Here is a 57671-nt window from a genome sequence, read left to right on the forward strand (position 1 = left end):
AAATTCACTATTCATTTGCGAAGCAAAACTCACCATTGACTTTGTGAATAATCAATTGTCCATCTCCTACACCTATCAATTTTTTAAATGCTGAAAAATTCACGATTCACTTGCGAAGCAAAATTCACCATTGATTCCTTTTCTATTTTTCCGGCATCACTTTATAGGTAGGATCTTCCTGGATATTCACTTCAATGACGGCTTCTGCATTTTTAAGTATTTTCCGGCAGTCTTCGCTGAGATGTCGCAGGTATAGTGTTTTACCTTCCTGTCTGTACCGTTTTGAAAGTTTATCCAGCGTATCAATGGCACTCATATCTACAATCCTGCTTTCTTTAAAATCTACAACGACTTCCTCCGGATCGTTCATCGGGTCAAATTTGTCTGCAAAAGCTGTGGCTGATCCAAAGAATAATGGTCCATATATCTCATAATGCTTCACTCCGTTTTCATCTATGTGTTTTCTCGCCCTGATTCTTTTGGCATTATCCCATGCAAAAACCAAAGCGGAAATAATCACTCCAACTAAAACAGCCAAAGCAAGATTGTGAAGGACTACCGTGATAAGTGCCACTGTAATTCCAACAAATATATCTGACTTGGGCATTTTGTTCGCAATTCTGATAGAAACCCACTGAAAAGTACTGATAGCGACCATCATCATCACTCCTACCAAAGCAGCCATCGGAATTTTCTCAATCACGGGCGCTCCGCATAGAATAATGATCAGGATCAGTAAGGAAGCAATAATTCCTGACAATCGGGCTCTTGATCCTGCATTAAGATTCACCAGAGTTTGTGCTACCATGGCACAGCCTCCCATTCCGCCAAAGAAACCATTAGTAATATTGGCTACTCCCTGGGCCACAGATTCTCTGTTGGCATTTCCTTTTGTGTTGGTGATTTCATCTACCATCGATAAGGTCAGAAGCGACTCGATAAGGCCAACTCCTGCCATAATCAGGGCGTAAGGAAAAATAATCTGAAGGGTTTCCAGAGAAAAAGGGATCTGGGGAATATGAAAATTTGGAAGATTTCCACTGATATGGGCAATATCCGCTACTGTTTTTGTGGGAATATCAAATCCAAGAACAATTGCAAATACAATGATAATGGCCACTAAGGAGGCCGGAACCACTTTTGTAATCTTTGGAAAGAAATAAACAATACCAATGGTAAGGACCGTTAACCCCATCATAATATATAAGGTACTTCCCTGAAGCCAGTGTACTACTCCATTGCTGTCAATGATTTTAAACTGTTCGATCTGTGCCATAAAAATAATGATGGCCAAGCCATTCAGAAATCCATACATAACCGGTTGTGGAATAAGCCTGACAAATTTCCCCAGTTTAAAGATACCTACAAGCATCTGAAGCATTCCGGCCAACGCTACTGTGGCAAAGAGATATTCTAAGCCGTGGGACTGGATCAGAGCAATCAGTACCACAATGGTAGCTCCGGCCCCTCCGGAAACCATACCGGGGCGTCCGCCCAGAACAGCAGTAACCAATCCCATCATAAAGGCCGCATACAACCCGGTAAGTGGAGAGAGCCCTGCCAGAATCGCAAAGGAAAGAGATTCCGGGATCATGGTCATAGCAACGGTAAAGCCTGCCAGCAGTTCGTTTTTATAATTTATTTTCTTCGAAAAATCGAATAAGCTTATGGTATTTTTCATGAATAAGCAAAGGTAGCCACTTACATATTGCTACACAATTTTTTTCTTTTTATGGTTTTTTATATTCTCTACAAAACCCGTTGAAATAATTCACACATTGGTTTACATAATATGTTAATTTTAATTAAAATTAGATCATAAAGTAACTTTTTTATACATCCAACTCTTTTTGCTTTTAATTTTTGTTTAAATTTGAAAGCAAATAAGCAATTATTTGGTACTAAACAAAACATTCAACATGTAAGCGGCTGCTTATCAACACACAGCTTAGAAAGTATAGTTACATGAAAGAACTTTAACAGGTTATATTATTATTCACACAAATGGCAGGAAAAAGAAGTTTGAAAAAGTAGAAGAAGATTGACAAGCCTATTGAAAATAAGGAACATACCTCCACGATATATTAAGGAAACAAACAATACACCCTTTTAATATATCCAATCCATCCTGAACTGATTTTTAAAGATTTTAATCTCGTTGAGCACGTTTAAAGGACTCAAATAAGGTCCATCAATTTTTCTCAATTTCAAATTTAAGTGAATTATATTCTGTAAAACATAATAATATTTATCGCCTATTTTCGTTTTTTTATGTATAAGTTTTTAATTAAAAGATAATATTCAATAAAAATGTTATATAAAGAAATCCATATTGGAAAGTTTATTAAGGAGAGGGTTGAAGAAAATGAAATATCTATGGAGAGGATCTGTAAGTTTTTGGGGACAGATGAAGCATCTATTGAAAAGATGTACAACAGCGGATCTATGGATGCGGACCTTCTACTGCGATGGAGCAAGTTATTAGAATATGATTTTTTCAGACTTTACAGCTCTCACCTGATCCTGTATGCCCCACCTTCGGCGGCCAACAAGAATCAGCAGAAGTCTGACAAGATTCCTTATTTCAGAAAAAATATTTATACGCAGGAAATCAAGGATTTTATTATGAAAAGAATTCTTTCCGGAGAAATGACGCAAGGCGATGTGATTAAAGAATATTCGATTCCCAAGAGTACTCTTCACAGATGGCTTCAAAAGAGCGATACGATAAACGGATAAAAAGAAACAACATGCGTCCCAATTACAAAAAAATATATCAGGATATGCTGAGGATGGAGCATCCGGAGAAGCTAAAAGATCCTAAGATCAAAGAACTTCTTGAAAAGCTTCACACTACTGAAGATGTACTGAAATTTAATGACAAACTTTTCAAGCAATCCAGAGAAAATCAGAAGCTCAAGACCTATGACAAGAAGACGATGCTCAAACTCCTTCAGTATCAGAAGAAACATGGGCACTCTACCAGCTATATGTCCAGAAAATACCATATCAGCAGGACTACTCTTTCAAAATGGAAAATGATATTTGAGGAGGAACTGGACAATAAAATGAAAAAAGCCGATACATAATATATCGGCTTTCTTGTAAAGGTAATCATAAGAAAAAACAAGGGCTACGCATTGCCGGAGTCGAACCGGATAGCCTTGACGGATTGACCGACTGCGCTATTCCTCCCTATTGGGTACGGTGAAGTTTTTCCTAACGACACTTATTGGCAATAAAAGCCGAAAACGGGAATAAAGGAATGATTAGAAAATTATAATACAAAGATTATTTCCTGCTTCCCGCATGCGGCTTCTATTTTATTTAATTTTTAAAGATATTCTGAGCCATAAAAGACCCAAGTAAAACAAGGCAATAAGCAAAAAGTGAGTCGTGCTCTAACCATCTGAGCTACTCTTCCTATGTAAATTGTGTTTTTATTGTGGAAGAGACGGGACTCGAACCCGTGACCCCGTCGTAATGAGCGAAGTAACACTATTCTACGGCACTTGTCTGTTTTTTTAAAAAATAAAAAGAGGCAAATTGCAAAAAGGCTCTAATGCAGATTATTTTCATAATCTGTTCTGGAATCGAACCAAATTAACCGAAGTAAGCCTTTTCTACGGCACTCTTTTAATAATACAAGGTATCAAGTGAAATGATCCTCTGCCATCTGCTCTACCTTCCGAGCTACACCCCGTTTACAACAAGAGAGGCAGGAATCGAACCTGCGGCCTGATGGTTTATCATCAAAGTATAATTTCACAATAATACCTGATAGAAAAATCAAGGTAATATTTTCAGAATCGTTCGTGCATTTGCTCTACCGGCTGAGCTACTTCTCCTTTTCGAGGGAAAAGGCAGGATTCGAACCTGCGACCCAATGATCAAAATCCGAAGTATGATTCTAAAACGACACCTGATTCAATGGATAAGCAAGGCAATTGGTTTTAAACAGACCCGTATTAACAGTGTGCTATCTTTACACTATCTGCTGTTGCAGAACAGGACTTGAACCTGTACTTCTGTTACCCCAACGAAGTAATTCTGTTTTACGGCACTTGCTTTTAATTTTTCCACTGGGTTCTTCTGTATTTTTTCCAGCTTCTCTGAAATTTTGTATGCTTCGCATTCACTACTTCAAAACCGTGTGGAAAGCAACGTGAACATCCCAGTTCATTTCCGTATACGATTCTGGAAATCTGTACTCCGGAAATTTTCTTCGGGAAATCAATGCATCCATATTCATTGATTCCGAAGGTTTGTTTCATTGTCTTAATTTTTTTCATAAGTATTGAGTATTACCTCAATACACTGCTTCTTTAAGACATGGTTTATCATTATTCATGGTTATTAGTTTTATTTTTTTACAAATTTATATGGTGACTACGCATTCTATTTGCGCATTTAATTTTAATGGCTAAAAAGTGAGATCATAAAATTAAATAGAGTAACAATTCCTAAGATCGGCAGTACTATAAACCAGCCTACTAGTAAACAAATACCTATAAAATCTGAAAGTTCATTTCCATTCTTTACTTCTGAATATTTACCTTTTTCTCTGGTTTTAGGTTCAAAATCCGGGATATGATTTGTCTTTTTAAAACTATCATTCTCTAGTTCTGTCAAAATTTTCACCGAATATTCATTCATCTGGCTTTTATTTCCTCTGAACACAATATCTTTTAAAATAGCGCTTCCGGAGTTGTTTAATGTTTTTTTATACAATTCAACGGCATTTTTCATTTCATCATTTTCAGGTTCAGATAATATCCAGAACTTTCCGGCTTCATCTATAAAACCTGCCTCATAATAAATGTGTCCCAATCTGCTTCTCAAAGAAAGATTATTGGGAAACTGATTGATCATATTTCTTAATCTATCGCAGGCTTTTTTCTTTCTTCCTTCTTTAAGATCCTGATCAATTCTTGAAAATAAATTTCCCATAATGTTTTCTCTTTCCTTCTTCTCAAATTAAAAGTCTAACTGTAAAACTTTTGCTTGAAACATTTATTTATTCAAATCAGGCAATCTGGCGAAAGGTCTGTTCATTTTTGGAATCGAAGGAATCCTTTCTAACGGCACTGATTGTTATGAACACTGCAAAATTATACGGTAACTGCGCATTCTTTTTACGCAGTTTATTTTTTGTCAGAATATTTAAGGTTTGATCACCATCCAAAGGTCTGTTAAATCAGGAATGTAAGTCGTGATCAGTGACGTAGGTCTATCCGGATATTTTTCAGGCTCCAGACAACCCCATTCGCCTCTTCTTCTATACGGAACCACTTCTGCCCAAAGTGCTTTTGAAGGATCGATCGCCAGTAAAGCTGCTACAGTATCGTGAAGGGCTTTTTCTTTAATTTTCACCGCTTTCAGGAACAGACTGAGCCCTTTGTTGTGGCTACGAAACGGGATAAGCAATTCAGCATCTGCACTGGTGAAAATAGCACCGTGACATACATTTTTACTGATCATACGTCTTTCTCCCATTGGAATCGAAAAAAGAGTTTCAGCAGCAAGAGGATTGCCATTCAGGTTAAAAGTAGGACAAGTAAGCTTTCCATCGAATTTCTCCAGTCGGTATTCTTTCGGGACGATATTGTCTCCTGCAAAACCTCCTTGGCAGAACCAACGGTCAAAGAAAATCCCGGTTTCGTATAAAGCATGCGGATTGGTAAGGGCTGCCCCACTCAGCAATGTGCAGTCCGGAAACTGGCGAAGCGTCTCTGCCATGATGTTGGCTGCGGTATCATCTGCTTCTGAATCTTCAAACTTTCCAATCCAATCTCTGTGAAAGCCGGAGACACGGCTTGCAATCGATTTGGGAGTTCCTGCTCCGATGCGGACATCTTCTCTATCAAGAATTTGCAGAATCCTGCGTACGACTCCAATCTGATCTGTTCCTCCCGGGTGTACAGAAACACTGACCAGGTGAACTTTAGGGTGTGTCGCCAAAACAGCCAGGGTCATGGAATCGTCAGGATCGGCGGTTTCCATATCAAAGTGAAAAGGTAATTTATGTTCCATAGTTATTTTTTATTTAGTTTATTATTTTTTTAAGCCCACTTAAGGCCTGATATTGTGAACCGGCACCATTATATTATCCCATTCCGGTTAATAATTCTGCCATTCTTTCTGGATTTTTAGCATTGATCTTTTTCAGCATGATCAACACTCTGTTTTTAAAATTGATCTGGCGTTGTACTGCTTTTTCAACCTCAGCTTTCAGTTCTGATTCTTCAACTTCAACAAGGATTTTTATCTTTTCCGGATCGATCTCATTAGATTCTGTATATTCTGAAAAGCTTATTTTGCCATTTTCTTTTCTGTACAAAACCCATGGGTGCCCTATCCATAATGTTTTCCATTCTCTAGAAGAATTAGCCAATAGATCCTGCCAGTTTTTCAGGTCAGACATATCGCCGCAACACATTGGCTGAATATATATTTTACTGTCTTTTTCTAATGCGATTCCGCCATCAAAAGCCAATGTAAAAATGCCTTCTTCGGGATCGTCTTCCATATCCTCCAACCGGGCTTCCAGGATCATTTGTAAGTTTTCGTCATCAATGGTTTCGATGTCTGCCACATGGGATCCTTTTTCAATCGTTTTAAAATTAAAATTGAGTTTAGAAGCTGCCTCTTCCCAGTTGAAGTGCCATTCTTCAGGATCAGGATAATCTGAACTTTCCGGTAATTCGAAATCGTCTTTGGTATACAGTAATGGACTGATCTCAATCACATTTATAAGTGTTATCATCATGGTCTGGTTTTAGTTTTTAGCCCCGATTGCAACGGCATCCTTTTTCTGCAATGGCAAAGTGCGCCGGCGAAAAAGATACAGTGGAAAGCGGGAATAAGCTCTTATTATTTTTAAATATCAATCTTAATCATTCATCATCATGTAACCTGTCCTTTATCTATGAAAATCCTTGAAATGTATTCATTGGTAATTCCTGTTTATTGTTAAAAGCAGTGCCTTTTACAGCACTACTTTTTTAATCACTTCTATTGCAGATTTCCTGTCTTCTAATGCATTCAATACATTAAAAATTTTGTCTGACCAGCCTGCGATAAGATATACATCATTTTTTCTGACATCAATCGGCTGCTTTCCGTATCCTGCCAGATCAAAAATATAGAGTTTTGCATCAGGAGCAATCGCCTTATATCTCTTCCATGAATCTTCAAAAGAGTTTTTGGTTCCGGTGCTGTTCCACAGCTGGGTATCGGTGAACAACATTACTTTATCCACTTTTTCCTGCTTTTTGATCAGGCTTTCAATCACCAGGTAGCCATTCGTAGAATATCCTACTTTTCCTTCATATTTATAAAATTCGTCCACATTCCTAAGAATACTCTGCTTTGGCATCGGAACACGCAACCAACGATCCCCGAAAATTCCGGTCATTACATTCTGACACTGCGATTGTAAAATCATAGACATCAGCAAGCCAATATCATAAAGCAAAATTTTACTTTTTGGAGAAACCGGCTTCTGCATTGAACCTGAAACATCGGCAGCAATAACCACTGAAGTATCAAAATCAAAACCTTTGATGTTTCTTGCACTTACCAACACTGCTTTTTCCAACGCTTCCAACACTGAGGAGAGATATGGAGAATCAATTTTTCTCAGTTCTCTGTAAGCGGCCAGAAATCTGAACGGCAACTGCTTTGAATTCGCTACCGCCTTTTCATCTGACAAATAATGACATACTTTACTCATCGCTCCCGAAGACACCTCTGCCTCGAGAATATTTCTCAGGTTTCTCAAAGTAGCCATATATCCCAGCCTGTTGCTAAAGATCAATTCTTCCCATTTATTTCTGAAAGCCTGCTTTTTCTCTGCAGCATCAGCATATTTGGTTCTTCCTAAAGCGGAAAGCTCAACTTCCCAGGTATAAGGAGTCTCCAGCATATTGTAAACAATCTTGTTGAAAATAGTCTGCTGATCCTCATTTTTTGCTTTTGGATGTACTAGAAATAAAGCATCCTTTAAGGTAACTTCTGCTTTCCGGTTGTATTTGGCAAACTGATATTCATCAAATTTATTGAATGATTTTACCAGTCCTTTCTGAATCTGTTTTGAAAGTCTGTTCAGTTTTTTCACCCCTGTTCTTTCATTGGAGATCTGATAATAAGCCAGCAGTTCTGTGATTTCGTCAGCTCTCTGAACAACCCCGTCTACAGCTTTGCTCACCAGATCGGTTCCCGAAGTCTGCTTTGCCAATTCTGTCACCAAAACCAATGGAACGGATCTCAGATACATTTCTTTTCTAGCATAAACAGCCAGCTTTGCAACAAATTCAGGATCGTTTTTTCTGATCAGAGATTGTATTCTTTCTAATCTGTCATTTCCCTTTTCATAAGTGATCTCTGACAGTCCCGTTGTAACAACAGCACTATACAGGTCTTCTGCAGGCTTCATGGCATATGCTTTTGCGCCTTCGTGGTTTACCACTGCTTTATTCTCTTTTTTCAAAAAATTAAATTTCATGAGTTAGTGTTTTTGTTAAACATTAGAAAGATGGATACTTTCTCTGATTTCTGGTGCAAAGTAAAAACAATATTGCGCAGTGTTTTTGCGTAGTGTATTTTTCTAATTATTTATTTTTGAGCAGGGAATGATATTATTTTTTGAAGGTATTTTGTAGGGTAATAAGTTTTGGCTGAAGCCAATGGAGTTTTTTATTTTTTTATGGTGGGCTAAAGCCCACCCCTATTGATCCAGCCAAGCAAATATTGAGATTTAATGGCAAGATCTTTTATCTTTTATCTTTTATCTTTTATCTTTTATCTTTTATCTTTTATCTTTTATCTTTTATCTTTTATCTTTTATCTTTTATCTTTTATCTTTTATCTTTTATCTTTTATCTTTTATCTTCTAATTATAAAATCCATCTATCATTCATTTCACATAAAGGTATCGATAATCCCAGATTTACAGGGAATCGTTTTCTAGCTTTGTGCTGATTAAAATTAGAACTATGATTAAAGGATTATATGAAACCCATGTACAGGTAAGCAATTTGGAAGATGCGATCCAATTTTATACAGAGGTATTAGGATTAAAGCTCGCTCATAGAGATGAAACAAGGCCGATTGCTTTTTTATGGGTAGGTGAAGGGAAGGAATTTATGTTAGGATTGTGGGAGCAGAAAGAGAATCTTCAGACGAGGCATTTTGCTTTTTCCAGCAGTAAAGAAGATATTTTAAATTATTCGGTAGAGTTTTTGAAAAACAAAGATCTGAAGCCTTACAATTTTCTGAAAAACGGAACGGTTGAGCCTATGGTATTTGCATGGATGCCTGCTGTTGCGATCTACTTCAATGATCCGGATGGTAACCAGCTGGAATTTATTTCTATTCTGGAAGGTGAAAGCAGTCCGGAGCTGGGTGTACTTACCTATGAGGAATGGATCAACAGAAATAATGGGTAAAGGATACTGACAGATATTTGAAACACAAGGGTTTTTAAGAATAAAACTTTTCTGTTTTTATATCAAGATTTATAGAATGGATATTATTTTTTTGCCACGAATGCACTCATCCTTTTATTGATACATTCGTGGCAATTATAGAATCTTACTGATGAAAGAAACGTTTGTGGCTTTATAAGAGAACCTACTGATGATTAATCAGTTTCTTTACAGCCAGCATATGTTTGCAGGGACCTCTTTCTCCCTGATATTTACTGAACCATTCGCAGGTACAGCGCTCTTTTTCTTCTTCAATGATTACGGTATGGTGTACTCCTGTACCTCCTACCCTGGCTTCTGTTCTTTCTTTGCTGTTATTCAGAATCTCTACTTTTCCCTCTGCGATCAGCTTTTCGGCGTTTTTCATACGGGGGTTCATTTCCAGAATACGGCTAAGTTTAAAAGGTAATCTGCGATAGAAAAATTCGTTATCATCCAAATCATATCCCAATAATCCCATAGCAGCTAGTCTTCCGGTAAGGTTTTCCGTCATTTTTAGACTGATATTTTCTTCCAGCGCCAAAGCGGTTGCATTGAAGGACTGATTGGCATACGCATATTTATCTAAAGCATCAATCCATTCATCAGGAACTTCGGAGGTCAGGCTTCCTAATATCGCCCCTTCTCCGGAGAATCCCCGCCAGCTTTCTCTGGACAGCGAGAAACTGAATCTTATATTTCCCATATAGAGCTGCCAGGTTGTAGACTGCATATTAGGGTGTGAAAATACCTGCATATAATCTATATATGAAAGTAATGGCTCCAGCAAACGAAGTCTGTGAAGCCCCCCGATACACATGCCATCTCCTGATTTTACAGGTGAAAACATAGGTTTATTGCCCCTTACAATCAGATAATAGTCGGACTTCACTACTCCTTTAGGCATTCCACGGAAGAGCTGTTGGGTCTGAATCTTGTTGAAGGTATACCGTTTTTCCGATTCTGACAGATAGAGCTGTACGGTTCCCAACCCTTTGATCCATTTTACAGGTAATGGGACCTTTCTTTCTACGACTTTCTCTTCTTCTTTATAAAGCCCCACTTCTTTTTCACCAACGGAAAGCATGATCTTCTCATTAGGCCGTATACTTCCTAAAGCCGTTATCATCGGCTGGTTAAAGTCTACATTGGTAGTTCCGTTTTCCAAAAATTCACCATCCAGGCCTCCTGGCAGTACATCTACCCTTGCGTAAACTCCTGCACAGTGAGAAAATCCTTCAAAGCGGAGTCTTTCATTTCCGGCCGTCACAATAGGATCTTTAAGCAACGTCATCTGAAACGGAGACAGGCTGAAGCTGGATTTTACAATATTGGAAAGGGTAATCAGACATCTGGCCAGGATAAACGGTTGTCCTACATTCCCCCAGAAAAAGCAGGGAACATCGGTATTCTTATGTATCTCGCTGTATTTAGCGAGAAACAGTTCCTCCAAAGCCTCTCTCTTTACCAAAGAGGAAGCTCTGGGATAGTTGTAAATAAGCGTATCTTCCATAATTTATTTTTTTAGAAGAAGATTGCAGATTTTTTTCAGGCTCGAGTTTTCTTTCCAGTCATTTAGTTTTTCAACAATATTGATATTGGCTTCCGACTGGTTCAAAGCCAATACCTCATGATACACTTCCAGAAGTTTCTTCAGGTTGGTAACCGGTGATTCCATTTGATATAATATATTGGAGATCAGTTCTTCCAGTGCTGCATTATGGGTTTTGCTTACATTCAGCATATGGTGCTGTATAAGGTCTGTTAATCTTTTGACAGGGGCCCATTCTAATTTTTCATGCAGTCCTATCACTCTTCCCAGCTGTGCGTTGTCCATCATCTGGTGTGAAACATGTTCCAGCCATATTTCAGCCGCTGTTCCGCGAATGGTTTTATCTCCATCCAGGAAGATTGTTCCCAAGAACAGATACCCCATTGGGTCCAGCGATTTCTTGATCTGATAAAGAGCCTGCGCCGTGTTGAGCACCAGATTTCTTTCGTAAACCTCAGCAATTCCTGAATAAAAAAGACAGTGTTTGATGATTTTTGCCAGGGCATTTGCTGGTGTATTCGGGAAACACCACATCAGTGCCGGAGTTTCAGAAAGTTCTTTCTGGCCGGCAACAAAGTATTCTACGAATAGAGATTCTTTTCTTTTTTCAAGGTGATATTGTGGAATCACAATATTCAGTTCAACAGGATAATAAGAGTTTTTCTTATTGTCGATGGTCTTCCATTGGTAATCTCCGTAAAGAAATTCCACAGGAATATTATCATATCCGAAACTGCTGAATTCTTTAAAAACAGTTTTGGGCGAACGTGTAATTCCTGCAGTCATCCACCATGAAGGATGTTCAAAATTTCCTTTCGGAAGAGCATTTTTCCCAAAGAAGAAAAGTAACAAATCTTTGTACTCCCCTTTTAATTTTTTCTCTGCCAGCTCTAATGCTTCCGATAGATCATCCAAGGCACAGCGCTGTAGAGCCAGCTGCACATCCAGGTGGTGAGGTTCAATATTTTTATTCTGATATACTTCCAATCTTTCCACCAGGCTTACAGGAGAAACCCAGCAAGGTGAATGGGTAACGGTAAAGAGCAGTGGAGGGCTATCTCCTGCCTCTATTTTCTGGCATATATAGATTGCTAGTTCTTTGAAAGCCTTCATTGCAGGAGACTCTGCCCCTACTTTATCCATAGGCCCCAGTTTTTTCTGATAGTTGGAATAGGCCTCTCTTGCAGCTTCTTCTTCAACGGTTTTATGGTAAATTTTCTCCAGATTTTTAAGCTGATCCGGATATTTCTCCAGCAGACCCAATCCATAGTTGATAATCAGGTTGCACTGCAAAACATTCAGGTAAGGAACTTCCCATTTTGCAATGGTTTTGCACGCTTTCAGAAATACAGGTTCTATTAGTTTCACAGATTCTGCATCTACATCGTTGGCAAAGCGGATGAATCCGTCCAGTGCAATATCGCAATGGTGGCTATACGGATCTTCTATTGCCAATGGCAGGAAGAACATCAAATCCTCAAAACTTTCCAGTACTTTTACTTTGTTATCTTTTGTGGTGAGTGATACTGTTTCGGAAGTTATCGCTTCCAGTTCCTGTTGTTTTTCTATTATATATTTTTCCAGCATTGGACGCACATTCGTCAGAATATTGTCTGAATAATGGGATAATGCTTCTTTGATATTGTCAGAGGGTGGAATATATTTCAGCATAATCTTTGCCGCTTTGGTCTGTATTCCATCATCTTTACTTACAAATGCCGTACTTAAAGCCATTCCCAGGATTTCCGGGTTAAGTCTTTTTCTCTGGAAGATTTTCTCCGTTAATGAAAGACCTGAGGCCACTACGGTCTTAACTTCTGAACTCAACAGGTTCGGAAGGTAATGGGAAAGTTCTTCTATTTTAATTCCGGCACCGGCTATTTTTTTCAGGTGGTTCAATATGGTATTAACTGCTTTTGACTGTGTTGAAGCCAAACCAGCAAGCAATTCATCCTGAAGGTCTACCAATTCTTCTTCTGTAGGTTTTAAAACGGTAAATGCATCCATGAACCAACCTGTAACGTTTTTGTTAAAGTTACGATTGGAAGCCAGCAGGCATTCTCTTAAAAACCTTTTTCTTTCAATTTTCTGTTCTGAAATCAGCTTCTGCACCAACGGGAACCATTCTTTACGGAATGGTAATGATTTTGATGGGTATTCGCACAGATACCAGAAATGAGTTTCAAGGGTTTCCGGGTGTTCATCCAGATCAGAAGGATAGTTGCTCAGATGGTGTCCCAGCAATTCGGGTCTGGGTTCTACATAGCCTTTTTTCGTCCATCCTAAAATATCCTGATAGTTAAAAGCTGTAAACTCAGCCTCTACGGATTCATTGATAAAATCAGAAAACCATTCCGGGCATCCCCATTCCAGGATCTGCTCTGCCTGTTCTGCATTCCGGAAAAGGCTCCAGTAGTTTTTACCAAAGTTCTTTTTGTCCATACAGACAAATGAAGCAATATCAATAATGGAATGCTGGTTGGCAGAACCTACAGTATGGTAGGAATTCTTCGTCATTACGATCTTGCTGATCTCACGTTCCATTTTTTTGATGGAAGGCACCAGTGTCTTTCTTTCTTCTGCGGTAAGTTGCTTTAGAAAAGGGATAATCTCATGTATTTTTTCCTCATTAAGGATCTCATAAAGTCTTTCTTTCATCTGTTCTCAATTTGATGTATAATTTTTTTCAGGTTATTTTCTTTTTCCCATTCTTTAAGCAACTCCGAAAGAGTTTCGTCCGGTACAGACTGATTCTGATTCAGCAACTCATCATAGAGTTCCAGTAGTTTCTTCAGATTAAACACCGGTTTTTCCACTGCTGTAAGAATGGCTATCAGCAGTTTCTCAAAAGCAAGGTTATGTCTGGAACTCAAATTGATAAAACCAGACAATCCGTCTGTAAATCTTTTGACAGGTGCCCATCCGAAACTGATCTTTTTACCGATCATTGTTCCCAGTTCCCGGACCTCAAAATCCTCCGAAACTACCTTGTTTACTAAGGCTTCAAAAGCCATACCAGAAAACGTCCTGTTTTTATTAAACAGTCCCGCAGACAGGAATAAATAGTGTACCGACTGAAAAGGCAGACTCAGCTTCATCCATGCATCAAGAAAGCTCACATTACCTTTTATATCATACTGATAGTCAGATCTCGACAAAGTTTCGCCATATTTTTTTGCAACAACAGAACCTGAAAAACAAGGTGCTGTATACAAAATAGAAATCAGATCATCATCATAAACACCATGATAAGAGTTGAATAGATATTCGAGAAAATCTGCATTTTCCAGAAGCTCTTTTTTATTACTGATGCTCACCAATACCTCAGGAATTTCCTCTGTAATATTCCATTTATAAACTTTTTTATAACTGAATGACCAGCCGAAGTTACCATCCAGATATACATGGTCATATTTTTCTCTGAAATGATCAGGATTGAAAACAGGTTCCAGAAGTTCAGCGTATTTTTTATCCAGCTGTTCTTTTGCATATTGCTCAGCTTCATTCAGATTTTCTTTTTGTACCCGAAGTATAGCGATCTGCAGATCAAAAGGAGTCGGCATTTCATTCTGCTGCTGATACGTCTTCAGTTTATCCACAAGATTCTTTGCTGTTATCCAGCAAGGGCTATGATCAGGTACGGAGAGAAGTGGAAGCTTTTTATCCTGTTTCAACATTTCAAAAATTCCTGATAGAAGCTTGTGATACGCCTGAAAAACCAAAGGAGTCTTTTTCTCGCACCAGTTTTCTAAGTTGGGAAATTCTGATTCTGCCTGAAGCAATATTTGTGATCTTTCTTTTTGTTTTAAAAGACCATAGCTGATAAAAAAAGTTGCTAATAAATGACGGAGCCCTCCTGTTCCTTTTGTTTTCAGTGCAGCTTTGAAAGCAGGTTCAAGTTTACTCAAATGATCTTCATCAAACTCGCTGTTGAAGTTGACCAATGCTTCCAGAAACTGGTCAAAATAATAGGTTGTAGGATTACTGAAAACCTGTGGAGCAAAAAATATAAAATCATCAATGGTCTGAATGGGAGTGATAGGCCCAGGCAAATGCCATGAAACAACCTCGTAATTTTGTAATCCCGAATTGTCAGACTTTCCCTGTCCGGTGAAAAATTTCTCCAGCAAGCTTTCCGCATCAGAGAGAAGTGCCCCTGCATACAGTTGTAATTCAGACCGGATTTTTTCTGATTCCGGGTTTCCGTATTTAGCGATGATCTTCGCTCCTTTTGTCTGAAGTGCTTTGTCTTTATTCAAAAAAACCGGCATCAGAAGGAGGCAGATATTTTCATGAAAAGTATTGTTTGCTTTAGCTGTTTTCTCTAAAGCCGACAACAATGCATTTATTATATTTTTGGTAGGAAGTGTCATCACAGACGATGAAACCTGTAGAAAATCTTCTGTTTTAAATGCTTTTTCTGTGAGAACCTGACTGATTATTTTTAATACACCCGGAAATAGCGAAGTCTGTGTTGAATGAAAAATCATAAACAAATCATCCTGCCATTTCAGTATTTCTTCATTGGTGGGTTCCAGATAGGTAAAAAGCTCCAGAAACCACGTATTATGTTCTTTCGAAAAATTAAAATTAATGGCTTTAAGACTTGATTTTAAAAGTCTGGATCTATCTATTTTCTGGCTTCCGGCAAGATTTTTCAAGTGTTCTTTCCAGTTTCTTCTGCCATAGAGAATATCCGACTCATATTCGAATAAAAGCCAGATATGAGATTCTAAGGTAGCCGGGTATGTCAATAGAATTTCTTCTGCGGTATGTTCAGGAGCCCATGATGAGGAAAGCAGAGATGCAATTATTTCATCCTTTAACTTAAGGTAGCCTTTCTGCTCCCATTCCAATGCTTTCAGATAATCAAAATTATTTACAAATGAATAGCTTTCTCCAAGCCAGTCCGGAGTATAGGATTCAAACAACTCTTCAACCTGAGCAATAGGCATTGAATAATATCCGGGGCTTAGTTTTTCGTATTCCGCCCTGGTTTTAGAACAGGCTAAAGCCGCCAACACAGAGATATTGTTGTGCCCCCATTCTTTATTTATATATTTTTTTAAAAGAGCGACAACTTCTTTCTTATCTTTTGGTGTAAGCTTTATAAGAAAAGGAACAATTTCCTTGATTCTATAGTTTAAATAAATGGTCTTAAACTCGTCCTCAATTAGCATAGATTCATTCTTGTCGGCTAAAATAACAAAAAATGACCTACAGGGTAAAAATTATCCCTCAAAAGTGAATTTTTTAACAAAACTTTATGCTTTTAACAGGAGGTCTATCAGCAGTTCTGAATAAAAGTTAAAAAAAAGTTTCTTCACTTTAGTCTACAAAATATATAGGTAATTTGTACAGGAAAACCTCTTTTTATAATTTTTCTTTTTTTCTATAGTATATAAGACTCTTATTGTGAAGAAAATTTATATTTTCAACCGGCAATTCAATTTTAAAATGATTTAAATTTTATTTCAATTCAATAACTTAATTCATTAAAATTTATATATTTGCAAAATAAAAATACTTGATAACTCAAATATATATCAATGATTAGTTCTGAATTATTACTTTTAATCAACTTCAATAAACTTCAATCTGTAATTTCCAGAAAGTTTGATTCGCTGAGCGTGCACGGGCTAGGTTTCAATGATTTTGTAATTCTTTATATCCTCAGCACATCTTCTGAAAGTAAGATGCGAAGGATAGACCTTGCAGAAAAGATCGGTCTTACGGCTTCAGGAATTACCCGGTTGTTGAACCCGCTGGAAAAAATCGGTTTGGTAGCCAGGGAAACTAATGAAAGAGATGCCAGGGTGAGCTATGTAGTCATTACTGAGGTCGGGAAAAAAATATTTGAAGAAGCACAGACAAGTGCTGAAAGCATTACAAAAGAGATTCTGCCATCCAAAAAGAGCAAATCTCTGCAGACCGTAAGTCAGTTTTTATCTGATTTGGGAGGAAATATACAATAAAAATGATATGAAAAATGCATTAAAACAACAGCTTAGAGAAAAGGCTAAAAGTCACACCATAACAATGGGAGTCCTTGTTCTGAAGAATATTACTAATGGAAAGCAATACATTCAAAGCTCTCTAAATCTGGAGGCTCTGGTAAATAAAATGAAGTTTATGCTTAACGGGGGATTATTTACGAATGCGCAGTTGCAAAAAGACTGGACAGAGCTTGGGAGTGATTCTTTTACTTTTGAGTTTGCCGTGATTGTTCCGGAGCAGGAAAACCAATACATCAACTATCGTCAGGAAATACAAAAGGCTGAACAGTCTTATACTTCCGGGGCATCAACCGAAATATACTAAAGCAATGTCACAGAATTATTTGTCTCCTACTTTTGAAGCAGGGAAACATCTGTTTATGAAAAACATTGAAGGTTCCGTAATCAATATGAATCTTATCCGATTAAAAAAAGAAGCAGATTATTCACAATATCCGGATCTTCAGCCTTCTGAAAAAATCAGCGGCTGGGATGCTTATTTTAAATATATCAAAGAGACTGAGCCCTTTTTAAGAGAAAGTGGCGGAGAGATTTTATTTATCGGAAAAGGAGATCAGTTTTTAATTGGTCCGGATCATGAATACTGGGACATCTGCATGCTGATCAGGCAAAAAAGCGTCAACGATTTTTTCAGTTTCGAAAAGAATGAAGCGTATATGAAAATCATGGGACACCGAATTGCTGCTGTAGAAGATTCGAGACTTTTGCCTCTGGAGGAAATAATATCATACAAAAAATAAAAGCAGATGGCAACAGTAAGAATAGGAGATGTAGAGGTATGCTACGAGATATTCGGGGAGGAAAATACAGAGACTATTGTTTTGGTTTCAGGGTTGGGAAGCCAAATGATCCGTTGGGAAAACCGTTTCTGTCAATTATTTGTGGATAAAGGCTTTAAAGTAATCCGTTTTGACAACAGAGATTCCGGATCTTCTGTATATATTCCCGGAAAAGAAATTGATCTTAATGGAAATATAGAGGAATTTTTCTCTGGACTGAAGCCTGAAGATATTCCTTATTCTCTGATGGATATGGCAAAAGATGTTATTGGCCTGCTGGATTATCTTCACATTGACAAGGCTCATTTTGCAGGTCGTTCTATGGGAGGAATTATTACCCAATTGCTGGGTTCCTATTTTCCTGAAAGAGTTCTAACGCTGACTATTATTATGTCGACGTCTTTAAATCCAGGGTTACCTCCTGCCCATCCTGAAATAATGGGAATGATGATGAGACCTTCGACTGATCCTGCGGTTGAAAGAGAAAAATATTTTCAGGAGAAGCTGTTGTTTGCGGAAAAAATATCAGGTACCGGTTATCCATTTGATCCACATCTGGAAACCTCTCTGATTGAGGAAGAACTTCTTCGTTCAAAGACCAGAAACGGGATCATCCGGCAGCTTCTGGCCATGGGTTCTTATCAGTATGATCCTGAGATGCTGAAAAAAATAAAAGCTCCCACTCTGGTTATTCATGGAACGGATGATCTGATTTTCCCTCCGGAATGTGGAAAAGATATTGCAGATACCATTCCCGGTGCTGAATTTGTTCTGCAGAAAGGAATGGGACATTCTATTCCTGAGGAACTATTCAATTATATCTGTGAGCTTATTCTCAATCAAAAAGGATAAACTTATTTTATCGATTTTATAAATTCGGTGTTTAATGACCGAAACTATTAATGATCTGAATCCTTTCAATTTTAAATATAAAAGAGACTATTTCAATACTGAAACAGTCTCCTTTTTGTTGATCTGATTGAGGAACTTTAATAATTCTTCAGACACCAATGTAAAATCTTGGCAATATTTTTTGCATCATCTACCCCTCTGTGATGGGTACCTTCCAGTGTGAATCCCAATTCCCCCAAAGCTCTGTTCATTCCTACGCTTTTCCTTACAACAGGATGAAGCTGTCCGAATAAAGTTTTTACGTTGATGTGATCATCTCCCATTGGATAATCCAGATAGAATCTTCTGGCCTGGCTCTGCAGCATACTCAGGTCATAGTTGCCATAGCTTGCCCATGTCAGCTCTTCGGAATCGTATTCTGCTCTCAGGATGTCAAAGGCGTCATCCAGCATTATACCTTCGTTATCCAGCATATTCTGGGTAAGGGTGGTAAGTTCTGTACAAAACGGGCTTACCTTTGAATATTGAGGTTTTATTAAAATCCCTTCATTCTTAGAGATCTTTCCGGTCTTTGCATTCATAATGCATACACCAATCTCGATGATCTCACTTTCCTGACCTCTTGGCGGCCGGCTGTCCCAGCATGTGGCTTCAAGGTCTACTATTAATATATTTTCTGTTGTTTTCACTTGTTTAAAAATTTAATTATTAAAGGATGGAGAGGGTTGCAGGAAGATGGAAGTTTTCATAACGTCTAATTTACTTCCAGCGTCCAGCTTCAGCCTTCCAGCCTAATGACTATTTACAAAATTTCACTTAAAATTTTTGCTGTATTGTAAGCATCGTCTGCTCCGCTGTGATGATTTCCTTCAAAATCCATATTCAAATGATTCAGAGCTCTTTTAAGGCCCATTGATTTATAAAGGCCAAAATGCTTCCTGAATTCATACATCACATTCAGATAGTGGTCTGAAAAAGGATTTTTGATTCCGAGCCAGTCGCATTGTTCAATAATCTGCTCTCCGTCGAAATTTCCGTATCCTGCCCATGTGAGCGGTTTTGAATCGTACTCCTCTCTGATTTTTTCACAGGCTTCTTCAAAATAGATTCCTTTTTCTTCTATCAGCTGCGGGGTAATTCCTGTAAGCTTTGTACAGAATCTGTTGATTTCTGATCTTTCGGGAATTACATAAATGCTTTGTTTTTGGGAAATTGTTTTTGATGTTAAGTTTAATTTACAAATCCCTATTTCTATAATATCAACTTTTTGTCCGTGCGGGATTCTGTCATTATCCCAGCAGGTCGCCTCCAAGTCGACAATTAATATTTCGTTGGTTGTTTTCATGATTTTTATTCTTCAAAATCAGAGATTGGGAGGTTAGTCGTTTTCATTATTCCTCACCTACGTCCCAATTCTCTTATACCTCCACTCAGTCTCTCGGACCAAACGGTGGCGTCCATTTTTTCTGCTTCATAATTTCTTTTACTTCTTCGTAGGAAATAGGATAAAAATTATGGCAATCTACTCCTACATCAAAGCTTAGTGCCATTTCATCATCCGGCAATGTTCCGTGTGAGTGACCGTACAGCTGCCATACTCCGCGATGTGAGCCATTCCAGGTACGCATGGCGTAATGGAAAAGAATGATCTTCTGTTTCCCGTTTGTATTGTCCGATTCATCAATCTTCAGTTCGTGATAATCTCTGATGGACGCAAAACGTTTTGGATACGTCAATGCCGCCCCTTCATGATTTCCTTTGATCAAATGGATGTTCCCGTTTAAGCGGTCTAAGATCTCTTTTGTAAAATCCGGTTTTCCTAAACTGAAATCGCCCAGATGGTAGACGGTGTCTCCAGGTTCAATTTTCTCATTCCATCTTCTGATCATTTCTTCATTCATCTGTTCCAGAGACTCAAAGGGTCTTTCGGAGAATTTTATAATATTTTCGTGACCAAAGTGATTGTCTGCTGTAAAGAATATATTGGGTTTCATTTCTTTTGTTGTTTGTTTGTCGCAATAAGTGTTGGTAAACCACCCCGTCAAAAATTCTTTGAATTTTTGCCCCCCTCCGGAAGAGGGGAATATTTGTGCCGTTGATTGGAATATTCTATATGTTTGGTTTCAATTCCAATGGCATGACAAGTGAGTGGTTCATGGGTAAAGCTTTTGCGACTTTATTATTTGTTATTTTAAATTAATTATTCTGAAACGCCTTATAAAAAGCGGTTTCAATTTCCTGTTGATCGATTTCCGTATATCTTCTGGAGAAGTGAATAGGAATGGCTGCTTTCACCTTGCATTCATGCATGATTTTTCCTGAAGCAGAAGCAAAACTGTGGTAATTCAACTTGGCAAACTTCTGGTCTGAATCTTTGTAAAAAGTTTCGATACACACCTGATCTGCTCCTTCAAAAACTGTTTTTATTTTCGCATAATTCTCTTCGGAGGCGGCATGATCCATGATCACTCCCAGTTTATATCCGGGATTGCGGGTCAGTAGAGAAAATAATTCTTCTGCCTGATAAACAGTTCCCTCAATCTCAATCTCAATTTCCTTATTGGGATCATTATTTTCAAAAGCTGCTTTCAGTTCACTGATCCATTTTCCTTTTCTGAAACCGGAAGCATTTTCATTAAACGTGACTGAATCTTTTTCTTTGAACAGATAGGCAACAGAGTCTGTTTTGTGATCCAGGATTGCAAAATCAACATTGACGTATTCATCTTCAAACAGGAAATTCTGAGTTTTTACAAATTCAAGGTTCCAGTGAGGGGGACGAAGGCTATAGATATTGATTTCTTCTTCTGAAACGATCTCCCGGATTTCATATTCAATTGCTTTTTCATCGATCAGATTCCAGGTGTAAGATTTTAATCTCGCTTCTACCTGCTGATGGATATGCCTGGGACCGCAGATCACCACTTTTTCTCCGCTTCCGATCTGATGTCTGAAAATTCCGTCAAAATTTGAAAAATGATCGATATGGGTATGACTGATAAACAGTGCTGATATTGACTGTACTTCTTTTACCGTCAACAAACTTGCTTCTCCGCAATCACATAAATAATGCTTTCCGGAATTCGGAACTTTTATTAATATACTGATGTCTTCTCTTAAAAGACTTTTTATTTCTGCCTGTAACATTTTTTTCTTTTTTTAACCACCCCGTCAAAAATTCTTTGAATTTTTGACACCCCTCCAGAGGAGGGGAATTTTTGCACCTTCGACTGTTCTATTGGCCCTCAAAAATTCTGAGTATATTTTTTAAACTTAGTTATTGCTTAAAAATAACGAAAGTCTTCAATTTTTTGTGGTTACCTTGATACATAAAAAAGTTCCGATAAAATAAATTACCGAAACTTCATCTTTATTTTAAACAATACGTTCTTTTATCGCTTTTCTGCGTACACCAAAGTCAGATTTCCTGATCTTACACATACGACTGTCTGCTGTATGATGAAAAACAATACCTTCCATATTATTCTCAGGATTGCTCAAAAAGTTTTTGATCCATTCAAAATCCAGACTTTCCAAACTAAGTATATTATGGCCATGTTTTACCAGTAAATGACCTTTAATATTTTCAGGATTACCTTGTACTTTCTCACCGATAAGTTCGTAAGTACCATCTTCTACCTTGCCTGATACAGCCAAAGCATTGAAACCTTCCCAGAAGTATTGATCATCTTTTTTCTCCATACTACACTCTACCCAATGCGGATGATGACCTGTAATAAGATCTGCTTCCTGACATGGAATAGCGCCTTCAGGAGCTGTTTTCCCTTTTTTGGCATCGTATCTTTTGTATAATTTCCCATTGATCACCGCACATGCGGAACCATCAAACTTTTGCGTAGCAATAGCTTTTCCATCAAAAACCCAATTGTTTTCAGGATTAATTTCGTTAATAACTCTTCCTAAATTATTTATATCTTTTTTGAATAATGTACTTATCTTTTTCATTTCTAATTGTTTTAACGACAAAAGTTTTTTATTCGCTGAATTATATCCAACCTACGCTTTTGCTTCAATTAATTCTTCTTTAACAATGTCGATCACTAAAGAATTCAACTTCTTGTTGATTCTTTTATGCTCTTCTTTCTCAATAACAGTGAAAGCAGCTGGGAAATCTTTTTCAAAATCCTCCAAAATATCCTTTGCAAAAAGGCCAATTACTTTTCCTACCATTTTAGGTTCAAACTCACCTATTTTGCTCAAAACGTTATTCAGACGGTTTACGGTCGCATATTTATGGATTTCTTCCCAGGTATTCTGAGCTGTTTCGCTGAAATGGATTTGTTTCTGAACGGTTTTCTCCTGTTTTTTAACCATTTTAGACTTTTCGATCCATTTTTCATTCTTGTTTTTCAGAATGACTCTTGCACCGTTTCCAAAATATCTGGTTTTTAAAGTCTTGATGATGGTTCCTTCACACATATTGTTGAGCTCCGGAAGCCCAAACCAACCCGGAATTTTTGAATTGAAAACATTGGGAAACTTCAACGCTTCTTCCAAAGTTCCCTGAAAAAGGGTTTTTGCATAGAAAAATCCTGTCTCTTCAAAAATATCATTGATCACTTCTGTATCCAGATAGGTAATCCCGTTAAGCTTAATATCGAAGGCATAAAAGTCATTGTGAGGTGCATATTCTATTCCTTTCTGCACTTTCACAGCGTCTTTTACCGGTTCTACTTCTTTATGTTTGTAACCACCACCGAACAATTCACCGTAGATCACCACAGTTTCAACATCCGGATGCATGGTTTTTACTTTTCGGAACACTTCTATTACATTTTTTCTGTAGCGTTCCAAAATCTGATGTGCATTGAAAAATTTTTCATCTTTCTCGATGAAAGCGGTTCGCTTGCCGATCTTAATCTCTTTTCCATCGGTAAAGAAAGAGAAATTGGCACCGTGAACTTTTTCCTGCACGATGAAAACCTCATCCCCTAAACCCTGTATTCTGATCTGATCGATCACGCGGGTCTGATAAGCATTTTCTATGGAGTTATATGTTTTGAAAATCATTTCTTTAATTTTTAAATTGTTCCCTTTCGTTATTTTCCATCTGGGTAAGATGTCTCTGAGCATGAAGGGAGAGGAAATATATGTATTCGTACACATTGATTTTCCCCAGTTCATTCACCGTCATTGTCGTTTTGCAAAGAAGTCCTTCTCCATTTTTCATGATGTTCAAATAGTTTAAACATTGATGGTATTGCTGAGCAATTAAACTTCTGATTTCACTTAACTTCAATTCTCCTTTCGGTTCCATATGTTCCGGTCTTATCCATTCAAAGGCTCCGTGTTCACCTACTTTTTCAAAATGTTCTTGATCGAAACTGTAGTTTTTTATTTCAGATTCCAGATCAAGATCGAGGGAATTCCGCATTGCTTTTTTCGCCCCTTTATCAATCAGGATAAGCAGATAGAAATTTGTAAGATAGATATGTTCTAAAATCTGCTGAACCGTCCAGCCTCCATTTGAAGGCTGATAGTTCAATGTATTTTTATCTTTTTCACACCACCTGTCAACTTCGTCGAAGCTCAATTTCAGATGGGTTTTAATATTCTGAATTACTATAAAGATGTCCATTACCATTTTTTAAAGTTCTCCAAAAGACGGATAATATTTTCTTTTCCTACAGGATTCATAGAATGGCTGTAGAATTTTGGCAGGTCCAGATAGTTTTCCATGCAATATTCTGTAAGCCATTTGGCACAATCGTAGCCTGTTTTTTCTACAAATTCTCCGGTATCCGGTTTCAGATAATGTTCATCAGCAAGGTCATGGTCAAAAGAGATCATTTCCGGAAGACCTTTTTCCAAAATCCTGTTGACAAACTGCTCGTAATTCCGAACGATATGCCAATCGCTTCTGAGGAAAATATCCTGTTTGGTATAATGATAGGCCTCAATGGGGTATCTTATATCATCCAGAAACAATAATCTTTTCGTTATTTCCATTGTTTTAATTTTTATGAATCCACTCTGCTACAGTTTCCAGAAAGTGTAGTCTTACTTCTTCAAATCTTGTGATATTCGGAATATGATTGATCTCCAACAGATGTTTTGTTCCATCTTTCTGAACGATATAATCATTGGCAATCACCGTCATTCCTATCTTTTCTTTTAAAGTTAAAGTATCTTCCAAAAGTTCAGGATCAATCTCCATAAATTGGGCGTTATCAGGATGAATTGATTTCAGCCATGTCCCACCTTCCAGTTTTATCTGCCAGGATTTTCCGCCAATATGTAAAACTCTTACGGCATCTCCTTCAAAATAAGGTTCAAGAACTGCGTTCTCCGTACTTTCCCAACTTCCTGTAAACTTATATTTATTCTCACCACAATGCCAATTGCCCCATTTCGCGACCAATTCGGTTTGTGTATTTACATAAGCTCCTTTGGAGATAAATCCTCTCTGGGAATTAAACTTTGAATATTTCATCGCTTTGGCCAGACAAGGGATCTTGAGTCTGCAATCCAGCATGCCATGAGCATCAGGAAAACTTGGGCCATTCCACAAGGCAAGACCGGCAATAAAATCCAGATCATCTTCAAAAATACCGTGATACACGATTTTGTCTACCGGAAGCATCCCTACTCCCTGTGCTTTTTCTACGTATAATGTTCCGTCTACAACTTTTATTTTCGGAATCGACTGATGCCAGATCATAAGGCCATCATAATGTTTCCTTATATATTCGTATTCTTGTTCGTGTAAGCCTACAACGGCTATTCTATTATGAGTCATGTTGTTATTTTTTCTATTTTGAAAAGTAGATATTCAATGCTTTGATCACACTTTTCACGTTGGTATTGGGATAAAATCCTGAACTGTTGATACAGTTGACCTCAACGATCTTCCAGCCTTCATCGGTTAAACAAATATCCATTACAAAAGCTTCTTCAAGATTGAAAAGCCGGATCATTTCATTGGCAAATCTGAACCCGTCATCTGAAACTGTTTCTTCAAAGGGTGCCTGATCATTAAATTTATAATATCCACCATCGATGATCTGCCCGCCTACGATCCAAAGCCTCGCTTCTTTTATGGTCTGTTTGGCTTCTGAAATCTGAACCAGAGATTCTTCTGTAATTCTATTCGCCGGGTTTTCCAATGCTTCAAAAACAAAGTCTTTCCATTCTGATTCTGTGAATACTTTTCCTGTGAAGATTTTCGCTTCTTCATAAGGTTTGATGAATTTCACCTCCCCTTTTTTCCAGTTCAGCTGTTCAGAGATCTTATAAACGGAGATTGTATGATTCAGAAGATGTTCACCATAATACTGAGAATATACCTCATACAGGTGATTACCTCCATAAAAAGAACCCGGAGACCAGTCTGAATACTGCTTTGCCAATCTTGCAATAGTCACCGAACCATATACGAAAACATCTTTTCTATCTGTTTCGAAATCTATTTTTTCTGCAGTTGGCGGAATATTAATGACCTCATAGTCAATATTCAAGTCTTCCAATGCATCAAAAATTTTATAATGTTCGGGGTCTAAGTATACATTAGCCTGAATTAAAAAAAACATGGTTACTTGTTTTTAAGGTTCTTTTATTTTCTTTTTACAATATCTGACAGTTCCAGCTTTGCATCTTCAGGAAATCCTGAAAGACCGGGAATATCGTTGTATTCTAAAGCTGGAAATTGGAGGTCTGAAGCTGGAAGTTTTTAACATTGTATAATTTACTTCCTGCCTCCAGCTTCAGGCTTCAAATTATTTTATACCATCATATCAGCACAATTGGAACTTGCGAATGCAAAAGGTTTTGCTTTAAACACATATCCCATTCCCAGAATGTATCCCATTGCATCTTTCAATGCGACATTGGATTTGAAATCCGGATCGGTATTAATGTCTGCGTGTACCTCCATTTCCACACCATAAGTATCCAATACAGAACAGATTGCATAGGCAATTTCTACGGATTTGTTGACTTCATTCAACATTCTCTCCTTGATGCTGATACTCTGTATTTCTCTTTCTTTTCTGATAAAGGTAAACGCTCCTTTTCCTTCACGAATGAATACTACTGCCGTAGCATAATTGATAGCTTCTCCATATACGTGAGAATCTGATCCCACACATACTTTCAGACGGTGTCCGCTGGCCTGTTCGCGAATAATGGCTTTTTCTACCAGTTGTGTGATAGGGTCCTGGAAAATTTTTCCGTTCATGTTCTGCCATGTTTGTTGTTGCGTTTCCATTTTTTCTACATGTTTTAAATTTTGTTTTAAATTAATTTGTGAATCGTTAATTCATTTTATGGTCAATTTCAAAAATTCACCACTGATTGCGGAACAGACAGGAATCGAACCTGTACCTCTAGTTTTTCAGACTAGCGTGCAGACCTGCTACACCACTCTTCCTTGCCTGAGTAACCGTTGATAAATACTATCGTAATTACTCATTGCTTATCATTTATGTTGAGTACGGGAAGAGGGATTCGAACCCCCAAAACCTTGAGCCTAAATCAAGTGTGTCTACCATTTCCACCATTCCCGCAGTTTTTATGCATCATGAATAATCGGTAATGAGTAATTTGAATATTACGGTTTGTAATGATGATCCTCATTACTGATTATTGATCATTTTAGGGCTGAGAAAGCTCTGTCTCTATTTATAAACTATGCCTGCTTTTGTTTGTAAAGATCTTCTGCGCTTGACAAATCTTTCTCTTTTCCTAAATTGATGACTGATCATAGGTGATCATTTATTTTTTGCCTTCAGAAAATAAAAAGGTCGTCTCTATTTTTATTGACTAAAGATCTTCTGCGCTCGACAGACCTTTTCTTTTTCTTATTTCTTGTGAATGGGAACTGGCCAATTTATTTTTCAAATTTGAACTTTCATGGTATTATTGTCAATTTACGATTGACCAGTTCTTTCACATCCAGTACTCTATAAGGGAATCGAACCCTTTTTTTCTGCTCGAAAGGCAGGCGTCCTGACCGTTAGACGAATAGAGCATAAAACCTACTGACTAGGAATCGAACCTAAACAACAAGAGTACAGTTCCTGCATGCTGCCATTACATTATCAGTGGTATGTGGAAGTAGTAGGATTCGAACCTACTCAGCAATGAAGCAACAGATTTACAGTCTGCCCCGACTCTCCAACTTCGGCGTACTTCCGGATTTTACGAATGGATATTTCTCCATTTTTATTTCTCCTGTTTTTTAAAAAGAAAAGGCCTGTCTGTATTGAATGTTTGGCTAAAGATCGTCTGCGCTCGACAGCCTTTTTCTTTTGTTAATAAAGGATATTTCATAAGAGGAATATGGTCTGCCAGTACCTTATTTAACCTCCGATTTAGAGATGGCTATGGGATTCAAACCCACTCAGTTTTCACAACGGTGTTGCAGACCGCCCCGACTCTTCCACTTCGGCGAACCATCAGATTAAAAAAATAAAGTCTGTCTAAAATTGTTTGATATAAGAACTTCTGCGCTCAACAAACTTTATTTTTACCTAAAATTTTATAAATGATATTTTTTATTCTAACTGCTTTTTTGGAGAGATAAGAAAAAGCCTGTCTGTATTTTTCGTGTTTGGCGTAAAGATCTTCTGCTCTCGACAAACTTTTACTTTTTCTCCTGAAACAATTAACATTTAGTTACTGTAATTCCGGAAGGACTCGAACCTTCAACCTTCGGCGTATCAGACCGACACTCTAACCACTTGAGCTACGAAATCATTTGTATTCCATAAGGGAGTCGAACCCTTGTCGTTCGGTAGAAAGCCGAATGCACTTACCACTATGCTAATGGAACCAATAGTCTGGAAAGCAAGATTCGAACTTGCGACCTCCCGCGTCCAAGGCGGGTAAACAACCACCGTTATCTTTCCAGTTTGGCAGATTCACTTCAAAATTCTTTTCCGGGAGACAGCCGGAGCGTTATTTTTCTATGAACCTTTGCGGTCTATGCGAGAATCGAACTCGCAGTGCCCAAGAGACAGTCGGGCAGGTTACCATTACCTCAATAGACCTTTATTTTGTAACCCCAGAAAGATTTGAACTTTCAACCCCCGGTTTAAAAGACCGGTGCTCTAACCATTTGAGCTATGAGATTTTATCTGTAATCCCAGAAGGATTCGAACCTTCAACCTTCGACGTATCAGGTCGATGCTCTAACCAATTGAGCCATGGGATTTTATATTGTTGGGTATCTCCGGGGATCGAACCCTGTTCTCCAGTTCCACAGACTGGCGCTTTACCAAATAAGCTAAAGAAACCATAAAAAAAGCGCCTCTTTTTGGGAGGCGCTTCATATATTTTAACGTAAAAGATCATTAGCTGACCCACGTATATAAGCACCTTTCATCCACAATTTCACTATCAAGAATACACAGCTTCCCTACCGGCTCTTGTCCGAATAGTTCTGAATATTGATTGAATATGTTGTGTAATTGTTTCATTTTATTTTTTGTTTGTTTCTAAATTATTTTTAAATGAATCCTGAAAACTTGTTGCTTTCAATTTTCGGTTGCAAAGTAAATATGAATTTTTGAAATCCGCAAATAAATTTTCAAAATAAATCACTGAAAATCAGCTAGTTATATCTTGTTTTTAGAATAAGAAGATTCTGTCCGCAATACTTTGCGGATTCCTTAAATACCTAAATGACTGTCTCTCACTGGGTTACTTATCACTATCTATTGGCTTATTAATTGTTCATTTTTATTTAAAAAATTTTCATGTTTATGGTTATTTTTTTTCGTTCTAAATAATTTCTGACCTAAAAAACAAAAAACGCCTCGAAAAATCGAGGCGTTTCTGCAATATTTTGATTAATTTTTTACGAGTTTACAGTAAATAATTTCCAAAGTCAGCACATTTCGCCTCATTCCATATCATTCCTTCATATCCGGAAAACCCTTTAGTAGAAGGACTTCCTAATAGTTCTGCATTGATATGTGCTCTTTGTATTGTCATAATTTTCTGGTGCAAAGATAAATATTTTTTGTATTATTTTATCATTTTCGCAAGGTGTGGGAATAAAAAAATGGCTTATAATCGTTGTTTCTTCGTTAAATCAGAAGTAGGTTGACCTTGCCTTTATTAGCTGCATTATCATTGATCCATTTCTTCATCGAATAATTTTTCAAGTTCTGGTAACAGGCTTCCCTGGTAATCATACAGACTTTTGAATTCTGACGTTGCAATCGTAACGACCTCTTTAGCCTCCATCAGAGAGAAATCAGGAAATATAGTTCTTATTTCTTTTACTGCATGTAAAGGCGTCTTACCTTGCGACACCATTTCCTGTACAATTTCAAAAGGATTTTTATGGTCATATTTAAAATGAAGATATTTTGAGGTATTATCCATTTTCAGTTTTCTTTTGGTATTAAATTAAAACAGTTGACCTTGATTTTAATGCAAGGTTCTATTTTGCGAATGTTTTATTTTAGGGGGCAAAGCATCCGTTGAAATTGCTCTGATGAAGCATGGGATTGCTTAGCCATTGATTATTTTAAATTTTGGCTAAAGCCAATGGAAGGTTTTTATTTTTTTGTCAGGTGGGCTAAAGCCCACCCCTATTGATCCAGCCAAGCAAATATTGAACTTTAGCGACAAGATCTTGTATCTTGTATCTTGTATCTATCATCAATTCCTAAACATTTTATTCCTTCCCGTCTTAAACCTCGAAATATCTTTCAGGATCACCTCATCTTCCGGATTAAAGTGTTTCAGCTCATTGATGATCTCTGAGCGGGTTTCTACTTTCTCGGAAATAATCTGATAGGCAATATTCCGGGTTGTGGTCTGCAGTTCAGGAGATTTTTTAAATTCATGTTTCATGGCATCCAGATAAATAAGCTTTTTGTGAGCCGGAGTTTTTTCATACAGATCCCGGATTTCTGATGTGAGTTTTTTCATATCAAAAATATTGGCGAAATAATTATTCAGACAATTGAACGGATCTTTATCTTCTTCCCAGCCTTTCAATAAAACTTTTTGGGCCTCTTCTGCTTTTTCCATTTTTTTGCGGTATACGAGGGAAGCTTTTACCATCTGATTATTCGTAGTATAGTCATCAGCCACCATCTGATAGTAAGTATGGGCATTTTTAAGGTCATTGATTTCTTTATAGAGATCGCCTACTTTCTCTTTCTGCTCCATTTCTTTGTAAAGGTCGATGGCTTTTTTATATTGTTTTGCTTTTTCGTAGCAGGCTGCGGCATCAGATTTATTTTTCAGCTTTTTAAGATATACTACCGCGGCCTCATTATAAAACCCACCGGCTTCCAATGTTTTTGCTCCTCTGTAGTTATCCTGAAGCAGATTCATATAGACTTTTGCTGCTTTTTTATAGTCGTTTTCGGCAATATATTTTTCGGCTAGTTCTTCGTATTTACTCCGGATTCTGTCAAAAAGGGAGTTTTCCAGATAAAAGCTTCCTCCACCGGATCCTTTTTTTCCTGCATTTCGTTCGTTTCGTTCTTTATCTTTTAAAGAAGTGATGACAAGAAGGATAATAAATGCTACGATTAAAAAGATAATCAATGTTCCGACAACACTCCAAAAGCTCTCATGAAACAGTTGGGCTACAATTCCGATGATCTTAAACATGGCCAGAAGTACAAAGGCCGCCATGAATTTGTCTATAAATTTCTGTTTATTCATCTTCGTCGGAATTTAAAATGGTTTTATCTTCTCTAAACAGTCGGTAAAGCAGCAACAGCACACAAATGACCAGAACCCATACAAACCAATTGTATCCAAACATCTTCACCAACGGATAAAACAGATACACCAACATTGCCACAAGTATTGCTATTAAAAGTATTTTCACCCAGGCAGGAACGTCATCTCCACCGAGGTTTAAAGATTTATTTTTAAAGAAGAAGGAATAAAGTCCTACTGCTGCAATCATCAGTATTACCATATACAGAATATCTGAAACAGGAGCCTTTTTTTCTAAAGGTGTGCCTTCTGAATCAATAGCTTTTACTTTGGATCGGTCTATGGATGCTGAAGCAGGATCTACAATATCTAAGGTGCCATACAGTTTTCCCAGAGAGTCTTCCATGAGAACCTGCTTTCTTTTCAGCAGATATTTCACCACATCACCGTTTACAGGCTTTCCTTTGGTATATTGCTTCAGGGAATCCGAAATTCTGCGTTTCAGTTTCTCCGTTTTCTGTTCAACATGCTTTTTGATTTTCTTTGTGTAAATGGTCTTTAAAGAATCCCGACTTTGCTTTTCTTTGTTGACAAGTGTTTCAATATCTTTTCCTATTTCAGCCACTTCTCTTCCACCTGCTTTTTTATAATTTTCTTTTTCTTCTTTGGTTTTGGATTCAATGATTCCTGCATTAAGCAATTCCTTAGACAATCCTTTTCTTTTCTGATGATATATTGAATCGATCTTCAGATCAATTTCTGAGGTTCCGGACTGAAAAGCTATCATATCTGCAGGTGCTTTTACAGCATTGGCAGCTATTTTTCCCGAAGAAGGGCCTGTTTCCTCTACAGAATTTTCTTTTTCTGACGGCCATACAATCCTGGCAATAATGACAACCACAATGACTGCCCAGAATAGTCTACGGAAATTTTTTGTTCCTGCGCTCTCCGGCCCATTTCCCGAATTCCTGCCAAACAATCCTTCCAACCATGTGAATTTTGCAAAGCCATCTCCCCTGGAAGTTCCCATAATATCTAATGGAACGCCCAGTTCTATTGCTCGCTCAGGATATTTTTCGATGTATGCCAGGTACTTTTCAATTTCTTTTTTATTCCCTGCCATCACTTTTTTCAGATCAAAGGGCAGATTGTTCATCCACTCTTCTTCGGTTTGCCTGGATTCTAATGTTTCCATTACTTTATCGTCATCCATTTCCACCGTATAACTTTCTATTTTCTGAGGAATGGAAACCCCATTGAGAGGTTTTCTGATGGTTTCTTCGATCTTTCCCGGTTCCTCAATTAATGACATCCAGTCTATTTCTTCAGAGAGTTTTACCAATCCAAATTCGGGATGCATAATGATAAAACGGGCATCAAGCTGCTGCCAGTCCTCAGGATTGATCTTAGGATAAAATGTTGTATTTTCTGGAATAAAAAGTCGGTCATCTACACACTGAAAGTAAGCATTACGTCCAATCTCCTGCGGAATCTGGTGATGAAAAGCGAGAAAACATCCGTATAATGTGTTCGGGCTGTCTGCCGGAACAGCATAAGACATGACCTCATCTAAGCTGATACCAAGCATTTCCATTTCCTGAAGCCACACCAAAGGAGAAGAACCTTTTATCAAAAGGCCTTTTCGGGGATATTTATTTTTCGGGAAAGGTTTGATTCTAAGCTCCATAATCCAAAATCTGTTCTATAAATGCTTTTAAAAACCGGTCACGCATCTCATCCATTGTTTTTACTTTTAACAGGGAATGTTCCGGAAGATAATATTCTGATCCGCCAAATTCAGTATAAGTAGCCAATGAAAGAAGCCCACCAAGGGTAGACGGGATAAAAAATTCTTCAATGCTTTTATTACTGCTCGCCAGCCTCAGTATTCCCCGGGAGTCTGCAATAATTTCGCTTCCATCCGGGAAGGTAAATTTATTTTTGTTCTGTTCCGCAAAAACCTTTATCTCCTGTTTATTTTTAGAAAAGTCTAACCTGTTTTCTTCAGAACTGTAAAGCCGATTTCCGGAAATGACCAGATCTTTATCTGTATTGATTCCAATTCTATTGAAATTACTGATCATTTTCAATCCGCTTTGGTTCAGTTTGGCAACTTCAGTTTCTACTTTTGTATGGTTTTTATCTATTTCTTTATCCTTCCCGGAAATGGTTTCTACAGAAAGATTTCCTTCTATATTGATCTTGTACAGTAAAGGATTAGCATGTTGATGCAGGTAAAAACTTTTACCAAAATAGATCAGCTCATAGGAATTCGGAATATTCATCCCGGTAAGGTTCTGCTCGGAATATTCTTTTGTATTCAGGTTAAGTTTAGAGATCAGCTTTTTGCCAGGTTGGTACTGACAAAGTATAAAATGCTGCTGCCTGTTCTTCGCCAACGCAAACTGACCACTCGGCTTTATGGAAATATTTTCAAATAAAACTTCACATCCGTGAAAGGTTTTATAATAGTCATAAGAATGCCTGTCATAATAATTATCTGAAAGGTACGTTTTCAGAAGCTGTTTTTTTGAACTTAAAATAAAGAACTCTCCTTCATATAAAAATTGGGCAACCTTGTTAACAGGTGTCGGGAACAGGATCGGATAGTTCAGCGGAAGGTTGGTTTTCTTTCCGTTGAAATGGCTCACCTTCTGTTTCTGTTTGGGCGGATTGGCCCATAATTCCCGAAGTGGCAGTTTTATTTTCTGAATATGCTTTCTGGCTCCTTTATCGTGTTTATAAAAGTTAATTTCGCCATCTGAAGCAGTTGTTACCAAAAACTTAAGTCTGTCTCTGTTTTCATGAACTACTTTTTGTATTTTTTCATCCGCCATATTTTCCTGATGGGTAATAAAAAACACTTCAATATCTTTCTCAGTATGTTCTTCGTTAAAGAATTTTTCCAATGCTTCTGAAACCTCCAGAGCCGGGCTTACCTGATTGAGATTTTCAATCACCTCTTCTACTTTGTCGAGCGACATGGGAACAGCCGCCTGCCCCAGGGCAATAACCTTACATTCGGAATGCGCTTTAGGGTGCTTGATCACCGCAATGGCAGAAGCAAAAGCCAATACTTTTGGTGTTCCCCAGTTTCTAAGGGAAGTATCGATCAGGATTATTCTTTCAAAAATATTTTCTTCAGGGGGGATTTCCCTCTGAATGTATAGGGCTTCATTATTGGCCACCCGGCTCATGAAAACGTCATCTTCATTGGCAAATTCTGAGAGCAGCATTCTGTTGAAATCTCCTTTGTTGGTCATATCTGATATTCCTCCGATAGGCTGTTCCCCGGGAGAAAGATGACGCATAGGGATTTTCAGACCACTCCAGATCCTTTTGATCAGGCTTCCTACCTGAAAAGTTTTAGGTTCTTCGATCAGGTCCCGGATAAAGTCTTTATCTGTATCCACCGTTGTTTCCTCCTCTATCACTTCATCATCCACCTCAGGTTCTTCAATAAACCCTTTCATGGCATCAATGATGGATTGTACGGTCGGAAATTGTTCATTCTTATTCAGAATTTTTAAATCTCTGTACAATATGGAAGCATCGGCCTGCTTTTTTTCTGCGCTTTTTGCTATTTCGTAAGGTCTTTTATAATACCTATTCAAGGCCGCTTCTGCATGAAGCGGAGCTATTTTAGAGCCATGACTAAAAATAGTCTGTAATAATACGATTCTGTTTTGCCCCTGTTTATAAACTTTAGGAAGTGATTTTATTTTTTCGAGAAACTCAACAGCGCCTTCTGTATCAAAATCGAAATTTTCTTCATTGTAAAAATTGGCTGTACGCCCCAGAGGTCCTGCAAAGTCTGTATACCCATCCTGCATGGCATACAAAACCATCAGCAATACCCCAAAAACAGGCCATCCCTGCGGTTGAAGTTCTTTCAGAATCTCCATCACGTAAGGTCTGTAGGCAATAGCCCCCACCCCAGGTACTGCGAGGAGGTTATATTCATTGTATCCGGCATCACCGGGAATATCTTCATCAGTTTTCCATTCCCAGAAATAGTTTTGGTAGGATTGGAAATAGACTTTTAATTCCATTCGTTTGATTTTTCAGTAAGACGGAATGAGCTTATGGAAAGCGGCCGGAAGTCAGTATTTTTTATTAACAGACAGTTTCCGTTTTTATCCCATATCAGCCATCCTTCCGATTCTTTATTATATTTCTGCTGCAGTAATTTGCTTACATTTTTAAATTCAAAATCAAATCCTGCAGGCAACAGATGCCCATCTTTGGTCCAATGCGTTTTCCCTGGCAGGCTTAGCAAAGGTGTTCCCAGGAACAATGCCTGATCTCCCAAAAGGGTCCATTGTATTTTTTCAAGCTTAAATTTCGGAATGGCAGCCATACTTTCTCTGATCTCCGCAATAGTGCTCAGTAAAGCCATTACCGGTTGCTCTTCTTCACTTTCCTTAAGGTTCACCTGAACTTTTTCGCTGATTCCGAAATAATTATTGTTAGAGGCCGAAAATGTCAGCCGCAGCGCCTTATCAATAGGCATCCAAAGCAATGCTGTTCTAATTTTTCTACTGGGAACCAATGCTCCTTTCCTGAACAAAAGGCCATCCCGTAATTCGTACAATATAAAATCCGGCAACTGCTGCAGTTCTGACGCCACAGCCTGTTCTTCCGTAAAACCTTTCAGCCAAAGGGTTTCTTCATCGGTGGCAATCTGAACGTTCTTCCAATCTCTGATGGAACCCAGAAAGTCTTCATCAGCACGGGGAAGTTCTGCCCAGAATTCTTTTATACGCTTTGAAGGATCTTCTGCCATAAGCTTTCAATTTCTTGCTGGATATATTGTTTCTGATCCTGATTTCTGATCCAGTCACAACGGGTCTGCAGGTATCTCAGTTTGTCTTTAATAACGTTTTGCTCTTCGAAGCTCAACATTCCGTCATTCCATTTGTCTACAAGGATTTTCACATCTTTCATCACTTCTTCCGGATTCGGTGTTTTATTCTGCATAGCCTGTGGATGTGAATTCGGATGATCGTCTTTTTCAATGGTTCTGTTGATGATTCCCTCCAGAATTTCGATCTGTTCTTCCGTATCCCAGATATGTTTCAGTACCCAAAGATCAGAAAGTACAGCTTCATTTCTTCCACAGATCAGGGCACTGGCTGCAATCAGGTTCTGAAGTTTTACGGCTCTACGGTCAGAAATTGCAATTCCTGTATTCCTTAAACTCATAATGGTATTCAGATATACTTCATAGATCGGTCTAAGGTCTACGGTACGGCAAAGCTTCTGAAGTTCCCGGATATCATCTGCATGAATTTCCGGCACTTCCGTTTCTTCTTCGTTCTCCAGTTTTCTTCCGGCTAAAAGTACCTGATGCAGTAATTCAGGATTGACATAATCTACGTTGATCCTTACCAGAAAACGATCGAATAATGCATTCAGTGCTTCGTCTTCAGGAAGAACGTTACTTGCTCCTACAAACATCAATGCCGGCAGATGTTTGGTTTCTTTTCCTCTTTTGAAGATCTTTTCATTGAGGGCTGTCAGAAGTGAGTTCAGAATGGCAGAATTGGCATTGAAGATTTCATCCAGAAATACCATAGACGCTTCCGGCATCATTCCTTCTGTATTGGTAAGAAGTTCTCCTTCTTTTAATTTTCTAATATCAAAAGGACCAAAGATTTCGTTGGGTTCGGTAAAACGGGTCAACAGGTATTCAAAGTTTTTACCATCTTTAACGGTTTTTGCCAGGGTTCTTACAATTGCCGATTTCGCTGTTCCCGGAGGTCCGTACAAAAAAGCATTTTCTCTTGCCAAAAGACAGATCCCAAGCAGATCTACCACATCATTTTTTCCTACGAAAGTATCTTTTACGTAGCTAAGAACTGTATTGAGTTTATTGATATTCTGAGTCATTGATATTAAAAAATTAAAAATTCCACCATTTTTTCTTTTGTGATTTTTCCCCTTTCTCTTTTTCTGCTTCCTGATTTCTTTTGTTGAAAGAGAAAGCCAGCCTCTGATAAAGGGTTTTAATATCAAAATAGACATCCGTTCCATCCTCCAGTCTGAGAACATCCAGAATCTGGTCTCCCTCTTTCACCAGCCTTTGGGATACATCCTGTTTATTGAAATGCTGTCTGATCAGATCTCTTTCATCGGAAATCCGTGTGATAATATAAGGTGAATCTTTGGTTCCCGCCCCTGTTTTTTCGATACATTCAAAGAGGGTCTCCACAATCATCATTTCTATGTTTTTTGCTTTTTCATTTTCCAGCTCTTTATAAGCGAAATATTTATAAATATGAGCGCTGGGGCTCAACAGGATATTGATATTTACATATTTTACAACCTCTTCATATTTTCCACTGTTTAAAAGATCCAGCATAGTTCCGGTATCGTCTGAATAGGGATCATATTCCGGATTGTTAATGATCAGTTCCCTGCATTTCAGAAATGTTTCTTTGGTAGGGTCAGTTAAAAATTCAAATACTTTTTCATAAGTTTCCATGTTCTTCGGCTATTGTTTTTAATTCTCTCCAGAATGCGTCTTTATGCATTCCGAATTCGGCTATTAGTAGTTTATTGATCAACGGAATTTCCGCCAGTCGGTAGTCTTTTTTTTCAACAATTCTTTCCAGATATAATTTTCGGTAAGTGGGATCTTTAAGTTCAGCCTCCCAATTTACAGTTTTCAGGTCAAGGTCATATCCTATTCCTGAGTAATGAAATTCGGTAAGAATATTTTCAAGTATTGTAATTAAAGGATCTTCCGGATCCACCGCATTCAGGGAAAGAATGATCTGCGGTAAGAATCTGAGGGAAAGGTCTGCAGACAAAATGGAAGATATATCCCTTTTTGCTTTAAATCCTGGAACCAGTTTATCAATGTTTTTTGCGGTATTTTCTCTGATAAGATAAAGCTGGGCACTATGATACAGAACTTTAGCAGCCCAGACTGCAGCCTCTTTGTTGCAGGTAAGCTGATCCGATAAGAATTCAAGTCTTTCTTTTTCGAATTCTGCCTCGAAATAATCCCCCACCTCCGACTCTTCTTTTGAGGAAATTTCCTGCAAGTTGGAGAAAAGGGTTATGCATTCATTCTTTCTGAGCAGAAAGATCGTGTCCAAAAACGGTGATTTGGTTTCCATCATCTAACAAAAATAAAACTATTTCGCTGAGAATAAAATTTTTAAGGCCAGGATTGGTGTTAAATGATGATTCTTCGTGAAGAATTTTAGAAAGAGATAAAAAAATAATGAAAAAGAGTGTTTTTATGGATGAAAATCGGGTTGGTTTAGATGGGGTTGTAAATGGATATTTTAAGCAGGTTGGGAAACGCAGGGGCGCAAAGGGGGTTTCTTATAATGCGTATATTTTTAGGATGCAAGAAGATCGGGGATTTTGAGTATGAGCTACGCTTATTTTTTGCCACGAATGCACGAATTTTTTCTTTTATTCGTGCATTAGTGGCAATTAAAATGGTTTTTAAGAGGTTTGTATTGGAGTGAAAATCAGTGCGTTTAATAAATTTGTGATAGGTTCTGTTATTTTTAAACCGTCTATGAAAACCTACCAGGCTTTTGAAACCTGTTAGGTTTAGGAATTTCCCCCTGTCATTATTTCAATCTGGCATCCATTATTTAAGCTTAAAAAACAGGAATCAAAATTTTCGACAGGATTGTGGTATTTGCTATACTATTTTCTTACTAATAGAATATGAAGTTTTCAAAAGACTTGGTATCTCTTCATATTTAAAATACTTATTGATACCATTTTATGCATTGTATCGGGTTTATATTGCAGCACCCTTTCACTCCTCATAATGAGAAAGACAATCTAAAAGTTATTATATTTGCCTCATTCAAAATAACATTATGAGTATTCACATCAGTGCAAAAAAAGGTGAAATTGCCAAAGTAGTATTACAGCCGGGGGATCCGCTTCGTGCACAGTATATTGCTGAAAATTATTTAGAGAATGCCAAACTGGTAAGCAAAACCAGAGGTATCTTTTATTATACAGGACTTTATAAAGGTAAAGAGATCACTGTAGGAGCCAGTGGAATGGGTTTTCCGAGCATCGGGATCTATTCTTTTGAGTTATTTACAGAGTATGAAGTAGATACAATCATCAGAATCGGGACTTGTGGTGCATACAATACAGACCTTAAGCTTTTTGATATTTTAAATATTGAAAAGGCTGCCAGCGAAAGTACTTATGCTAAATATGCATGGGGAATTGAAGATGAAATTCTTTCTCACCAGGGGAATATCTTCAACACAATCAACGAAACGTCTAAAGAATTATCATTAAACGCTAAGGCTATCAACATCCACAGTAGTGATATTTTCTACAGAAAAGATCCTGAGACTCCTGCTATTGCTACAAAATACAACTGCCCTGCAGTAGAAATGGAAGCTTTTGGATTGTTTGCCAACGCACAACATTTAGGAAAAAATGCAGCTACGATCCTTACGGTAACTGACATTATCCCAACTCATGAAAAAATTTCTGCTGACGAAAGAGAAAAGGCTTTGAATCCGATGATGGAATTGGCTTTGGAATCGGCGATTAAGAGTTTGTAGAGGAAAGGGTGAAAAGGTAAAAGAGCGAAGAACGCTAAGGGAGCTAAGAAAGCGGAGAAGGCGGAGAAGGCGAACAGGATGAAGGAGGTGAAGAGGGTTGAGATGTAGAGGAAGGTGATGATGGTGGATGGCTTAGACTGCTTGTTTTTACAATAATTTTAACCTTTTTGCAGTTTTGCAATTTTGCAATAAAAAAAGAGCTTTACTGTATCAGTAGAGCTCTTTTTTATAGCCTGAAAAAATTTCGGGTAGTTTCTGTAGTTTCGTCAGCCACTTCGGAAATACTGAGTTTCTTCAGATGGGCAATGGTCTGCGCTACATAAGGTAAAAATGAAGGTTCATTCCGCCTGTTCTGCATTCTGGGCATATTCTTCGGAAGCATGAAAGGGGCATCTGTTTCAATCATCATCCTGTCGAGCGGTACATATTTTATCACTTCTTCCAGATGCTTAAATCTTTTCTCATCACTGATCGCTCCGGTGAAACCTAAATAAAATCCTTTATCCAGATATATTTTTGCTTCTTCCAGTGTTCCGGTAAAACAATGCACTACGGCTTTTGGTAATTTTGAAAGGTATTCATCCGTGATCTCATTAAATTTTTTGAATGCCGATCTTTCATGAAGGAAAAGCGGTTTATCAACTTCTATTGACAATTCAAGCTGAGCTTTATAGCATTTTTCCTGAATGGGTCTTGGTGAGAAATCACGATCGAAATCAAGACCGCACTCTCCTACTGAGATTACATGATCCTGCTTCAATAATTTTCTAAGCTCATGGATACTTTCTCCGTTAAAAGATTTGGCATCATGAGGATGAATTCCTGCTGTTGAAAATAAAATTTCAGGATAATCTTCCGCTATTTCAGCTGATTCTTTACTTCCTCTTACGCTTGTGCCTGTGAGAATAATATGATCTACTCCGTTGTCCAGGGCACGGTTGATAATTTCTTCGTGTTCGTTATAGAACTGTTTATTGGTCAGATTAATGCCAATATCAATATATGTATTCATTTGTTTTTCTATTTTTTATTATAATTATTATTTTCTCCGGGTCACAATATCCCAGTTTTCATTTTGATTAGGATTATCTCCTTTTGTAATGACAAGTCTTATGTCAATTTCTCCTTTCTTTTTCTCTGTAAAAATTTTGAACGAAAGATCTCCGATACGGATAAAATCATCCGATGGCTGATGGGTCAGATAATACGTCCTGATCACAGATAATTCTTTCTGAAGACTGGTATTTTTAACCAGAAAATCCATCAGGTATTTTCTTTTTTCCAAAATAGATTTTGAGCTTGTATCTGTTGTTTTGTAGACTCCATCGAAGGTTACCTCCATATTGTCACATCCTGAAAGCTCCGCAGAAATTTCAAAATTACCTGACAAGTACTTTTCATGAAGTGTTTCCGTATAATTATGCTCATCAATACTTCTGCGGTATTCTGTAGGAGCATTGAAAATCTTTTTATTTTTCCATTTTCCAAGAACGCATCCGGTAAGATAAGATTCTTCATACACGTTTCCATCTTTGTAAGTAAAAGACAGCTCTGTAGACTGCAGACTATCCACTGGCACGCTATAAGCACGGTAGTTCTGAATGGCTGAAGCTTTTAATTTTCCTCCTTCATAGGAGACTCCATCCAGAATATTGTAAGAAAAAGGGGCAGACATTAATATTTCATGCTTTTCGCTGATATTATTATTTTTCCCAATGATCACATATAGTATCTGAGCATTGGTATTGGCATTTCCGCCCAACATGCCCTCCGAATCACGTTCTACGATATAATCCGTGACCCCGTCATTGTTAAAATCATCAGAGGCTATTTTATGAAAAGTCACATTGTAAGAATCTCCATCATTGGGAAAGGAAGCATAATAGCCCTTATAATCTACTTCATCCGGTTTGCTTTCTTTTATTTCTTCATCCAGTAATATTTTAAGAATATCAACCTCTTTCTGCGGAATGACTTCGGGAGCTTTTACGGCTGCAATGGTGTCTTTCTTTTCAGTTCCTGTATTTTCTTTTCCTTTCTTACATGAAAGCAACATCAAAGCAGAAACGGTAAGTAGAATATATTTCATGACTTATTTGATTTAGAAATGGCATATTAGTTTAATCTTTAAATTTAAAAAAATTAACCATTTGTTTCAGTATAAAAAGGGAAACAGGCAGGGCTCGAACCCGCAATCTACCTTAGCAGGGTTTGTTTTTCCATTAAACTACTGCTTCCATTTTATTATAAAAGATTAAGCCTTTAGTATTTCTTCGATCATTATTTTCAGTTGAGGCAATGCAGCAGAACTGCTTTCCTGTACAGAAACCAATGTTTTCATCCCTCTGAGAATATAGTGGAAATAGGTATCATTTTCCGGATTGATAATGACCACATGTTTTGCCCGTATCTTCACTGTTTCCACAATATTGACAGGCAAAGCTGTAGATCCTGAAGTCCCTACAACAAACAAAATATCAGTATGATCAGCAATATCATAAGCCGTATCAAAGTGATAATATTTTTCGTTATAGGATTCATCAAACCATAATGTATGCGGTCTCAGCCAGCTTCCACATTTTTTACACTTCAGATTTTCTATATCTTCTTGAGTAAGGTCTTCCGTATACTCCTTCTGCTTTACGGTCTCAGGAAAGTCGATAGGTCCGCTGCATTCTTTTGAACAACGCACTTTCTGTTTGTTTCCGTGGATCTCATATACTTTCTGTGTTCCTGATCTTTGATGAAGACCGTCCACGTTCTGGGTAATGAGTTTAAACCGATCTCCTAAAAGTGCCTCAATCTCCGTTAATGCATAATGCCCGTCATTCGGTTGTGCTTCAGCGATCAGCTTTTTCCAGAAAAGATTGTACTGCCAGACTTCTTCGGTCTCCTGACTGAAATACCTGAAGGTTCCGAATTCTTCCGGGCGGTGATACTTGGTTCCCTTGATCCAGATCCCGTCTATAGAGCGGTAAGTAGGAAGTCCGCTTTCTGCTGAAATTCCGGCTCCGGTAAGGAATGTGATATACCCTTGTTTTTCTTTGATTATCGTATGTAATATTGATCTTAATTCTTCCATAGTTTTAATTTTTTTAAAAAACAGGAACAAACCGGGATCGAACCGGCAACTCAACCTCAGCTCGGAGTGTTTTTCCAGTTAAACTATTGTTCTTGCTCTATCATATTATGCCTCTGCTTCCAGAAGGCTGAAGTATTCTTTGGCTGTTAAAGGCCTTACATTTCCTTTCGGCAGTACCTCTGATTCCAGCTCACAAATCAACAGATCTCCCTGTCTCTTCAGACATTTTATATGAGGGATAATGTTCTCATGAATTCTGAAGGTAGAAGCGATTGCAGTCAGTGCATTATCTTTATACTGTGGTTCTATCCACAACCAGTGTTCTTCCATGGTAGACGGACACCAGCATTTTACAGCATAAGAATGACGTTCCCTGCTCCGGATAAAAACTCTGAATTTCTCATTTTCCACTTCATATACTTCGTAGTGATTGCTTCTTCGTACCGATATTTTATTGCCATGTTTATCGTATTCAAAATAATTGACCAGAATCTTTTCCTGATTAATCTTCTTTGCTTCCAGTTTTTTCATCAATGTTCCCACTCCCATATAGCTGAAGCAGAAGAGTCTGAAATCTCTGTCGTAATGGGTAAAAAACTCTTCGTACCGGATAGGCTCCGTTTCCTCCCAGATCCTCTCCATATTCTTTAAAATTTTCATAAAATGAGGCGAAGCGTAATTCGTCCATTCTCTTTCGTATTCACGGGTAAGAAAGTTTTGAAAACTTGTATGTCTCAATTTTAAGATGGAAACCAGTTTCTTCAGCGGATGAAGAAAATTGGAATATAGATTATTGGAAAGTTCACGCATTATATAACACGTATTCTTTGTAATATGCAGGTTGTCTTTTACTTTAAAATAAATCTGGTCAGCCAGATCTTCATACCCATCGTTCTCATTATACACATAATGCCCAATCTTTTTTAATGAAGGCAATTTCGAACTTTTCTGTTTTTCATTGATCAGATACCCGAGATATTCCAGCGATTTGTAATTAAAACTCTCACCACTGTTGACAATACCTCTAATTTTTTTCAGATGCTCGAATTCACAATATTTACCCATCATCAGATTTCCCACTTCCACAATATTTTTTGCAAGGATCTGATGGGTAGAAAAATTGTTCTTTACGATCTGTAACTCCGTCAGATAGCAGGTTTCAAAACCATAATTCTTAAGATCCCCGTTGACTTCTCTCAAAACCGGAAGCGCCGCCCCTGCATGCTCTTTTATTAAAATACTTCCTGACTTTTCCAGTATGGGAAACTTTACATAAGAATTATTTTTGATTTCAATATTTCCCACAACTTCCTTCAGCTCAGGAAAAGACATTTTAGTTTTATCTACAGTCAGATTTCCAACCATTTTTTTCAGAACCGGAAAATCATGTTCAAAATCAGGATCTTTCTTATTCCGGGCTTCAATTTTAAGCTGTCCCTGAATCAATTCAAGGTTGGGAAAAGAAATATTGCTGCCATAAATATTGACCTTTCCACGAATCTCCTGGTGTAAGAAGGTAATATCATCGGCAAAGACATCTACGTTAAAAATTCCGTCTTTCGGCAGGAAATCAACCTGATATTGATGATTGACCGCAATCAGTCTTCTGATATTAGCCAGTTTTATATTTCCTGTATATACCTCTGCATTTTTCAATTCAACACTTCCTTCAATTTTTATTGCTTTTTTAAAGAAAAAACTAACAATACATTTAAAATCTCCTTTTACTTTTTCAAGTTTATCCAGGGTTGCTTTACAATGCATGGCAAAGCTTCCGCCAACTGATTTAAGCTCTGGCAAAACACAGTTTCCTGCATCTATAGAAAGGTTTCCGCTAATGTTCACCAGATTCGGAAAATGACAGCCTTCTCCACGCAACAGCAGATTTCCTTCTATCTCCGTGAAACCAAAGGTCATATTTTTTGCATAAATCTCTATGGACGCATATTCACCGGGATGTAGCTTCTGTAGATCCTCTTCAGAAAATATTTTATATCGTTTGATGGTATTAGTCGTATGCATTTTCGTTCATTTTGGTTATCGGATTGTATTCCTGCTGAATGTACTTTACAAAATAGGGACTTTCTATCCGCAGCATTCTATGTTCGGCATGGGTAATAAAAGCATCTTCCTCGATCAAAAATGTTTCGGTACTGTCATTACGGTCGATCACCTTATAGGATGAAGTTTTCATGATATGCTGATTGCTCGTTTTTTCAAGACAATATTTTTTGTATCCTCGCGTATGCTCATCAAAGTCTTTAATCTCTTTTCTTTTTCTTTCTATCTTTCTTTGTTTCGGTATTATTTCAGAGTGAACCTCAGCTTCAGGAAATATTTCCACTTCTTCTTTCAGAGATTTATAATCGGCTTCATGCTGTATTGAAACGGGTACCTGAACTTTAAATTCTTTTCTTTCTATCTTTCTTTGTTCTGGTATCATTTCAGAGTGAACCTCGGTTTCGAAAAGTATTTTCGCTTCTTTTTTTACAGGAGTATGAACAGCTTCCCGCTTTATAGAAGCAGGTACCTGAACTTCATCGATAATTTTGAAAAAAGATAATAATTTTTTAAACATGATATTATTTTTTAAAAGTAAAAGAAAACCGGGATCGAACCGATAATGCACTCAGTAAGAATAAGTTTTTCCAAATTAAACTATTTCTTTTACTCTATTATTGGGGAGATAAGCAGGATTCGAACCTGCATCAATTCCGGGCAAAGAATGGTTCTTCCATTAAACTATTATCTCCATCTCAGGGAGTACAGCAGGACTCGAACCTGCGACCTCTGCCGTGCAATGGCAGCATTCTTCACTGCTGAACTATGTACTCCTATGAAACGTACAGGACTTGAACCCGTAACTTCTGCTCTGGAGGGCAGCGTTCTTCATTAAACTACGATTCAATTTTTATTGGGAGATAAGCAGGACTCGAACCTGCAACTCATTTTAGCAGAAATGTATTTTTCCATTTTTAATACTATTATCTCCGTTTGAATTTACCAGGTATGAATTTTATAGTTTTTCAATAAAACTCCGCTCAGGTAATTTCCTTTTATGCCCTCTGCTATGGGATGCAAAATTCTCGCTGCTCCATCTACAGAATCCAGAGGTGGGATATATCCCTGCTCAAATTGTTTTTTTCTGAGACTTTCCTTGGCTCCGGTAGAAATCCATCCCACATCTACGGCACTCATATAAATCTGATCTTTCTCAAATTCTCTTGCAGAGGTAAGCGTCATCATATTGAGTGCTGCCTTCGTCATATTGGTATGCGGATGAAACACCGTTTTGTTTTCATAGCTGAAGATTCCTTCTGAAGAAGTCACATTGATGATAAACTTTTCTTTATATCCTGAGTTTTTCATCAAAGGTTTAAGCTCCTTGATCAGGAAATAAGGGGCAATATGATTAATAAGGTTTACTTCTACCAATTCATACATCGAAACTTCCTCCAGGGTGGAATTCCAGCTTGTCTTGTCTCTGTTATCCACAGGCTGCCCAAAACGGGTAAGTGCAACTTGAGTCATTTCATCCGGAGCATATTCCAATTTTGCGGCTTCTCTGGAAATCTCTGTCTGATTGGGGATCAGTCTCTGATTGTTTTTAAATTCTTTCAGTTTCAACTGTTCACGCTGTATCACCGGAAGGTAATATTCATCAGGATATTTGATGGTCTGAGCAGCATTGTTGATCAGAATATCCAGGGTATCAAAATGAGCTTTGAAAAAGTCTGTAAAATCCTGAATCGCTTTTAGATTTCTAAGATCCAGACCATATACCCAAAGTCTGTCTTTCCAGCTTTCGTAATCTGCTTCCTGCTGCATCAATTCCATCGCCAGTGCCGGGAAACGGGTTGTCAAAACCAAATTGGCCCCGTTTCTCAACAGTTTCAATGCCGTGGCAAAACCTACTTTCACCCTACCTCCTGTAAGAATTACGTTTCTCCCTGTAAGGTCTACGGTTTCAAAACGTTTTTCATAGTTTTCTCCGGCACACTGAGGGCATAATCTTGTGTAAAAAGAATGGGCATACTGATAGCTTCGGTTACAGCAGTAGCAGTTTTTAGGGATCTGAAGTTTTGTGAGCTGGGTATTTTCTTTTTCATCATCATAAAAAGCAGAAACTCCTGCCAATGCCTTTTGCATCAGTACAGAACCTGAATGTACCGCAAGGTCATGAGACTTCATCTCAGCATAATTCTCGATTCGGCTCTGTTTTTTGGCATTCTTATGAATTTTCGTTATCAGTCCTGAAAATTTTTCGTTATCAGGGTTCTGAAAAGGATCATTTTTCAGGGCATTAAGTACCTTGAGACATATTTCCCATTCTTCTGCTGAAAATTTTTGTTCTGAAAAATCCATAGTTTCTGTTTTTATATCTGCAAAGCTATGGAGGTAGTGCGCAATCTTTTTACGCAGCAAAAAAAATTAAAAGTAAAAGGGTGAAAAGGCAAAAAAGAGGATGGAATTTTGAGTGTCCGGAATAAGCGTTTATTCGTTGATAAATTTTTCCAGAAACCCGATCAGTTTAGTTCCACCATGACTCCAACGAATGCCGTGACCTTCTTTTTCTCTGACTTCAAAGACCAATTCGTGTTTATAGTGAAAAAAGACATTCCACCAGGTGGTATGGTCAAGGATATAATGGATTTTAGCCATCACTTTCTCTTGTTTCTGCTGATTGTTTCCTTTAATCTCTCCCCAGAAATCATCATCCATTCTTCCGATATGTTTTTCCCAGGCTCTCTGGGCAATCGTGATTTCAGAATTGAAAGGTTCTTCACAGGCTTTGATCAACATACTTTTCAAAGGCGGAACAGCATTTTCATCACGGATACTTGCTGAGGTAAGTCTCTGCCCCAGTACATTCAGCCAATGTTCAAACGGAATAGCTTCCAACATTCCGGCTTTTACCGAATCAGAACCGTTATTTTCCAATAGGCTAATAAATTTTTGAAAGCTCTCAGATCTGTCGATTTTAATTTCTTCATTAAAATAAGGCAGATCCCAGTCTAAAGTATGGTTTTGGAATTTTCGGAGATGATCAGCCAGGTTTTTCAAATGTTCTTCAGCCAGAACTACCTGGTATTTTTCTTTCCAGGAGTTGGAAATTAAGGGAATATATTTTTCGATAAGATTCATTTCTATACCATTTTTATCAGGTTAACGGAAAGGTTTTCTTCTCTGATCAGATACCCGATAAGATTGAACCATTCTTTGCAGTGATCCAGAATCCAGGCATCGGAAGAAACAATAATCTCTGAGCTTTCCGCCAGAAACTTATCCGGATTATATTGTAATTCTGCTTCCCAGTTGAGGTTATTTTCTGTGGCAAACTCCAGGATGATCTGTTTGATTCTTCCACTGTTGGAAACCGGCTGATCAAAAATCCAGACTAACTTCTGAATGTGATTTTTATGATAAAATGCTGCAACAGCTTCTACGGCTCTCAGCGTTTGGTTGACCCGCTTATAAGTTCCATGAACTCCGGAAAGATCTCGAAAACATCCGTCGGCCCCTTCAAAAATATAGGCTTCTGACAATAAGCTTTCTAATAGGATCAAAACATTAAATCCATCCAGATAAATCGTTTTTTCGGTTAAATCTGAAGCTTCTAATTCTTTCCGTTTTCGGTTGTGAAGCTGCCCTTCTGAAGCTGAAGCACCTCTTAGAGCCTGTATTTGCCGGGTCTTCAGCCTGTAGCGGTTTCCAACAAGTTCTGACGTTGCTTTTTCAGGGTATTCTCTTGTTAACAGATACTGCATATCCTGAACGGCTGATCTCAGTTTATTGATTTGCTTTTCAGAAGCGAATAAGGTATCGTCTCCTGTATTTTTTCCACGGTTTCTGTTATTCATACTCAAAAATAGAATTTTTGGAGCATTTTTTACTGTTTTATATTAAAGATAGGCGCACCATTAATAAAATTCCCGAGGATTTTGCAGAACACGTAGATTTTTCACCAACATCTGTTCAATCAGTGAAAGATAAAATTTTAATATTCTCTTTTGTTTTTTCTGTATCATTCGGTACTGTTTCAAACTCAATTTCAATATTTGGGGTAAAATCAGCATGATCTCACGGTTTATTTGTATTTTTAATAAAATTCACAATCAATGATGAAAATACAACCTCCCATTTCATTTTTTTTATGGCTGTTTTCTTTGAGTCTATTTCTTTTAAGCTGCGATTCTAAAGGAAAAGAAACGACTGCCAATATTTTTGGGCAGCCATCAGAGAAGACTGAGAAAAAACTGAAAAATGTGGATAACTTTGATAAAAACACCCGAACGATTCATGTTCTGGTAGCTCTGTGTGACAATAAATATCAAGGCATTGTTCCTGTTCCTGAAAAAATAGGGAACGGACAGGATCCTGATCAAAATCTGTATTGGGGTGCAGGCTATGGAGTACGTACTTATTTTACCAAAAGTAAAGAATGGAAGCTTTTAAAATCTGAGAAAAAGGATTCAATAAGAATGGAAAGGCTGATTTTTCAAAATGTGGCTGACAAAAGTTATTATCTGGTAGCTGATGCTTATGACGGGCAGTATATTGAAAACTGTACTAAAGATTTTCTATACAGCAATTCCGGCCAGATGAAAGACGTCATCGCTATCAACAATACAAAAATCGGAATCTATGGAAACGCTCACCTTGTTTCTTATATAGGACATGATGGACTCATGGATTTTCAACTGTCTGAATCTTTTAAAAATACAGATGGAAAAACCAGAGATTGCATTATCCTGGCTTGCTACAGTAAAAGATTCTTCTCTCCTCTTCTCCGGGATACCCAAGCCAATCCACTGCTATGGACCAGCCATCTGATGGCACCGGAAGCCTACATTCTGCATGATGCCCTAACGGGATATACAAGAAATGAATCTGCCGAACAGATCAGAAGCCGGGCTGCACTCGCCTATTCTAAATACCAAAAATGCAGTGTAAAAGCGGCAAAAAATCTTCTGGTAACGGGATGGTAATATCAATTCATTGACTACATTGTATGATCTGTTATATTTCTTACAACAAAAGAGATGTTTTATACAACGTATTGATATTTATTCTGGATAGTTTTGCAAAGACTTAAAAAAATACTTTTATGAATACACTGAAAAAATTATGTTATCTGTCTGCCGCAATGCTTTTGTCAGCATCTTTCGTAGCATGTTCTGATAATAATGACGACATGATCATCGAACAGCAGACGCCCTCACAGGTTCTATCTTCTACTCCATGGGAAACTACAGGAGCTAAAGATAAAAATGGAAACAGCGTTGCTCTAACGGATGCCAGCGTTGCCGGATATGTAGGCTTTGCTTACTTCAAAGCGAATGGAAACTTCGCAATTTATGGATTGAACGATGTATTGAGATCCAGAGGAACATGGTCTGTAGATCCACAGGGAAAGACAAGAACCATCGCTTCATTAAATCCTGACGGAACAGTCATTTTTACCCGTGATGTGGAAATTCTTGTCCTGAATAGAAATGAATTCACGTATAGAATCCGTCCTAATTCTGCCGACCCTTCAATCTATTATGACATCATCCATACAAGAACTGCTCATGCGGAACCAAGCAACGGACAGCTTACATTGGCTTCTACTCCGTGGGAAACTACAGGAGCTAAGGATAAAAGCGGAAATAATGTAGCTTTAAATGATGCCAGCGTTGCAGGATATGTAGGCTACTCTTACTTCAAAGCTAACGGAACTTTCAAGATTTACGGATTAAACGACGTGTTGAGATCTCAGGGAACATGGACGATCTCTCCTGACGGAAAGAAAAGAACTCTTGTAGGCTTGGATAATAATGGGAATGTAACTTTCACCCGTGTAGTAGATATTCTGGTTCTGAACGAAACTACATTCACTTACAGAATCACTCCGGATGCGGTGAACAACCCTACTGTATTTTATGACATCATCCATACTAAAGTAACCCATAAGGAGCCTTAGTAGTGATTATTTTTTTGATAATAAAGAAAAACCTGCTCAATATGGGCAGGTTTTATTTTTTATAAACGTTTTGGATAAAGTATATCTTACCATAATACTTCTTATCTATATTCTTCCCACCATTTTTCCCAGATGGTCTCTCCCAGGGTATTCAGATTTACTTTTTCCCCGATCTTCGGAAGGGTAATCGGGATTTCATTTTCTTCTGCATATTTTGCAGCAAGCTGCAGAGGTTCAAACCAGGCATGCTGTGCCAGCTTGAACTTTGAATTGTGTACGGGAATAAAGTTCTTAGCCTTCAGTTCTTTTATCTCTGTCATAAGCTGCTCTGGTAAGGTATGAATGTAAGGCCACTTTTCGTTATACTGTCCGTTTTCCATAACAGCAAGATCAAACGGGCCATATTGGTTTCCAATTTCGGTAAAATGGTTTCCATATCCACTGTCACCTCCCAGAAACAAATTCATGGAAGGGGTTTTCAGTACAAAGGAAGTCCAGAGTGAAATATTCCGGTTTAGCAGCCTGCCGGAGAAGTGTCTTGCCGGAGTTAGGGTAATTCTGAAACCTTCAGCAATATCAATACTTTCCCACCAGTTTTTTTCTATTATTTTATCATTGTTCCAACCCCAGTATTCGAAATGCTGTCCGGTTCCCAGACCACAAATGACCTTACCTACTCTGTCTTTTAAAGCCTGAACGGTGATATAATCCAGATGGTCCCAATGATCATGGGAAATGAGCAGGAAGTCTATTTCAGGCATATGCTCCGGTTTGTAATAGTCTGCTCCCTCAAAAGCTTTTATAGATCCGGGCATTGGTGATGCGTTTCCACTGAAAACAGGATCGATCAGAAATTTCTTCCCATCGATCTGGATGAAGTAAGAGCTATGCCCAAACCACACGAGAACATTTTCTTCAGGATTGAGGTTCTTCAGGTCGGTAACCACATGAGGCAATGCTGATGCAGGCGAAGTATTTTCTACTTTACACAGACTTTGCAGCAGTGCTTTTGTCATGCTTTCCCCTTCCAGCAACGGAGGGGTAACCAAAATATTCTGGAATTTCCCGTTAAGATAATTGGGAAGTGTACTGAAATATTCTTTTCTTTTTTCATCGGGAAACTGCCCGAGCTGTTTTACTAAATTCATTTCTTTGTTTTTACATTCTTAGTCTCTCCTCTTCCAGATCCAGCCTTGTCAGATAATGTCTTATATGTTCTTCATCAATATTCGGATTACGTCTGTTTTCTTCCCGAAGCCAGATCCGCTGCTGTTCAAGGGTTTCAAAATAAATCTCTTTGGCTTCATCAGAAAGTTTGTGTACGGAATCTTCTTTATCTTCCTGCTCCCAGCGGTCCATCAGCCTGTTGAAATATTCGTTTTCGTTTCTTCTTTCTTTATAATTTTCATCCAGATACCTGAAGGCAACCTTTCGCATTTCTCTTCGCAAAAAGTGTTCTGACTCTTCTTCAGACATATATCCGCCTCCTGTATCGGATAAATTGAGTTTTTTGATCAGGGCAGGTAACGTCAGTCCCTGAATGATCAAAGTGGCAAGAATCACAATAAAGGTAATAAACAGAATGAGATCACGATGCGGAAAAGGCTGTCCGTTTTCCATCACTACCGGAATAGATAATGCGGCAGCTAAAGAAACCACCCCACGCATCCCGGTCCAGCTCATCAATATGGGCGCTTTCATTCCCGGATCTCTGTCTGCTACATTGATAAAATTCCGCATGATCAAGGTAATGAACACTGCTCCAAAGGAAGCCAGAAAGCGTACGACAATCAAAACTGCAGTTATTAGTAATCCATAGCCAACAGCTTCTGATAAGCCTATCCCTTCTTTATCTAATCCTACCATAATCTCCGGAAGATCCAGCCCAATCAGCAAAAAGACAATCCCATTGATCAGGAATACAAAGCTTTCCCACACATTGGAGCCTCTCAGCCTGGATTCTGATGTCCGGAAGATTTCATGCCTTCTTACAGAAAGGAAAAGCCCGCCACTTACCACCGCCAATACGCCTGATGAATGAACTTCTTCAGCCGCAATATACATGACATAAGGAGCAACAAGACTCAGTATGGCATCCATATTGACATCGGTAGGAAATATTTTCTCAATTTTCAGAAAAATAAAAGCCAATACAACTCCTATTCCCAGCCCACCAAATACCATCCAGCCAAAGCTTGTGGCAGCATCCTGCCATATAAACTGCCCGGTAGCCACAGCCACCATTGCAAATCTGAAGATGATCAGAGAGGAAGCATCATTGAATAAACTTTCTCCTTCTAAAACGGTCGATACATTTTTCGGAACTTTTACAAATTTTAAAATAGCTCCTGCACTCACGGCATCCGGCGGTGAAACAATTCCTCCCAGCACAAATCCTAATGCCAATGAAAATCCGGGAATATATGAGTTGGCCACAAAAGCCACCGAAATTGCGGTAAGGAAAACAACAATAAAGGCGAAACTGGTAATGATACGCCTCAACTTCCAGATTTCCTTCCATGAAACAGCAAAAGCGGCTTCATACAGTAGCGGAGGAAGAAAAATAATAAATATGAGCTCGGGATCAATTTTAATGGCTGGCAAACCGGGAATAAAACTGATCAGAAGCCCTGCAATAACCAGGATAATAGGATAAGCCACTTTTAAACGGTTGGCCAGCATAATAGCCCCAATAATTACCAGAACCAGTCCTAAGTAATAAATAAAATTTTCCACCATTTGTTTTTCAATTAATTTTTAAACCAAATTAAATCACTTTTCAATAAATATTCTTTCTTTTGTCTGGTTTTCAACCCCAATAGGAAAATAAATATAAGCATTTGCTTTGGATTTTTTCATTTTTTTAACTGGTTGAGCTTTTATTATTGAGCTCTGAGTTCGGGTAAAGAAACTAAGATTAAATTGGGTGGAAGCTGAAAGTTGCTCTCAACATTATAATTTCTGAAAACTGCCCTATTAATGAAATGGCATAAAAAAAATGCTATCCTACATAGACGTAAGGCAGCATTGATAGCAGGCTAAAGATTTTCTCTGAAGAAGGGAATTACTTTTGCCAATGCCTGTGCTACAGGTTCCGGCTGGTCATACAATTCATAATGTGAATATCCTTTGATGATCAATAGCTCTTTCTTTTCTGAGGCTGCTCTTCTCACAATTTCAAATCCATCCCGATATGCTCCGAAACCTCCCGGTTTATCCCCAATCACCACTAAAATAGGCTGTGTGAGTAAGGTTTCGCTTAAATGAAATGCATCCCAACCCATTCCGGCAGCCATATGGGAATGCACCACACTGGTTGCACCTCCCGCAGCCTGTCCTCTTGAGGTTTTATAATAATCTGTTGCTTCCAGTACATCAATATCTGTGATTCCGGCTTCTTTTCCGGCAGCAACCGAATCTGGCAACATGTTGATGGTCAGCACATCATTTCCTGCAGCTTCTGAAGAACGCTGTTTCGCTGTATTTTCCAGGACTTCCATAGGACTTCCGCCCGCAAACCCGTCCCTCAATAAACGTCCGAAATTGACCCCTGTGATGGAAACTACGGCTTTAATTCTTTTTTCTGTCATGGCAATATTCAAAGAATAACCGCCACCACCGCAGATCCCTAAGATTCCTATTTTATCTGTATCTACATAAGGTAAAGTTTCCAAGTAATCTATTGCATAGCGAACATCATCGGTACGCTGAGATGGATTTTCAATATATCTGGGCGTTCCACCGCTTTCTCCCTGGAAAGAAGCATCGAATGCCAACACCACAAATCCTGCCTCTGCTAAAGCTTTTCCATATACATTTCCAGCCGTTTGCTCTTTACAGCTGCCGATAGGGTGCATGGAAATGACCGTTGGATATTTTTTGTTTCCGTTAAAATCTGCCGGGAAAATTAATATTGCGGCATTATCCCAGGCAATGTTTTTAAATGTTACGGATTGTGTATTCATTTTTTGTTGTTTTTATTGCTAATTATTGGTTGGCGTTTTTTAACGATGGATGATTTTTCTTTTCATCTGACTGCTAAATGGCTTTTATTAAACTAATTTTTCCTGAAAGAATGGAACTAATTGCCCTACCGCTTCGTTCACATAATTTTCTCTGTCATATAAAGACATATGATTGGCTCCTTCTACAATATATTTTCTTTTGTCGGCGGATGCTGCACGCTCAAGCAGGTCATCACTCATCCATGCACTTCCGGCCACACTTCCTACAACAGCCAATAGCGGTTGTGTAAAGAAAGCCTCTGCTTTGTTATAGGCATCATAGGAAATAATCTGTGTAAGACTTCTTGCTGTAGCAAATCCCGGAGCTGTAGGATATTGACAACGATCAGTGTGATAGTATTCCCACGCTTCTCTCAGTTCTTCATTGGGAGCATCTTCTTCTCTCATAGGTGCTAAAGGAATTGTCTGAATTTCCGGATTACCGGCATCAGCTGTTCTTGCATTAGAGCCTGCCAGTAAGTAAGGCAATGCATCTGCATCTTTTACATTGTTTTCCCATCCGTTTCTGAACATAGATCCGATGTTTACTGCACTTACCATTCCCACAGCTTTGATTCTATGATCATTGATCGCCGCATTGGCTGTATATCCTGCTCCTGCACAAATTCCCATAGCCCCGATATTATCGGTATCTACATAAGGTAAAGTCGTTAGGTAATCGATGACAGCACTTACATCTTCTGTTCTGATATATGGATTTTCCAACTGACGGGGCTCTCCAGTACTTTCTCCCTGATAAGAAGCATCGTAAGCTACTGTAATGAACCCATGCCCGGATAATTTTCCTGCATATAAACCTGCTGTCTGCTCTTTTACTCCGCCTCCAGGGTGAGAGACTACGATTGCAGGGTATTTTTTGGTCTGATCGAATCCTTCAGGGAAATTGATGATTGCAGATAGGATGATTCCCTGACCGTTTCCGTTTTTGATACTGATTTTTTCTTGTGACATGACTTTGTATTTTATTTGTTATTGATTTGATTATCATCTCTTTTTTGATACTCCAAAGGTATGGCGATCTCCGGTCCCGAAACGGAAACACATTACCTGAAAACAGATACATTTTACTTTTTTGCTTGTATCCCGCTCATCACAGGGATTTCCATTGAGAATTGCGGATATTTTTATGATCAATTTTCATGAAATGTTTGATAAGTTTTGGCTAAAGCCGATGGATTGGTCCTATTTATTTGAGTGGGCTAAAGCCCACTCCTATTGATGATATTGATATGCCTCGCAATCATTGGGTTTCAACGACAAAATCATTTATTACGGATTACATTCCTAGCCCCGATAGAGAGCGATTCTATTGATGATATTGATATAACTACACAATCATTGGGTTTCAACGACAGAATTACTTATTATGGATTATATTCCTAGCCCCGATAGAAACGGTTACCCCGCAACATGAGCAGGAGAACCTGAGGGTTTGGGAATAGGCGCGTTTTGGCGTGAGGAGTATGAGTGGATAGCGGGATAAAGCTCCTGAAAAAATAAAGACAACTCATAAGAGCTGCCTTTACTTATATATTTATTGGTTTCTAAAAACTTTGGGAGATAGTCCTGTCTTTTTGCGGAAGAACCTTGCAAAGTAATTGGGATAATCGAAGCCGAGGCTGTACGATATTTCACTCACGGAAAGGCTGGTGTTTTTTAATTTGTCTTTGCCCAGTTTTACCACATAATCATGGATATGATCCAGTGGTGACCGCCCTGTAAAATGCTTGATAAGGTCTCCAAAGTAATTGGCGGAAAGGTTACTTTTCTGGGCGAAATAAGCTACGGAAGGGAGCCCTGCCACATTTTCGTTTTCTCTGAAATAGTTTTCCAGATTTTTGTAAAATTCATCGATAACCTTGTGATAAATATCGCTCCTGGTATCGAACTGGCGGTCATAAAAGTCTTTGACATAAGTAAGAATGAGATTGACATAGGAAATGATCACCGTTCTTGAGTAATATTCTTTCTGAAATTCATGGTTCGCCTTTCTGAACAGATCCCACAAAATGGTTTCTTCTTCTTTGGTAAGAAAAAGCGCTTCATGATTATTATAATGTACAAAGCTGTAATCCTTGGCGTATTTTTCAAGGTATTTTGCATTTACCATGATACAAAGCCCTGAAAATGGTGGTGCAATCTCCCACTCCAATGTATTCTGCGGGCAGTCTACATACATATAAGAAGAATCAGACTGATCTTCCACCAGCGAATAAGATGTGAACTTCACCTCCATCGGCGGCTTGATTGCCAAAAGATAAAAATCGATGGTCACCGGTTCGGATTTTAGCCGGATGTCATTCTGTGTTTCAAAATCTACAATGTGAAGGTCGTCACTCTTCGGACCACCTACATTCAGATAGCTACAAAATCCGGGTATGCTCAATATTTTGGTACTCATTGTACAGGGTTTCAATAATTGGGTAAAATTAGATATTCTGAGCGATTGGTTTATGATACAAATCCGGGAAAAACGGATACATTTTACTGTTACTTTCTATCCAATTTTTATAATGATGAATATAAGCAGTAAACTTATCAATAGGAAAGCCCCCACAATAATGGCACATTGAAAGACATGTTTCATATATCTTTTTAAATCGAATGTGAATTTTTCCGGGTGAATACAGAGTTCTTCAAATACAAAAGGATCTATCTTCAAATCTGGTCTGAAGCGTACAATTCCTTCTACAAATCTGGCCCGCAAGGCTCTTCC

General features: G+C 38.1%; 53 protein-coding genes and 17 tRNA genes (1 of these 70 only partly in view). 10 read left to right on the plus strand and 60 right to left on the minus strand.

What is annotated here, in order from left to right; all coding sequences use genetic code 11:
* Positions 1-142 precede the first annotated feature (142 nt).
* Positions 143-1681: a SulP family inorganic anion transporter gene (locus AC106K_RS17880; RefSeq protein WP_482446821.1), complete on the minus strand. Its 1539-nt coding sequence runs from the start codon at positions 1679-1681 to the stop codon at positions 143-145.
* A gap of 629 nt (positions 1682-2310) precedes the next feature.
* Here AC106K_RS17880 and AC106K_RS17885 point away from each other — a divergent pair.
* Both AC106K_RS17885 and AC106K_RS17890 read left to right on the plus strand, forming a co-directional pair.
* Positions 2311-2739, plus strand: coding sequence for a transposase (locus tag AC106K_RS17885; protein ID WP_482446823.1), 429 nt, complete (start codon positions 2311-2313; stop codon positions 2737-2739).
* 11 nt (positions 2740-2750) lie between these two features.
* Positions 2751-3089, plus strand: coding sequence for a helix-turn-helix domain-containing protein (locus tag AC106K_RS17890; RefSeq protein WP_185288921.1), 339 nt, complete (start codon positions 2751-2753; stop codon positions 3087-3089).
* Positions 3090-3710: 621 nt separating this feature from the next.
* Here AC106K_RS17890 and AC106K_RS17895 read toward each other — a convergent pair.
* From AC106K_RS17895 to AC106K_RS17920, 6 genes are all read right to left on the minus strand, one after another.
* Positions 3711-3849 (minus strand) — tRNA-OTHER (locus tag AC106K_RS17895).
* Between the two features lie 221 nt (positions 3850-4070).
* Positions 4071-4274, minus strand: coding sequence for a phosphate ABC transporter substrate-binding protein (locus AC106K_RS17900; protein WP_482446825.1), 204 nt, complete (start codon positions 4272-4274; stop codon positions 4071-4073).
* A 142-nt stretch (positions 4275-4416) separates the two neighbouring features.
* On the minus strand, positions 4417-4950 hold the full coding sequence (locus tag AC106K_RS17905; RefSeq protein ID WP_482446826.1) for a DUF6584 family protein: 534 nt from the start codon (positions 4948-4950) through the stop codon (positions 4417-4419).
* A 213-nt stretch (positions 4951-5163) separates the two neighbouring features.
* Entirely contained in the window at positions 5164-6033 is an 870-nt protein-coding gene (locus AC106K_RS17910; protein WP_482446827.1) for a nucleoside hydrolase, read from the minus strand.
* A 73-nt stretch (positions 6034-6106) separates the two neighbouring features.
* A complete protein-coding gene (locus AC106K_RS17915; RefSeq protein ID WP_482446828.1) occupies positions 6107-6769 on the minus strand; it encodes a hypothetical protein in 663 nt (220 codons plus the stop codon).
* A 219-nt stretch (positions 6770-6988) separates the two neighbouring features.
* Positions 6989-8506, minus strand: coding sequence for a TROVE domain-containing protein (locus tag AC106K_RS17920; protein WP_482446829.1), 1518 nt, complete (start codon positions 8504-8506; stop codon positions 6989-6991).
* A 490-nt stretch (positions 8507-8996) separates the two neighbouring features.
* Between AC106K_RS17920 and AC106K_RS17925 the strand changes: the two genes are divergently transcribed.
* Positions 8997-9449 (plus strand): VOC family protein, encoded by a 453-nt coding sequence (locus AC106K_RS17925; protein ID WP_482446830.1) that lies wholly within the window; start codon positions 8997-8999, stop codon positions 9447-9449.
* A gap of 184 nt (positions 9450-9633) precedes the next feature.
* Here the strand turns inward: AC106K_RS17925 and AC106K_RS17930 are convergent, their stop codons facing one another.
* Genes AC106K_RS17930 through AC106K_RS17940 form a run of 3 tightly spaced genes read right to left on the minus strand, consistent with a single transcriptional unit; the run spans position 9634 to position 16199 of the window.
* Positions 9634-10980, minus strand: a complete 1347-nt coding sequence (locus AC106K_RS17930; protein ID WP_482446831.1) for an SWIM zinc finger family protein — start codon at positions 10978-10980, stop codon at positions 9634-9636.
* A 3-nt stretch (positions 10981-10983) separates the two neighbouring features.
* Positions 10984-13677: a DUF6493 family protein gene (locus AC106K_RS17935; protein ID WP_482446832.1), complete on the minus strand. Its 2694-nt coding sequence runs from the start codon at positions 13675-13677 to the stop codon at positions 10984-10986.
* Entirely contained in the window at positions 13674-16199 is a 2526-nt protein-coding gene (locus AC106K_RS17940) for a DUF6493 family protein (RefSeq protein WP_482446833.1), read from the minus strand. The genes AC106K_RS17935 and AC106K_RS17940 overlap by 4 nt, the downstream gene beginning before the upstream one ends.
* Positions 16200-16568: 369 nt before the next feature.
* Between AC106K_RS17940 and AC106K_RS17945 the strand changes: the two genes are divergently transcribed.
* Genes AC106K_RS17945 through AC106K_RS17960 form a run of 4 tightly spaced genes read left to right on the plus strand, consistent with a single transcriptional unit; the run spans position 16569 to position 18667 of the window.
* Positions 16569-16994: a MarR family winged helix-turn-helix transcriptional regulator gene (locus AC106K_RS17945; protein ID WP_482446834.1), complete on the plus strand. Its 426-nt coding sequence runs from the start codon at positions 16569-16571 to the stop codon at positions 16992-16994.
* Positions 16995-17001: 7 nt separating this feature from the next.
* Complete coding sequence (locus AC106K_RS17950) at positions 17002-17340, plus strand: GIY-YIG nuclease family protein (protein ID WP_482446835.1); 339 nt, start codon at positions 17002-17004, stop codon at positions 17338-17340.
* 4 nt (positions 17341-17344) lie between these two features.
* On the plus strand, positions 17345-17776 hold the full coding sequence (locus AC106K_RS17955) for a DUF1330 domain-containing protein (RefSeq protein WP_482446836.1): 432 nt from the start codon (positions 17345-17347) through the stop codon (positions 17774-17776).
* 6 nt (positions 17777-17782) lie between these two features.
* Positions 17783-18667: an alpha/beta fold hydrolase gene (locus AC106K_RS17960; RefSeq protein ID WP_482446838.1), complete on the plus strand. Its 885-nt coding sequence runs from the start codon at positions 17783-17785 to the stop codon at positions 18665-18667.
* 137 nt (positions 18668-18804) lie between these two features.
* Here the strand turns inward: AC106K_RS17960 and AC106K_RS17965 are convergent, their stop codons facing one another.
* From AC106K_RS17965 to AC106K_RS18115, 31 genes are all read right to left on the minus strand, one after another.
* Complete coding sequence (locus AC106K_RS17965; protein WP_482446839.1) at positions 18805-19356, minus strand: 3'-5' exonuclease; 552 nt, start codon at positions 19354-19356, stop codon at positions 18805-18807.
* Positions 19357-19469: 113 nt separating this feature from the next.
* Positions 19470-20012, minus strand: coding sequence for a 3'-5' exonuclease (locus AC106K_RS17970; RefSeq protein ID WP_482446840.1), 543 nt, complete (start codon positions 20010-20012; stop codon positions 19470-19472).
* Between the two features lie 85 nt (positions 20013-20097).
* Entirely contained in the window at positions 20098-20661 is a 564-nt protein-coding gene (locus AC106K_RS17975; RefSeq protein WP_482446841.1) for a metallophosphoesterase family protein, read from the minus strand.
* Positions 20662-20863: 202 nt separating this feature from the next.
* On the minus strand, positions 20864-21814 hold the full coding sequence (locus tag AC106K_RS17980; protein ID WP_482446842.1) for an MBL fold metallo-hydrolase: 951 nt from the start codon (positions 21812-21814) through the stop codon (positions 20864-20866).
* A 228-nt stretch (positions 21815-22042) separates the two neighbouring features.
* The gene (locus AC106K_RS17985; protein WP_482446843.1) at positions 22043-22633 is read right to left on the minus strand and encodes an RNA ligase 1 family protein; all 591 of its coding nucleotides are present in this window, start codon (positions 22631-22633) and stop codon (positions 22043-22045) included.
* Positions 22634-22684: 51 nt separating this feature from the next.
* Positions 22685-23698, minus strand: a complete 1014-nt coding sequence (locus AC106K_RS17990) for an RNA ligase, Rnl2 family (protein ID WP_482446844.1) — start codon at positions 23696-23698, stop codon at positions 22685-22687.
* A 4-nt stretch (positions 23699-23702) separates the two neighbouring features.
* The gene (locus tag AC106K_RS17995) at positions 23703-24266 is read right to left on the minus strand and encodes a DinB family protein (RefSeq protein ID WP_482446845.1); all 564 of its coding nucleotides are present in this window, start codon (positions 24264-24266) and stop codon (positions 23703-23705) included.
* A complete protein-coding gene (locus tag AC106K_RS18000; RefSeq protein ID WP_482446846.1) occupies positions 24266-24637 on the minus strand; it encodes a cyclic-phosphate processing receiver domain-containing protein in 372 nt (123 codons plus the stop codon). The genes AC106K_RS17995 and AC106K_RS18000 overlap by 1 nt, the downstream gene beginning before the upstream one ends.
* 4 nt (positions 24638-24641) lie before the next feature.
* Positions 24642-25427 carry an ATP-grasp domain-containing protein gene (locus AC106K_RS18005; RefSeq protein ID WP_482446847.1) on the minus strand — a complete coding sequence of 262 codons (786 nt, stop codon included), beginning with the start codon at positions 25425-25427 and terminating at the stop codon, positions 24642-24644.
* Between the two features lie 13 nt (positions 25428-25440).
* The gene (locus tag AC106K_RS18010) at positions 25441-26217 is read right to left on the minus strand and encodes an ATP-grasp domain-containing protein (protein ID WP_482446848.1); all 777 of its coding nucleotides are present in this window, start codon (positions 26215-26217) and stop codon (positions 25441-25443) included.
* A gap of 191 nt (positions 26218-26408) precedes the next feature.
* The gene (locus AC106K_RS18015; RefSeq protein WP_185288943.1) at positions 26409-26894 is read right to left on the minus strand and encodes a ribonuclease H-like YkuK family protein; all 486 of its coding nucleotides are present in this window, start codon (positions 26892-26894) and stop codon (positions 26409-26411) included.
* A gap of 89 nt (positions 26895-26983) precedes the next feature.
* A tRNA-Phe gene (locus AC106K_RS18020) sits at positions 26984-27056 on the minus strand.
* 62 nt (positions 27057-27118) lie between these two features.
* Positions 27119-27192: transfer RNA gene (locus AC106K_RS18025), tRNA-Leu, on the minus strand.
* A gap of 392 nt (positions 27193-27584) precedes the next feature.
* Positions 27585-27656 (minus strand) — tRNA-Glu (locus AC106K_RS18030).
* Between the two features lie 81 nt (positions 27657-27737).
* Positions 27738-27821: transfer RNA gene (locus tag AC106K_RS18035), tRNA-Tyr, on the minus strand.
* 488 nt (positions 27822-28309) lie between these two features.
* Positions 28310-28383: transfer RNA gene (locus AC106K_RS18040), tRNA-Ile, on the minus strand.
* A 5-nt stretch (positions 28384-28388) separates the two neighbouring features.
* Positions 28389-28460: transfer RNA gene (locus AC106K_RS18045), tRNA-Glu, on the minus strand.
* A 6-nt stretch (positions 28461-28466) separates the two neighbouring features.
* Positions 28467-28538, minus strand: a tRNA-Pro gene (locus AC106K_RS18050).
* Between the two features lie 68 nt (positions 28539-28606).
* Positions 28607-28677: transfer RNA gene (locus AC106K_RS18055), tRNA-Asp, on the minus strand.
* A gap of 9 nt (positions 28678-28686) precedes the next feature.
* Positions 28687-28760 (minus strand) — tRNA-Lys (locus AC106K_RS18060).
* Positions 28761-28767: 7 nt separating this feature from the next.
* Positions 28768-28841: transfer RNA gene (locus AC106K_RS18065), tRNA-Ile, on the minus strand.
* 9 nt (positions 28842-28850) lie between these two features.
* Positions 28851-28918, minus strand: a tRNA-His gene (locus AC106K_RS18070).
* A 576-nt stretch (positions 28919-29494) separates the two neighbouring features.
* Complete coding sequence (locus AC106K_RS18075; protein WP_185288944.1) at positions 29495-29623, minus strand: penicillin-binding protein; 129 nt, start codon at positions 29621-29623, stop codon at positions 29495-29497.
* 138 nt (positions 29624-29761) lie between these two features.
* Positions 29762-30019: a hypothetical protein gene (locus tag AC106K_RS18080; RefSeq protein ID WP_482446849.1), complete on the minus strand. Its 258-nt coding sequence runs from the start codon at positions 30017-30019 to the stop codon at positions 29762-29764.
* Positions 30020-30298: 279 nt separating this feature from the next.
* Entirely contained in the window at positions 30299-31318 is a 1020-nt protein-coding gene (locus tag AC106K_RS18085; protein ID WP_482446850.1) for a soluble NSF attachment family protein, read from the minus strand.
* Entirely contained in the window at positions 31311-33005 is a 1695-nt protein-coding gene (locus AC106K_RS18090) for an APC family permease (RefSeq protein ID WP_482446851.1), read from the minus strand. The genes AC106K_RS18085 and AC106K_RS18090 overlap by 8 nt, the downstream gene beginning before the upstream one ends.
* The gene (locus tag AC106K_RS18095) at positions 32995-35370 is read right to left on the minus strand and encodes a hypothetical protein (RefSeq protein ID WP_482446852.1); all 2376 of its coding nucleotides are present in this window, start codon (positions 35368-35370) and stop codon (positions 32995-32997) included. Before AC106K_RS18095 ends, AC106K_RS18090 begins: the two co-directional genes overlap by 11 nt.
* A complete protein-coding gene (locus tag AC106K_RS18100; protein WP_482446853.1) occupies positions 35361-36104 on the minus strand; it encodes a hypothetical protein in 744 nt (247 codons plus the stop codon). The genes AC106K_RS18095 and AC106K_RS18100 overlap by 10 nt, the downstream gene beginning before the upstream one ends.
* A complete protein-coding gene (locus AC106K_RS18105) occupies positions 36077-37210 on the minus strand; it encodes an AAA family ATPase (protein WP_482446854.1) in 1134 nt (377 codons plus the stop codon). Before AC106K_RS18105 ends, AC106K_RS18100 begins: the two co-directional genes overlap by 28 nt.
* Positions 37211-37223: 13 nt before the next feature.
* Positions 37224-37805 carry a hypothetical protein gene (locus tag AC106K_RS18110; RefSeq protein WP_482446855.1) on the minus strand — a complete coding sequence of 194 codons (582 nt, stop codon included), beginning with the start codon at positions 37803-37805 and terminating at the stop codon, positions 37224-37226.
* The gene (locus AC106K_RS18115) at positions 37792-38424 is read right to left on the minus strand and encodes a hypothetical protein (RefSeq protein WP_482446856.1); all 633 of its coding nucleotides are present in this window, start codon (positions 38422-38424) and stop codon (positions 37792-37794) included. Before AC106K_RS18115 ends, AC106K_RS18110 begins: the two co-directional genes overlap by 14 nt.
* Before the next feature lie 747 nt (positions 38425-39171).
* On the opposite strand from AC106K_RS18115, the gene deoD reads away from it, so the two are divergent.
* The gene (deoD, locus tag AC106K_RS18120) at positions 39172-39882 is read left to right on the plus strand and encodes a purine-nucleoside phosphorylase (protein WP_047096511.1); all 711 of its coding nucleotides are present in this window, start codon (positions 39172-39174) and stop codon (positions 39880-39882) included.
* A gap of 226 nt (positions 39883-40108) precedes the next feature.
* Here the strand turns inward: deoD and AC106K_RS18125 are convergent, their stop codons facing one another.
* The 13 genes from AC106K_RS18125 to AC106K_RS18185 all read right to left on the minus strand — a co-directional run bounded on the left by AC106K_RS18125 (position 40109) and on the right by AC106K_RS18185 (position 48825).
* Positions 40109-40894 carry a TatD family hydrolase gene (locus AC106K_RS18125; protein WP_482446857.1) on the minus strand — a complete coding sequence of 262 codons (786 nt, stop codon included), beginning with the start codon at positions 40892-40894 and terminating at the stop codon, positions 40109-40111.
* A gap of 27 nt (positions 40895-40921) precedes the next feature.
* Positions 40922-41971: a hypothetical protein gene (locus AC106K_RS18130; RefSeq protein WP_482446858.1), complete on the minus strand. Its 1050-nt coding sequence runs from the start codon at positions 41969-41971 to the stop codon at positions 40922-40924.
* Positions 41972-42050: 79 nt separating this feature from the next.
* Positions 42051-42119 (minus strand) — tRNA-Ser (locus AC106K_RS18135).
* 17 nt (positions 42120-42136) lie between these two features.
* Complete coding sequence (locus AC106K_RS18140) at positions 42137-42964, minus strand: SIR2 family NAD-dependent protein deacylase (protein ID WP_482446859.1); 828 nt, start codon at positions 42962-42964, stop codon at positions 42137-42139.
* Positions 42965-42986: 22 nt separating this feature from the next.
* Positions 42987-43056, minus strand: a tRNA-Leu gene (locus AC106K_RS18145).
* A 13-nt stretch (positions 43057-43069) separates the two neighbouring features.
* The gene (locus AC106K_RS18150) at positions 43070-44986 is read right to left on the minus strand and encodes a hypothetical protein (RefSeq protein ID WP_482446860.1); all 1917 of its coding nucleotides are present in this window, start codon (positions 44984-44986) and stop codon (positions 43070-43072) included.
* Positions 44973-45542 carry a hypothetical protein gene (locus tag AC106K_RS18155; protein WP_482446861.1) on the minus strand — a complete coding sequence of 190 codons (570 nt, stop codon included), beginning with the start codon at positions 45540-45542 and terminating at the stop codon, positions 44973-44975. The genes AC106K_RS18150 and AC106K_RS18155 overlap by 14 nt, the downstream gene beginning before the upstream one ends.
* Positions 45543-45643: 101 nt before the next feature.
* A tRNA-OTHER gene (locus AC106K_RS18160) sits at positions 45644-45716 on the minus strand.
* A gap of 8 nt (positions 45717-45724) precedes the next feature.
* A tRNA-Ala gene (locus AC106K_RS18165) sits at positions 45725-45798 on the minus strand.
* 83 nt (positions 45799-45881) lie between these two features.
* Positions 45882-45955, minus strand: a tRNA-OTHER gene (locus AC106K_RS18170).
* 9 nt (positions 45956-45964) lie between these two features.
* Positions 45965-47329: an SDR family NAD(P)-dependent oxidoreductase gene (locus tag AC106K_RS18175; protein WP_482446862.1), complete on the minus strand. Its 1365-nt coding sequence runs from the start codon at positions 47327-47329 to the stop codon at positions 45965-45967.
* Positions 47330-47458: 129 nt separating this feature from the next.
* Positions 47459-48109, minus strand: coding sequence for a hypothetical protein (locus AC106K_RS18180; protein WP_482446863.1), 651 nt, complete (start codon positions 48107-48109; stop codon positions 47459-47461).
* Between the two features lie 2 nt (positions 48110-48111).
* Complete coding sequence (locus tag AC106K_RS18185) at positions 48112-48825, minus strand: DUF434 domain-containing protein (RefSeq protein ID WP_482446864.1); 714 nt, start codon at positions 48823-48825, stop codon at positions 48112-48114.
* A 258-nt stretch (positions 48826-49083) separates the two neighbouring features.
* Between AC106K_RS18185 and AC106K_RS18190 the strand changes: the two genes are divergently transcribed.
* Positions 49084-49953 (plus strand): hypothetical protein, encoded by an 870-nt coding sequence (locus AC106K_RS18190; RefSeq protein ID WP_482446865.1) that lies wholly within the window; start codon positions 49084-49086, stop codon positions 49951-49953.
* Positions 49954-50072: 119 nt separating this feature from the next.
* Positions 50073-50930: a DUF4822 domain-containing protein gene (locus AC106K_RS18195; RefSeq protein ID WP_482446866.1), complete on the plus strand. Its 858-nt coding sequence runs from the start codon at positions 50073-50075 to the stop codon at positions 50928-50930.
* 101 nt (positions 50931-51031) lie between these two features.
* Here the strand turns inward: AC106K_RS18195 and AC106K_RS18200 are convergent, their stop codons facing one another.
* The 6 genes from AC106K_RS18200 to AC106K_RS18225 all read right to left on the minus strand — a co-directional run.
* Entirely contained in the window at positions 51032-52078 is a 1047-nt protein-coding gene (locus tag AC106K_RS18200) for an MBL fold metallo-hydrolase (RefSeq protein WP_482446867.1), read from the minus strand.
* A gap of 10 nt (positions 52079-52088) precedes the next feature.
* Complete coding sequence (locus tag AC106K_RS18205; RefSeq protein ID WP_482446868.1) at positions 52089-53669, minus strand: Na+/H+ antiporter; 1581 nt, start codon at positions 53667-53669, stop codon at positions 52089-52091.
* 299 nt (positions 53670-53968) lie between these two features.
* On the minus strand, positions 53969-54895 hold the full coding sequence (locus AC106K_RS18210; RefSeq protein ID WP_482446869.1) for an alpha/beta hydrolase: 927 nt from the start codon (positions 54893-54895) through the stop codon (positions 53969-53971).
* An 87-nt stretch (positions 54896-54982) separates the two neighbouring features.
* The gene (locus AC106K_RS18215) at positions 54983-55906 is read right to left on the minus strand and encodes an alpha/beta hydrolase (protein WP_482446870.1); all 924 of its coding nucleotides are present in this window, start codon (positions 55904-55906) and stop codon (positions 54983-54985) included.
* A 583-nt stretch (positions 55907-56489) separates the two neighbouring features.
* Positions 56490-57356, minus strand: a complete 867-nt coding sequence (locus tag AC106K_RS18220) for a helix-turn-helix domain-containing protein (protein WP_482446871.1) — start codon at positions 57354-57356, stop codon at positions 56490-56492.
* A gap of 96 nt (positions 57357-57452) precedes the next feature.
* On the minus strand, positions 57453-57671 hold the 3' end of the coding sequence (locus AC106K_RS18225; RefSeq protein WP_482446872.1) for a hypothetical protein. Its footprint extends 474 nt past the window's final position; the window shows 219 of its 693 coding nt (coding positions 475-693); its start codon lies off the right edge, out of view — the gene reads right to left on this strand; its stop codon occupies positions 57453-57455.

The sequence above is a fragment of the Chryseobacterium sp. FR048 genome (assembly GCF_056844665.1).

Excerpts from the sequence above, each read along its gene's own strand:
- AC106K_RS18105 (WP_482446854.1), bottom strand. The coding sequence starts at position 37,210 with ATGACTCAGAATATCAATAAACTCAATACAGTTCTTAGCTACGTAAAA.
- AC106K_RS17935 (WP_482446832.1), bottom strand. The coding sequence starts at position 13,677 with ATGAAAGAAAGACTTTATGAGATCCTTAATGAGGAAAAAATACATGAG.
- AC106K_RS18075 (WP_185288944.1), bottom strand. The coding sequence starts at position 29,623 with ATGACAATACAAAGAGCACATATCAATGCAGAACTATTAGGAAGTCCT.
- AC106K_RS18190 (WP_482446865.1), top strand. The coding sequence starts at position 49,084 with ATGATGAAAATACAACCTCCCATTTCATTTTTTTTATGGCTGTTTTCT.
- AC106K_RS18080 (WP_482446849.1), bottom strand. The coding sequence starts at position 30,019 with ATGGATAATACCTCAAAATATCTTCATTTTAAATATGACCATAAAAAT.
- AC106K_RS18085 (WP_482446850.1), bottom strand. The coding sequence starts at position 31,318 with ATGAATAAACAGAAATTTATAGACAAATTCATGGCGGCCTTTGTACTT.
- AC106K_RS17990 (WP_482446844.1), bottom strand. The coding sequence starts at position 23,698 with ATGATTTTCAAAACATATAACTCCATAGAAAATGCTTATCAGACCCGC.
- AC106K_RS18155 (WP_482446861.1), bottom strand. The coding sequence starts at position 45,542 with ATGTTTAAAAAATTATTATCTTTTTTCAAAATTATCGATGAAGTTCAG.
- AC106K_RS18215 (WP_482446870.1), bottom strand. The coding sequence starts at position 55,906 with ATGTCACAAGAAAAAATCAGTATCAAAAACGGAAACGGTCAGGGAATC.
- AC106K_RS18180 (WP_482446863.1), bottom strand. The coding sequence starts at position 48,109 with ATGAATCTTATCGAAAAATATATTCCCTTAATTTCCAACTCCTGGAAA.
- AC106K_RS18100 (WP_482446853.1), bottom strand. The coding sequence starts at position 36,104 with ATGGCAGAAGATCCTTCAAAGCGTATAAAAGAATTCTGGGCAGAACTT.
- AC106K_RS18185 (WP_482446864.1), bottom strand. The coding sequence starts at position 48,825 with ATGAATAACAGAAACCGTGGAAAAAATACAGGAGACGATACCTTATTC.
- AC106K_RS17890 (WP_185288921.1), top strand. The coding sequence starts at position 2,751 with ATGCGTCCCAATTACAAAAAAATATATCAGGATATGCTGAGGATGGAG.
- AC106K_RS18205 (WP_482446868.1), bottom strand. The coding sequence starts at position 53,669 with ATGGTGGAAAATTTTATTTATTACTTAGGACTGGTTCTGGTAATTATT.
- AC106K_RS17985 (WP_482446843.1), bottom strand. The coding sequence starts at position 22,633 with ATGAAAAAGATAAGTACATTATTCAAAAAAGATATAAATAATTTAGGA.
- AC106K_RS17925 (WP_482446830.1), top strand. The coding sequence starts at position 8,997 with ATGATTAAAGGATTATATGAAACCCATGTACAGGTAAGCAATTTGGAA.
- AC106K_RS17940 (WP_482446833.1), bottom strand. The coding sequence starts at position 16,199 with ATGCTAATTGAGGACGAGTTTAAGACCATTTATTTAAACTATAGAATC.
- AC106K_RS18200 (WP_482446867.1), bottom strand. The coding sequence starts at position 52,078 with ATGAATTTAGTAAAACAGCTCGGGCAGTTTCCCGATGAAAAAAGAAAA.
- AC106K_RS18220 (WP_482446871.1), bottom strand. The coding sequence starts at position 57,356 with ATGAGTACCAAAATATTGAGCATACCCGGATTTTGTAGCTATCTGAAT.
- AC106K_RS17950 (WP_482446835.1), top strand. The coding sequence starts at position 17,002 with ATGAAAAATGCATTAAAACAACAGCTTAGAGAAAAGGCTAAAAGTCAC.
- AC106K_RS18005 (WP_482446847.1), bottom strand. The coding sequence starts at position 25,427 with ATGACTCATAATAGAATAGCCGTTGTAGGCTTACACGAACAAGAATAC.
- AC106K_RS18000 (WP_482446846.1), bottom strand. The coding sequence starts at position 24,637 with ATGGAAATAACGAAAAGATTATTGTTTCTGGATGATATAAGATACCCC.
- AC106K_RS18015 (WP_185288943.1), bottom strand. The coding sequence starts at position 26,894 with ATGGAAACGCAACAACAAACATGGCAGAACATGAACGGAAAAATTTTC.
- AC106K_RS17975 (WP_482446841.1), bottom strand. The coding sequence starts at position 20,661 with ATGAAACCCAATATATTCTTTACAGCAGACAATCACTTTGGTCACGAA.
- AC106K_RS17955 (WP_482446836.1), top strand. The coding sequence starts at position 17,345 with ATGTCACAGAATTATTTGTCTCCTACTTTTGAAGCAGGGAAACATCTG.
- AC106K_RS18095 (WP_482446852.1), bottom strand. The coding sequence starts at position 35,370 with ATGGAATTAAAAGTCTATTTCCAATCCTACCAAAACTATTTCTGGGAA.
- AC106K_RS18150 (WP_482446860.1), bottom strand. The coding sequence starts at position 44,986 with ATGCATACGACTAATACCATCAAACGATATAAAATATTTTCTGAAGAG.
- AC106K_RS17900 (WP_482446825.1), bottom strand. The coding sequence starts at position 4,274 with ATGAAACAAACCTTCGGAATCAATGAATATGGATGCATTGATTTCCCG.
- AC106K_RS18110 (WP_482446855.1), bottom strand. The coding sequence starts at position 37,805 with ATGGAAACTTATGAAAAAGTATTTGAATTTTTAACTGACCCTACCAAA.
- AC106K_RS17910 (WP_482446827.1), bottom strand. The coding sequence starts at position 6,033 with ATGGAACATAAATTACCTTTTCACTTTGATATGGAAACCGCCGATCCT.
- deoD (WP_047096511.1), top strand. The coding sequence starts at position 39,172 with ATGAGTATTCACATCAGTGCAAAAAAAGGTGAAATTGCCAAAGTAGTA.
- AC106K_RS18140 (WP_482446859.1), bottom strand. The coding sequence starts at position 42,964 with ATGGAAGAATTAAGATCAATATTACATACGATAATCAAAGAAAAACAA.
- AC106K_RS18010 (WP_482446848.1), bottom strand. The coding sequence starts at position 26,217 with ATGTTTTTTTTAATTCAGGCTAATGTATACTTAGACCCCGAACATTAT.
- AC106K_RS17930 (WP_482446831.1), bottom strand. The coding sequence starts at position 10,980 with ATGGAAGATACGCTTATTTACAACTATCCCAGAGCTTCCTCTTTGGTA.
- AC106K_RS18130 (WP_482446858.1), bottom strand. The coding sequence starts at position 41,971 with ATGAAATATATTCTACTTACCGTTTCTGCTTTGATGTTGCTTTCATGT.
- AC106K_RS18195 (WP_482446866.1), top strand. The coding sequence starts at position 50,073 with ATGAATACACTGAAAAAATTATGTTATCTGTCTGCCGCAATGCTTTTG.
- AC106K_RS17980 (WP_482446842.1), bottom strand. The coding sequence starts at position 21,814 with ATGTTACAGGCAGAAATAAAAAGTCTTTTAAGAGAAGACATCAGTATA.
- AC106K_RS17885 (WP_482446823.1), top strand. The coding sequence starts at position 2,311 with ATGTTATATAAAGAAATCCATATTGGAAAGTTTATTAAGGAGAGGGTT.
- AC106K_RS17915 (WP_482446828.1), bottom strand. The coding sequence starts at position 6,769 with ATGATGATAACACTTATAAATGTGATTGAGATCAGTCCATTACTGTAT.
- AC106K_RS18210 (WP_482446869.1), bottom strand. The coding sequence starts at position 54,895 with ATGAATACACAATCCGTAACATTTAAAAACATTGCCTGGGATAATGCC.
- AC106K_RS17960 (WP_482446838.1), top strand. The coding sequence starts at position 17,783 with ATGGCAACAGTAAGAATAGGAGATGTAGAGGTATGCTACGAGATATTC.
- AC106K_RS18125 (WP_482446857.1), bottom strand. The coding sequence starts at position 40,894 with ATGAATACATATATTGATATTGGCATTAATCTGACCAATAAACAGTTC.
- AC106K_RS18090 (WP_482446851.1), bottom strand. The coding sequence starts at position 33,005 with ATGGAGCTTAGAATCAAACCTTTCCCGAAAAATAAATATCCCCGAAAA.
- AC106K_RS17945 (WP_482446834.1), top strand. The coding sequence starts at position 16,569 with ATGATTAGTTCTGAATTATTACTTTTAATCAACTTCAATAAACTTCAA.
- AC106K_RS17995 (WP_482446845.1), bottom strand. The coding sequence starts at position 24,266 with ATGGACATCTTTATAGTAATTCAGAATATTAAAACCCATCTGAAATTG.
- AC106K_RS17920 (WP_482446829.1), bottom strand. The coding sequence starts at position 8,506 with ATGAAATTTAATTTTTTGAAAAAAGAGAATAAAGCAGTGGTAAACCAC.
- AC106K_RS17880 (WP_482446821.1), bottom strand. The coding sequence starts at position 1,681 with ATGAAAAATACCATAAGCTTATTCGATTTTTCGAAGAAAATAAATTAT.
- AC106K_RS17970 (WP_482446840.1), bottom strand. The coding sequence starts at position 20,012 with ATGAAAACAACCAACGAAATATTAATTGTCGACTTGGAGGCGACCTGC.
- AC106K_RS17905 (WP_482446826.1), bottom strand. The coding sequence starts at position 4,950 with ATGGGAAATTTATTTTCAAGAATTGATCAGGATCTTAAAGAAGGAAGA.
- AC106K_RS18175 (WP_482446862.1), bottom strand. The coding sequence starts at position 47,329 with ATGGATTTTTCAGAACAAAAATTTTCAGCAGAAGAATGGGAAATATGT.